Genomic DNA, 54396 nt, shown 5'->3' with positions numbered 1-54396 from the left:
ACTTTGCGGCCGGTTTTCTGGTGGTAGTATTGCAGCGCGTCCTTGAGGGCCGCCAGCGAGTTGGCCTCGTTGATGGGCATAATCTCGTTGCGCTTCGTGTCGTTGGGCGCGTGCAGGCTCAGGGCGAGGTTGGCCTTCACGTCATCATCAGCCAGCTTCTTTATCATCTTGGCGATGCCGGCCGTGCTGATGGTGATGCGGCGCGGGGCCATGTTCAGGCCGTCGGGGGCGGTGATGCGGCGCACGCTTTCTACCACGTTGGCGTAGTTGAGTAGCGGCTCGCCCATGCCCATGTACACGATGTTGGTGAGCGGCGTGCCGTACTGGGCCTCGCACTGCTCCCGAATGCGCACCACTTGGTCGTAAATCTCGGCCGCGTCGAGGTTGCGCTTGCGGTCCATGTAGCCGGTGGCGCAAAACTTACACGTGAGCGAGCAGCCCACCTGGCTGCTGATGCAGGCCGTCATGCGCGTGTCGTGCGGAATGAGCACGCCCTCCACAATGTTGCCATCGTGCAGCCGGAAAGCCGACTTAATAGTGCCGTCATTGCTGAGCTGCTGGTTTTGCACGGCCACGCCGTTTATCACGAAGTGGCGGGCTAGCAACTCGCGGGTGCTCAGCGAGATGTTGTTCATTTCCTCAAACGAGCCGGCCGTGTTCTTCCACAGCCACTCCGTCACCTGCTTGGCGCGGAACGGCTTTTCACCATGCTCCACCATAAACGCCTTGAGGTCGTCGGGCGAGGTTTTGCGGATGTCGCGTTTAGCGGGGGCGAGTTCGAGTTCCAGTAACATAGGGCAAAGATACAAACAGCCAACGCGTTGGGTTCCCACTACTACCTGCTTTGGTTAATTGTATAAATGTCTCGGCGGCTAGCGAGGTGTCAACCCAGGCTTACGTGGACTAGGAGCCGTGATGGCGAAGTTAACCGGTGCGGTGAAGCTCACGGCCACTGGTTCCCCTTTGTTGATACCAGGCTCAAACCGTGGTAGCTGGCGAACCGCCCACACCACTGCCGAATCGCAGTCGGGCCGGAGACCTTTAACAATTGCCACGTGTTGCTCCTGACCGTCAGCAGCTACCACAAATGTGACGAATATGCGGCCTTGTACCTGCTCGCGCAATGCATCGGGCGGATAAACGACGTGTTGCTGAATAGCTTTCACTATCCCTGCCATGCTATTGTCGCCAGGCAAATGAGGCATTTGCTCCACGTAAGCATACACTTTGGCTGGCATAGCAGCAGTTTGCGCCGCCACTGGTTGTATAACGAAAAATGCAGCGCAATATGACAGAGCTAGTCGAAGGGAATTTTGTAAAAATGGGCCCATGCGAGTAAGAGAATAAAGATTTGATAAAAGTATACTTCCTTAGCAAAAAGCAAACTGGCATGAATTGCTGCTCGCTGTGGCGTTGAATAAAATTTCGGCAAAACCGGCCTGATTCAACCAACGCTCATAATTCGCCGCCTACCTTCGCCACTGTAAACTTTAGGGGTGCTTTGCGCGAGCAAGGCTGAGACGATACCCTCCGAACCTGAACCAGGTAATGCTGGCGAAGGGAAAAGTACTGGACCGCTTTGCGGCTGCCTTACGGGGCTAGCCGTGGCTGGCGCCGCCTATTGTTTATGGACTTCCCATTGTCTCAACTAGTGCTAGTTGCATGGTTTGCTACGTAAACAATTCGGCCCACGAAGCCACTGAAAACCAGCCGCTCGCTGACCTCTTGGCCGCGCTGGACCAGGTCCAGACGCGCGGCCTCGCCGTGGCTGTGAACGACCAGGTGGTGCCCCGCACCGAGTGGGCCAGCCACGCCGTGCAGCCCCACGACCGCATTCTGCTTATTCGCGCCACTCAGGGGGGGTAGGCGTGGGCCGACCTCTCTTTTCCTACCCCATCCCATCGAGATGAAAAAGAAAGACCAAGCCCCTCAGCAGACGCTGGTGGAGCGCCAGCCCCTCACCGGCTCGCGCAAGATTTACGTGCCGGGCAAGCTACACCCCAATATCCGGGTGGCGATGCGTGAAATTGCGCTGGCCGACACCGAGCGCAAGTTCGATTTCGGCTTTCCGTCGGAGCAGAACCCGCCCGTGACGGTGTACGACACCAGCGGCCCCTACACCGACCCGAATGTCGAAATTGACCTGAAAAAAGGCCTGCCGCGCCTGCGCGAAAGCTGGATTCTGGAGCGCGGCGACGTGGAGCAGTTAGCCGGCACCACCTCCGACTACGGCCAGCAGCGCGCCGCCGACGCCAGTCTCGACCACCTGCGCTTCGAGCACATTGCGGCCCCGCTGCGCGCCAGGGCCGGCGCCAACGTGAGCCAGATGCACTACGCCAAAAAGGGCATCATCACGCCCGAGATGGAGTACATCGCCATCCGCGAAAACCAGCGCTTCGACGAGCTGCCCCAGGACGACCCGCTACGCACCCAGCACCGCGGCCACAGCTTCGGGGCCAACACGCCGGAGGACCATATCACGGCCGAGTTTGTGCGCCAGGAAGTGGCCGCCGGCCGGGCTGTTATTCCGTCGAACATCAATCACCCGGAGAGCGAGCCCATGATTATCGGGCGCAATTTCCTGGTGAAAATCAATACTAACATCGGTAACTCGGCCGTGACCTCAAGTATTGAGGAGGAGGTAGATAAGGCCGTGTGGAGCTGCCGCTGGGGCGGCGACACGCTCATGGACCTCAGCACCGGTAAGAACATCCACGAAACCCGCGAGTGGATTATCCGCAACTGCCCGGTGCCGGTGGGTACGGTGCCCATCTACCAGGCGCTGGAAAAGGTAAACGGCAAAGCCGAGGACCTCACCTGGGAGCTGTTTCGCGATACGCTCATCGAGCAGGCCGAGCAGGGCGTGGATTACTTCACCATCCACGCGGGCGTGCTGCTGCGCTACGTGCCGATGACCGCCAAGCGGGTGACGGGCATCGTGTCGCGCGGCGGCTCCATTATGGCCAAGTGGTGCCTAGCGCACCATAAGGAGAGCTTCCTCTATACCCACTTCGAGGAGATTTGCGAGATTATGAAGGCCTACGACGTGGCCTTCTCGCTGGGCGACGGCCTGCGCCCTGGCTCCATCGCCGATGCCAACGACGAGGCCCAGTTTGCCGAGCTGGAAACGTTGGGCGAGCTGACCAAAATTGCCTGGAAGCACGACGTGCAGGTGATGATAGAAGGCCCCGGCCATGTGCCCATGCACCTCATCAAGGAGAACATGGACAAGCAACTGAAGGAGTGCCACGAGGCGCCGTTCTACACGCTGGGGCCGCTCACGACGGACATTGCGCCCGGCTACGACCACATTACGTCGGCCATCGGGGCGGCCATGATAGGCTGGTTTGGCACCGCCATGCTCTGCTACGTGACGCCCAAGGAGCACCTGGGCCTGCCCAACAAGCAGGATGTGAAGGACGGCGTAATCGCCTACAAAATCGCGGCCCACGCCGCCGACCTTGCCAAGGGCCACCCCGGCGCGCAGTACCGCGACAACGCCCTGAGTAAGGCCCGCTTCGAGTTCCGGTGGGAAGACCAATTCAACCTCAGCCTCGACCCCGACACCGCCCGCGAGTATCACGACGAAACCCTACCCGCCGAAGGCGCCAAGGTGGCGCACTTCTGCTCAATGTGCGGCCCGCACTTCTGCTCCATGAAAATCACGCAGGAAGTGCGCGACTACGCGGCTACGCAGGAAATGACGGCGGCCCAAGTGCTAGCGGAGGGGTTGCGCGAGAAGTCGCGCGAGTTCGTGCAGAAGGGCAGCGAGATTTATCTGTAGCGCTAGGTAGCGTGGCCTCTGCGAGTCCGCGCGTGTTATCATCTCAACGTTACCACGCGCGGACTCGCAGCGTCCACGCTACATCTTTCTTATGCGCCCTTACGCCCTCACCATTGCCGGCTTCGACCCCAGCGCCGGGGCCGGCGTGCTGGCCGATGTCAAGACAATGGAGGCTAGCGGCGTGTATGGGCTAGCCGCTTGCACCGCCCTCACGGTGCAGAACGACGTGGCGTTTGAGCGCGTGAACTGGGTGCCGCTGGCCGACATTCAGGACCAAGTTCAACTATTGCTGGTGCGGTTTCCGGTCAAGTTTATCAAAATTGGTCTTTTCGAAAGTTTGCCACTGCTGCTGGAGTTAATTCGCTGGCTCAAAGCATATAACCCAGCTGTGCAACTCATCTGGGACCCGGTGCTACAGGCCACGGCCGGCTACGAGTTTCACGCCCGGCCCGACATCGAACTGCTGCAAGCCATTTGCTGCGAGCTGGCACTCCTCACCCCCAACCGGCCCGAGGCGCTGCGCCTGCTGCCCGCCGCTAGCCCCGAGGCCGCCGCCGAAACACTGGCCGTCTGGTGCCCGGTGCTGCTGAAAGGTGGCCACGCCGAGGGCGACTTTGCCACCGACGTGCTGCTCATGCCCGAGGTGCGCCACACGCTGGCTAGCCCCCGCCTGCCGCACGGCGAGAAGCACGGCAGCGGCTGCGTGCTGTCGGCCGCCATCTTGGCCCGGCTGGCGCTGGGCGACGACTTGCCCGAAGCCTGCTGGCAGGGTAAGACCTACACGGCCGCCTTTTTGGGCAGCAACGATACATGGCTAGGGTATCATTCTTTTTTAGAAGTATTATGAAAATCAGTCGGCTACAGTATATTACGACGAGCGCCCAGGCGGCCGAGCTGGCTTGCCGGGGCAGGGTGAATTGGGTGCAGCTGCGGGTTAAAAACCTGCCGGCCGCCGAGTGGAAGCAGCGCGCCCTCGACGTGCAGGTAGTCTGCCGCCACCACGGCGCCACCTTCATTCTCAACGACAACCCGGCGCTAGCCCTCGAAATCGGCGCCGATGGCGTGCACCTGGGCAAGCAGGATATGCCGCCGGCCGAGGCGCGGGCGCTGCTAGGGCCGGACTTTGTTATCGGCGGCACCGCTAACACGTTTGCCGATATTGAGGGGCTAGTGGCGGCCGGCGTTGAGTACATCGGGCTAGGGCCGTTTCGCTTCACCACGACCAAGGAAAAGCTAAGTCCGATTCTGGGGCTAAGTGGCTACGCCGAAATCATGGCGCAGTGCCGGGCAGCTGGTTTCACGACGCCGGTGGTCGGTATCGGAGGGGTAGGGCTGGCCGATGTGGCGGAGTTACTAGCCGCCGGTTTGCATGGCGTGGCCGTGTCGGGGGCCATTGGTGGCGCGGCTAACCCTACGGAGGCGGCCCAGCTTTTTGTGGAAGAAGTATCTAGCCCTCAGTCAATAGCAAGCTTATGAAAACTCAACCGCTGGTAATTGCTGGCCGCACGTTCACCTCGCGGCTATTCACGGGCACGGGCAAGTTCAGCTCGTCGGCCCTGATGGAAGAGGCCCTGTTAGCTTCCGGCTCGGAGCTGGTGACGGTGGCCCTTAAGCGCGTCGACGTGGCCGATACCAACGACGATATCCTGCGCCACCTCGGGCACCCGCAGTTCAGCCTACTGCCTAATACCTCGGGCGTGCGCACCGCCAAGGAGGCGGTTTTCGCTGCCCAGCTAGCCCGCGAGGCGTTGGAAACTAATTGGCTCAAGCTCGAAATTCACCCCGACCCCAAGTACCTGCTGCCCGACCCCATCGAAACCCTGAAAGCCGCCGAGGAGCTGGTGAAGATGGGCTTCGTGGTGCTGCCCTACATCCACGCCGACCCGGTGCTGTGCAAGCGCCTCGAAGAAGTGGGCGTAGCCGCCGTGATGCCGCTAGGCTCGCCCATCGGCTCCAATAAAGGGCTGCTGACTAAGGAGTTTTTGGAAATAATAATCGGCCAGAGCAAGGTGCCGGTGGTGGTGGATGCGGGCATCGGCGCGCCCTCGCACGCGGCGGCGGCGCTGGAAATAGGCGCCGATGCGGTGCTCGTGAACACGGCCATCGCCGTGGCCGGGCAGCCGGTGGCTATGGCGCACGCATTTAGAACGGCCGTGGAGGCCGGTCGGCTGGCCTATGAGGCGCGGCTGGCCGCGCCGGTGGCGCACGCCGAGGCGGTGGCCAGCTCGCCGCTCACTGCTTTCTTGGATTGATTGCCAATAATTTATCCCGATAACTCGCCTGTCATTGCCGCGCTGCGCTCGCAATGACAGGCGAGTTTAGTAGTCACTAGTCGTTATCAGATGAGCTTTCGCCCCGTTTTTGAGGCCCACCCGTGGGACGATGTCAAGGCCAGTATCTACGCCAAAACGGCGGCCGACGTGGAGCGCGCCCTAGCCGCGCCGCGCCGCACGCTCGACGATTTTAAGGCGCTCATCTCGCCCGCCGCCGCGCCTTACCTGGAGCAGATGGCGCAGGCTAGCCATCGCCTCACGCGCAATCGCTTTGGCAATACCATGCAGCTGTATGTGCCGCTGTACTTGAGTAATGAGTGCCAGAATATCTGCACCTATTGCGGCTTTAGCCTCGATAACAAGCTAAAACGGCGTACCCTGAGTAGCGTGGAGATGTTAACTGAAGCGGCCGTGCTCAAGGACTGGGGCTACGGCCACGTGCTGCTCGTGACGGGCGAAGCCAACCAGACGGTGGGCGTCGATTACTTGGAGAAAGCGTTAAAAACCCTGCGCCCGCACTTCGCTCATTTGTCGATGGAGGTGCAGCCGCTCGACCAAGCCGACTACGAGCGCCTCATTCCCGAAGGCCTTAATACGGTGCTGGTGTACCAGGAAACTTACCACCAAGAGGACTACAAAAAGCACCACCCCAAAGGCAAAAAGTCTAACTTCCAGTACCGCCTCGATACGCCCGACCGCCTCGGCCGGGCCGGCATCCACAAGATGGGGCTAGGGGTGCTCATCGGCCTGGAGGACTGGCGCACCGACTGCTTCTATACCGCGCTGCACCTCGACTACCTCGAAAAGACCTACTGGCAGACCAAGTACAGCCTCTCTTTCCCGCGCCTGCGGCCGGCCGAGGGCCTGCTTCAGCCCAAGGTGGAAATGAGCGACCGCGAGCTGGTGCAGCTCATTTGCGCCTACCGCCTGCTGAATGAAGAAGTCGAGCTATCGCTCTCAACCCGCGAAAACCCGGCCTTCCGCGACCAGGTTATCAAACTAGGCATCACCAGTATTAGCGCGGGTTCGAAGACCAATCCGGGCGGCTACGCGGTGGCGCCCGAGTCGCTGGAGCAGTTCGAGATTTCCGATGAGCGCAGTCCGGCCGAAATAGCCGCCATGCTGCGCCGCCAGGGCTACGAGCCAGTGTGGAAGGATTGGGACGCGGCGCTGGCCTAGCGGGGGTAGGAGCTAGCCCAGCACCTGCGCCGGCTGCCGGGCACCTGGCACCAAATCGGGGCGCAGCCAGTGCGTGGTGCCGTCCTCGCTGAGTAGGTTGCCGGCCATGCGCTCGCCCAGCTCGTGGGTAAGCATGGTGAGGCCGGGGCTCCAGCTCACTTCCAGGTCGGGCTCGGCCAGGGCCTCGAACTTGGCCCACCACAGGGCGGGCGGGTGGCAATCGGGGCGGAGCAGGTTGCCGGTTTCGGCCACGACTACGTGCTGGGCGGGGAAGAGCCGCCGGGCTGCCGCTAGCATACCGGGGATGTCGTTTTCGAAGTAAATATTGAGGCCCACGATGTCGAGCAGGCCGGCGTGACCCTGCTGCCAGGTAAAGCAATTATTCGCCACCGCCACCTCATCGGGCTGCCCCAGCAGGGTGGCGAAGGGCCGGGCCTGGTCGGCCCAAGGCACGGCAGGGTCCCAGCCCCAGGGCTCGCTCATGGCGGTGCGGCAGGTGGGGTCGCCAGCCTTGAGGCCCCGGGCGATGGCGATGGTAATGGCGCTGGTTTGGCGGTACACGTCCCACCACGAGCGGTTGCCGAAGGGCCACTGCCGGTTGTTGGGGGCCGCAATCCAATCGGTCCAGATGCCCAGCTCGGCGCCCACATTGTAGCTGCGAAACGCGCCCGGGTAGCGCCGCGCCACCTGGTAGCTCAGCTCGTACATGGCGGTGGCCGCGCTTTCGCCCCAAAAGCTGGCCTCATCTAGCCACTCGGGCAGGGCGTAGTGGTTCAGTACCAGCTCTATCTGGCCGTGACTGAGGGCTTGCAGGCGGTCGAGCCAGGCGTAGTCGGGCTGGCGGCGGGCTTCGTCCCAGAGGATGGTATCGCGGAAGAGGGTGAGGCCCATCTGGCGCGCTCGGCGGTAGTGAAACTCGGCGTGCTCGACGTGGCCCGTGGCGCGGGTATTGGAGAAGTGTAGGGGGCGGCCATCGTCGCCGCGGCCGCGCACCACGCTGCCATCAAAGCACATACCGTATTGCATTGGGGTGGGATAAGAGATTGGTAGAGAGGGCTTATTGGTTTAATTGCCACTAGCCGTGCTAGCGCTAAGGGACTTGGTACTCCCTACTACGGCAACGATGGGGCGAACGGCTTTTTGGGTCGCGGCTAGGGGGGAGGGTAGGGAAGCGAGCCGGTCGCTTTTGCCCGTCGCTAGCCCAGCCCCACGCGCAACTCCCGAAACGCGGCTACTGGGTCGGGGCTTTGCCAAATTGCGCCGAGCACTGCCGCTCCCGCAAAGCCCGCCGTTCGCGCTAGCTTACTAGTTTGGCTATCAATGCCTCCTAGCGCCACAACCTGCGGTTGGCGGGTAGGGCTAGCCGCCCGTTTTTGTAAAAAAGCCCGCACGGTGGTTAGGTCAAAATTGCTGGCATACCCCGCTTTGCTGAGGCTGTCGAAAATGGGGCTTAGAAATACGTAGTTGTAGCGGCGGCGTGCGCGGGCTATTTCGGCCAGCGAGTGGAAGGACGTGGAGAGCGTTTGGCCAGGTAACAGCGCCGGGCGGCGCATAATAGTTGCTCGCTGGCTGGCCGTGAGGTGCAAGCCGCCCAGCCCGTAGCGCCGCACCAACTCGGGGTGGCCGTGCAGCACTAAGCGCGAGTGAAACTGCACCGGCAGAGCCTCAATGAGGTTTTCCAGCGCTTCGGCCGGCCAACTGGGCTTGCGCAGGTGCAGGCGCTCCAGGCCGGTTGCCAGCAACTCGGTGAGTAGGCGCGGCTCCTCGGGCGGGGCCGTGGGCGCGGTGAGGACGACGAGGCGAAACACGGCGGGGCTAGCGGAGTTTGGCCGCTAGCTGGGGGGGTAGGGCACGCAGCTTGCGGGTGTTGTAGTCGAAACAGAGCATGCCGGTTTTGGCGCGGGCTATCTCCTTACCGGATTGATTTTTGACGTGGTACACGATGTCGAAGCCGTATTTATTCTGGTCATTAGCGGCCAGATTAATGTGCAGCACGTCGCCGTGAAAGGCCTCGCCCTTGTACTCTATCGCCACATCGACCATGATGAATCCTAGCTGGCTAGCCTGGTCGAACTCGGCCGCGCCGAGGCTGGCTAGAAACTGCACCCGCGCCTCGTGCAGGATGCTCAGCAAGGCATCGTTGCCCAAGTGGGCACCGTAATTGAGGTCGGTGATGCGGACGGGAATCTCCACCGCGAAGCCGAAGCTTTCGGGCAAACTTACTTTTACGCGGGGCATTTTTTCAGTGAACAGGTAACCATGAGCAGTGAGCAAGCTGACTATGCGTCAAAAATAGAGGTGCGCACCACCGCCGACGGTTCGCCCACGCTCTACGTGCCCGCCTTGGATGAGCACTACCACTCGCGCCACGGCGCGGCGCAGGAGTCGCGGCACGTGTTTATCGAGGCGGGATTACAGCCGCTTTTGTGGGAAAACAGTGGTCAGCTGGACTACCCACTACAGGTACTGGAAGTGGGCCTTGGCACCGGTCTCAATGCCCTGCTAACCTTAAAAGCTGCTCGGAGACACTGCGTGGCAGTAGCTTACGATGGCTACGAAACCATGCCTCTGCCTGCTGCTGCCGTTGCTGCCCTTGCCCCACAGTGGGAAGACATTCCTGCATTGCGCGACGCCTTTGCACAGTTGCATACTGCGCCCTGGAATGAGCCGTTAGCCCTCACAATCATTTTTAGCCTTACCAAACGGCTAGCCGAAGTGCAAAACGCCGCCTTGCCTGCTAATCACTACAACCTTATCTATTTCGACGCCTTCGCCCCCGAAAAGCAGCCCGAGCTGTGGACCGAGGCCATATTTGCTAAGCTCTACGCCGCCGCCGCGCCCGGCGCGGTGCTGGTGAGCTACTGCGCCCAGGGTCAGTTTCGGCGCAACCTGCGGGCCGCCGGCTGGCTCACTGAAAAGCTGCCTGGCCCGCCCGGCAAGCGCGAAATGACCCGCGCCCGCAAACCGGCGGCGGGCAGTAGCGCGGACTTTTAGTCCGCCAGTATCAGTTTTTTCCACTCGCGGACTAAAAGTCCGCGCTACTCCCACCTTGCTATGGCTACCGACGCTGCTATCGAAATTTATTGCCCCAACTGCCACTGGGAGCCCGACGGCGGCGCGCACTGGCAGTGCCGCTGCGGCCACGTCTGGAACACGTTTGAAACGGCCGGCACCTGCCCGCAGTGCCGCTACCGCTGGGCCGTGACCACCTGCCCGCCCCGGCCGGGCGGCTGCAGCGTCACCTCGCCCCACATCGACTGGTACCACGGCCTCGACGCACTCATTGAAGAACTGGTGGAGGAGGCCCTGCCCGCGCCGGCCGCCGTAGGTTGCACCCCGCATGAGTCGTAAATTTCTCGAAACCGAAAGCCCCGCCTGGGTCACCGAGGGCCTCATCACGGAGGCGCAGCGCGAGCGCCTGCTCGCCCGCTACCCCTCCGATGCCGTGCAGGCCGTGGGGCTGCTGCCGCTACTGGGCAGCATTTTGGTGGGCCTGAGCGCGCTGAGCGTGGTGGCGGCCAACTGGCAGCGCCTACCCACCCCGTTGCGGCTAGGGCTGCTGCTGGGCAGCCTAGTGGCGGCCTATGCGGGCGGCGAGTACTTTTTGCGGCGCGGCAACCGGCGCGTGGGGCACGGGCTCATCGGCCTCGGGCTGGTGCTGTTTGGGGCGGGCATTATCCTCACTAGCCAGCTCTACCAACTGGTGGGCTACGATGTTAGCGGGCTACTGGCCTGGGTAGTGGTGGGCGTGCTGCTGAGCTATCTGTATGAAAGTCAGAGCTTAATTCTGCTGCCGATAGTTATCGGCGCGGCGGTGCAGACATATTGCACCCAGGCGCTGGGTATTTTCAGCTACACCATTGTGGCACTGGTGGCGCTGGGCAGCGGCTACCGTTGGTGGCGCCGCCCCGACACCCTGCTAGCTTCCGTGCTAGCGCTGGGCTTGCTGTGGCAGGCGGCGCTGTGGGTGGCGCTTTCGCACAGCAAAATCACCTGGTTTTTCATCCCGGCCATGCTCGTGTACGCGGCCGGCGACTGGCACCGCGACCGCGCCGCCGGCCGCGCCCTGCAAGGCCCGCCGCTGGTAGCAGCCTACTTGTTTGCGCTGGGGCTAGCCCTGTTTGGCGAAACCGACCAATATGCCGGGCAGCTGCGCCCGCCGGTGCTGGCCTATCTGGGGGCGCTGGGGGCAGTTTTTGCGCTGTCGGTGGCCGGCAAACGGCAGCAGGGCCGGCTGGCTAGCCTGCCCGACTGGCTGTTGCTGTTGCCGGGCTTTTACCTGCCGGGTGGGCTGCCGCTGGCCATTGCCACGCTGGTGGTGCTGTACGTGCACGCCGGCTCGGTGCTGGCCCGCGCCCACCGCTCGGGCGAGGCCGAGCAGCTCACGCTGGGCACGGTGCTGTTCATCATCGCCACCATGGTCGCCTATTTCAAGCTCACCTGGGCTTTCCTTGATAAGTCGCTGTTTTTCTTGATTGGCGGCGTGTTGCTGCTGAGTTTGAGCTGGTATTTGCGCCGCCGCAATGCGAGCCGCCTGGCTGCGGGTGTGGCTTCGGCGGCGAGCGGCAGCGCGCCTACTACGCCGCCCACCTTACCTAATCAGCCCCAAGAACCCCTAGCCTGATGCCCACCCGCCACACTCCTTCTCACCGCTTGCTGCTGCGGCTGCTGGTAGCGGCGCAGGTGCTCTACGTGCTGGGCGTGGCCGGCGCGGGCTACGCCACTACGGCCTACGGCCAGCACATTTGGCTAGCCACGGCGCCCGTCGAGCTGCATAGCCTGCAATACGAAAGCTTTGTGCGCCTGCGCTATACGGCCGCCGAGGCGCCGCTCACCACCTGGCGTGGGGCTAGCCCGCCCCAGCGGCGCCAGGCCGTGTACGTGCTCCTAAACACCGGCCCCGATAGCCTCGCCACCGTGGCCGGCGTCTACGATCAAACGCTGAATCCCAACCCCGGTCAAGCCGTGCTGCGCGGCTGGGTCACCGAGGTTTACAACCACTCGCTGGGTTTGCGCTACAACCTGGAGCGCTACTACGTGCCTGGCGATAGCCCCCTACGCCTCGGCAAAACCAGCCCCGCCGTGCGCGTGCGCGTCAGCATTGCGCCCTGGGGCCAGGCCCGTATCGAGCGCGTTGAACTGCTCCAGAATCCTACTGCCGCTCGCTAGGGGATAGCAGCTGGCGGTCGGCCGCCGTGAGGTCCGTGAGGGCGTATTTCTTTTGGCCAGTGATGTTCATCTCGTCCAGGATATCGACCATGTCGCTGTACTTGGCCCGCGGCCCGGCCTTGATGAGCACCACCGGCGTGGGCCGCCGCTGGCCCCAGGCCAGCAGCGCCTGGCGGATGCCTTTGGGACCAAAGTTGGTGGTGTGCAGCGTGGGCACTGGCACGCTAGGGTCGTCGGGCTGGGTTAGCCCGAAGTAGTAGTATGCCTGGTGCCCACTGCCCAGGATAATCGTCATGGCTTTGGACGCTGGCAAGGGCGTATTCTGGTCATCCACCTGCGGCTTGACAGGCATTTGCAGCTGCATCACGCGGGGCTTGGCGAAGGTGGTCGTGAGCATAAAAAACGTGAGCAGCAGAAACGCCAGGTCCACCATCGGTGTCATGTCGAGGCGGAAGCTGTGCTTGCGGGCGCGGTTTTTTGCCGGCTTTGGGGGCGGAGGGTTCGATGGCAGCCATGCGAATGGGGGTAGGAGTGGGGCCGCCGCCCCGCGCCGCCACCCAGCGGCGCTACCGAAAGCAGCAGCTACCCTCCCGATGCTGGGCTAGCAAAAATTCCACACCCCGCCCGGCGTCAGGCAGGCGTGCAGCGGCACATCGGTAGGCAGCACATCGGCCAGGGCCGGCACCGGCGCGTCATCCAGCAGATTCAGTCCAGTGAACAGCGCATCGGGCCGGCACGCGGCCAAAAACCGGTCGTAGAATCCGCCGCCGTAGCCCACGCGCTGGCCCTGCTGGTCGCAGGCTAGCAGCGGCACCAGCACCGCATCGAGCTGTGCGGGCGCTACCTCAGCGGCCGGGTTAGCCACCGGCTCCGGAATGCCCCAGTGGCTGGTTACTAACGGCGTAGTTGGGGTCAACTCATAGTGTTTCAGCGCGATGCCGTTTGGCTGCACTACGGGCGCGGCCAGTCGCACCGGCAGTTCTTCGGCCCAAATGCGGTGAATGAGCGGCCAGGTATCGGGCTCGTTCTTCTGGGCTAGGGGTAGGAAAACGTGTAGCCAGCGCCAATGCGCCACTGGAAAATTGGCAAATAGCAGGTTGGCCAGTTGCTGGCTGCGCTGGGCTACCTCGGCGCTGGTCAGCGCTCGGCGGCGGGCTAGCGCGGCGCGGCGCAGGGCGGCTTTAGTGGTTTCCATTAATCCTGAGCCGACACGTAGAAGCTGAGCTTGGGCTGCATGCCCGCTAGCACCGCGCCGGCCGAAATGCGCTCCCAACTCGCCTGACTAGTGACGCGGTAGTAGATGTCGTTGTCGGCGTAGCCAATGCCGGCCGAAAAGGCCAGCCCTTTTTGCAGCGCGGCAGCATCGGCCCCGGCCCCGCCCACCCACTCCAGCGACAGGAAGAAGTTCTCGCTCAGCAGCAGGTTATCGGGCGTCAGGTCTACCGAAATGGGGCCGTGGGCGGCGGCGGTGCGCAGTATTACCTCGCGGTGCAGCAGCTTCTCGTTGGTGGGATGGTCTTTGGCATCGAGGCGGTAGAGGTTCACGCGCAACGTCACGTTGCCCACGTGGTTGTAGGCCACGTTGAAGTTAGCCTTTAACACGTTGGTAGGCTTGCGCTTGAGGTAGATAACGGTGCCCGTTTCGGCGCCCAGGTCCTTGGGTTCGAGGCTAAGCGTGGAGTTTTCCGAGTTGCCACTGAAGCCCAGCTGGCGGTCGCGCCAGGTGCGGCTTTTGCCCTGCACCCGCACCTCGGCTAGCGCCACGGCCGCCGGGCTTAGCGCCAAGTTGGGCTGCTCTTGCAACTGCCGCAGCGTGAGCAGCCGCGGCTGGTAGCCGAGGTAGGAAACGCGCACCGTATCGGCCGCCAGCTTTTCCTGGAAGGCCAGCCCGTACTGCCCCTGCTCGTTGCTGACGGTGCCCAGCGCCTTGCCCACCACCCCGATATTCACAAACGGCAGCGGCTGCCCGGTGCGGGCGTCCGTCACGCGCCCGCTGATGGCTTGGGCCAGCGCGGCGGCCGTAGCGAATAAAAATAGGGAAAAGGCGAAGAGGGCGGAGCGGAGCATGGCCACAAAGAAAGAGCCCAGCGCCGGGGTAGTGCTAGGCTCGTAATTAAGTGCTACAGATTCTGTCTCTGAATTGAACAGTATGAAAAGATGGGAATTAGCTATACCAAACGTTGAATCTGTATTTGAGCCGCCATTCATTCTGAACCTTTTCCAATACAAGGAGTGCGCCGTTACCATTTAGTCCGCCTCGTTGCACGGCTCTATAGACTACAGCACGGTCACCCGTAGTAGAATACGTCACCTTTGAAAATGAAAAAGCTCCTGCTGCCCCCGGAAATCTTTGATAAAATAATTTCCATCCACGACCTGCATTGTGCCTAAACAGTTTTTCAAAAGACTGCTTAGAAAGTAGATTCACGGAAATCGGCCAAGCAGTAGCATCCGTAAACTTCTCTGCTATTGATGGCGAAGTAAAATACCGGTGAATAGTAGCCGTACTTACAGAATCAAATCGAAACTCGTGGGCCATCATATTCAGCGTACTTAAATCATTTTCTTTCAAAGCAATATTTACTGCATTTGACTCTTGAGAAGTAGCAAGCTCCTGAATAATGACTATACGACTTGCCTTTATTGCGCCATCCTGCTCTAAAATAGCTGAATAAACCCGGTAATCTTCCGAAGAAATTGTTTGGGCACAGCTAGGTAGCCAAAAAAGTAATAAGGTGATGATGGTAGTCCAGTAGTTCATAGAACTAATGTATGACTTGCAAGATATTGAAGGATAGTTACTCCCTTATACCTCATGCACTACCGCAAACTCCAGCGCCAGCGGCTCAAAACAAGCCAGTAGCTGCCTGATAAAACCAGGATTATTAATCATAATGCTGAGCACATTGTCGGTGCGTTCCTGCAAGCCACCTTCCGGAAAGAGCTTATCCTTGAGGGATGTGAGCTGGGCGTAGGCGGTCTCATGCTTGGCCTCGGCGGCTTTGCTGAGGCGCTTTTCGAGGCCGGCCAGGCTGCCGGCGGCCTTCTGGGCTTCGGCCGCTACCGACTTCACCAGCGTGGGGTCGAGGCGTTGGGCCAGGGCCTGCACCTGCTCGAAGGCGGCGGCCAGGGCTTGCTGCTGCGCGGCTAGGCTGATTTCCTCTTGGCCCAGCTGCGCGCCGACTTGTTTTTTCAGCTCCGCTAGGGGCTTGAAAATGTCGAACGTGCTCAGGCCTAGCTTGGCTAGCTTGCCGGCGTTGGCACGGCTCAGGTACATGGCCGAGTTACGGGGCAGCATGATGGGATAGGGCACACCGAGCGCCGCAAACACGTCTTTCAGCTGAAACCAGTACGCCACCTCGGCCCCGCCGCCGATGTAGGCGAGGTTGGGCAGCAGAATTTCTTGGTACACCGGGCGCAGCACCACGTTGGGGCTAAAGCGCTCGGGCTCAGCAGTGGCCAGGGCCAGCAGCTCGGCCTGCGAGTGGCAGCGGGCGGTGCCGCGCACCGTTACCTGGGTGCAGTCGGCGCCGGGGGCAGCGTCGGGCTCCAGGCGCTCGCGCTTGCCTTCGTCGGTGAGGAAAAACAGGTTGAGCGGGCGCGAATACACCTGCGGCTTGTAGCCGGCGGCCGTGAGGCGGGCGTTGGTGGCCTGCACCGCCTGGTTGGAAAACTGCTCTTTTATCTCCTTCTCCAGCAGTGGCTTCAAGGCCTGCTTAAGCGTCGGCCGGTCGGCATCGAGGCACACCAGGCCGTATTCGCCAAACAAGCCGGTGGCCAGTCGGCGCGTGGCCTCGCTCAGGGTTTGACTGTTAGTGTAAGCGTCGCGGAAGGCGGCGGGCACTTCAGGCGGCAGCTGGCTCAATAATTCCTCTTGCAGGCCCGCTAAGGGTAGGCGGCCGACGGGGCCGCCGAGGCCCCCTTCGCCAGGGCCCGCCCAGCTGTGCGTTTTGCCGAAGAGCTGGAAATGATTGATTTCGGCAAAATCGTGGTCCTCGGTGGCTAGCCAGTACACCGGCACAAAGTCGTAGTCGGGATGCGCGGCCTTCAGCTCCTGGCTCAGCTTGATGGCCGTAATTATCTTATACACAAAGTACAGCGGCCCGGTAAACAGGTTGAGCTGGTGCCCCGTGGTGATGGTAAACGTGGTATCGCGGGCCAGCAGCTCCAGGTTGGCGGCCACGGCGGGCGGCACCTCGCCACCCAGCTCGGCGTATTGGGCGCGCAGGTCGGCCACGAGGCGCTGGCGGGCTTCGGGCGAGTAACTCGCCCGTTTCTCCTCGATTTGGGCCGTGAAGCTAGCCAGTTCTGGAAAGCGGTGGTAGAAAGGGGCTAGCGCCGGCTTCTGGGCCAGGTAATCAGTCAGCAGGCCCGAAAAGGCGCCGGTAGCGGCGTAGGGCAGGGTAATACAGTCGGCAGCGGCCATGAGCGCAGGGAAAAGTGAGCGCGGAATTCAGGCCAAAACCCGGCTAAGCGGGAAAGGTTAGAACGGCCCCTCAATCGTCATGCTGAGCCTGCGAAGCAGCTTGTTCGCGCCGATAGAATTACCATTCCCCTCGCGGCGCACGCAAGCTGCTTCGCAGGCTCAGCATGACGTTCTTTTTTAGTTGGTATTCAGTAGCTAGCGCACCACTTCGCCGTACAGGTCGAAGTCGCTAGCGCCCGTGATGTGCACGTTGGCAAAGCTACCCTGCGGGATGTGCAGGTCGTTGGTAGCCAGCACCAGCACTTCATTATCCACCTCGGGCGAGTCGAACTCGGTGCGGCCCACGTAGTAGCCGCCTTCGAGCCGGTCGAAGAGTACTTTGTACGTTTGGCCCACGCGCGACTCGTTGTAATCCAGCGATATCTGCTGCTGAATTTCCATGATGCGGTCGGCGCGCGCCTGCTTTACTTCGGCGGGCACGTCGTCGGCTAGGGTGTGCGAGTGCGTGTTCTCCTCGTGCGAGTAGGTGAAAATGCCCAGGCGCTCAAACTTCGATTCTTGCACGAATTCACACAACTCGGCAAAGTCTTCCTCCGTCTCGCCGGGGTGGCCGGCAATGAGCGTGGTGCGTAGCGCAATGCCCGGCACGCGGTCGCGAATCTCGCGCACCAGCTCCTTGGTGCGGCGGCTCGTAATGCCCCGGCGCATGGTTTTCAGCATGTTATCCGAAATGTGTTGCAAGGGCATGTCGAGGTAGCGGCAGATATTTGGGCGCTCGCGCATCACGTCCAGCGCCGCCAGCGGAAACTGCGAGGGATAGGCGTATTGCAAGCGCAGCCACTCCACACCAGCCACGTCGCTCAGGCGCTCCAGCAGCTCGGGTAGCTTGCGCTCGCCGTAGGCTTGCAGGCCGTAGTAAGTCAGGTCCTGAGCAATGAGAATCAGCTCTTTGGTGCCCATGCCGACCAGGCGCTTGGCCTCGGTCACGAGGTCGTCCATGGGCCGGTCCACGTGCTTGCCGCGCATCAGCGGGATGGCGCAGAACGAGCACGGCCGGTTGCAGCCCTCCGCGATTTTGAAGTAGGCGTAGTGCTTGGGCGTGGTGAGCAGGCGCTCGCCCACCAGCTCCTTCTTGTAGTCGGCCTCCAGCACTTTCAGCATCTGGGGCAATTCTAGGGTGCCAAAGTAGGCGTCGACCTGCGGAATCTCGACCTCCAGCTCGTCTTTATAACGCTGCGAAAGGCAGCCCGTCACGTAGAGCTTTTCCAGCTTGCCAGCCTCCTTCTCATCGGCGTAGCGCAGAATGGTGTCGATACTTTCTTGCTTGGCATTGTCGATAAAGCCACAGGTATTGATAATCACAATGTTGGCATCCGACTTCTTTGCCTCGTGCGTCACCAGAAAGTCGTTGGCCTTGAGCTGACCCATGAGCACCTCGCTATCGACAAGGTTTTTGGAGCAGCCCAGAGTTATGACGTTGACTTTGTTTTGTTTAAGGGTTCTAACTTTCATATTTTCTCGCGCTTGTCATGCTGAACGCAGTGAAGCATCCCGCTCGAATTGTTTAGGTAGCAACTCTGCAACCCTGGCGGCGCGGGCGAGATGCTTCACTGCGTTCAGCATGACGTTCTATTATTTGTTTTTCAGCGTAATAAGCTCACTGCGAAGCGGAAGCTGGGCAACACTGCTTAGCCCGTTAGGGTTTCCGCTGAAAACCGGGGCTAGCCAGTAAAGACTGTTTTAAAGCGCCTCGAACTGGCGCAAAAACCGCACGTCGTTTTCCGTAAACAGGCGCAAATCCTTAATCTGGTACTTGAGCATGGTGATGCGCTCGATGCCCATGCCCCAGGCGTAGCCGGTGTAGCGCTCCGAGTCGATACCGCAGTTTTCGAGCACGTTGGGGTCTACCATGCCGCTGCCGCCGATTTCGACCCAGCCGCTGCCCTTGCAGATGTTGCAGCCCGCGCCCTTGCAGATGAGGCAGGTGATATCAATCTCGGCGCTAGGCTCGGTGAAGGGAAAATAGCTGGGCCGGAATCGAATGTTGATGTCCTCGCCAAACATCTCGCGCACAAAGTAATAAATGGTCTGCTTGAGGTCGGCAAAGCTCACGTGCTCGTCAATGTACAGGCCCTCAATCTGGTGGAAGAGCATGTGCGCGCGCGCCGAAATGGCCTCGTTGCGGTACACGCGGCCGGGCATCACGCGGCGGATAGGCAGCGGCTCGTTTTCCATCACGCGCACCTGCACGGTGCTGGTGTGGGTGCGCAGCAGGCTGGGCTGGTCGTCACCTTCCACGGCGGGCACAAAAAACGTGTCCTGCATATCCCGGGCCGGGTGGTTTTCGGGAAAGTTGAGGGCCGTGAAGTTGTGCCAGTCGTCCTCAATCTCCGGCCCTTCGGCCACGGCAAAGCCAATGCGCGAAAAAATGCGCAGCATCTGCTCGCGCACCAAACTCAGCGGGTGGCGGGTGCCCAGCGCATTGGGCACGGGGGGGAGGGTGTAGTCGAAGGTAGCGTCGGCGGGCTGGTTGGCGCTGGCCTCTTCGAGAGCTGCCTGGGCCTCGTCGAAGCGGGCCTGCGCTTGCTGCTTGAGGCCGTTGAGCTGCTGGCCCACGGCGCGCTTTTGCTCGCTGGGCACGGTTTTAAGCTGGTCGAAGAGGTCGGCCAGGCGGCCTTTGCGGCCCAGGTAGAGAAGGCGAAACTGGTCGAGGGCGGCGGCGGTGCTGACGTCGGCGGCGGCTACCTCGGCGGCCAAGCCCGAAATTGATTCCTGCATGATAACTACAAAGGTACGGCGGGCAGCAAGGCTGCGTAAAATCAGCGATGATAGTGCGGAACAAGAAAAATTATTTCCTTAAAAATCAATTAATTGCGAAAAATTTAAGGAAAAGGCAGTTGGGTTAGGGCCAGGCTTTTGCAAAAGCTGGCACCGCCTTTGCAAAAGTCCTTTCAGCTTTCAACTCCTCCATCCTTTTTCCTTACTCATCATGCTCCGTCGTCTTCTCCTGCCGCTGTTGGGTGCCGCCCTTTTCGCTTCCGAAGCGGCGTCGGCCCAAACCCTGCCCGCCGTGTCGGCTGCCCAGCCCGTAGCCAGTGCCTACAGCCACCCGGCAGCCCGCCCCAAAGCCCTCACTGCCCGCGAAAAGCGCGCGGCGGAGGCGGCTGCCAAGGCCGAGGCCGCTAAAGCAGCCAAAGCTGTAGCCGCGGTGCCGCCCGCCCAGCCCGATAGCACGGCCAGCACCAGCTGGAATGGCTGGAGCAATGAGCCGGCCCACCAGGCCACTAATGCTTCTTACCGCCCCGCTACCAACCTGTCTGTGGCGCCCGGCATGCCGCTCAACCAAGTGGGCCACGGCGTCACCACCGACTACAATGGCCACCCGCTGCACCATGAAGTGGTGAGCACTACGCTCTCGCCTACCCGCTAACTCTGCGCTTTTCTCCCCTATTTTCTGCCTGATTGCTGCGGCCACGAAAGCTAGCCTTTCGTGGCCGCTTTGCGTAAAAGCCTAGCCTACTGGCCGCGCTCTATGCGGCGGGCGCTTCACCGCTATTCTTTTCTTCCGCTCATGCTCTCTTTGCGCACCTTATCGCCTGCTTTGCTCGGGCTAGCCCTGCTGGCTCAGCCGGCTGCCGCCCAAACTACCCCTACCACCCACTTGCCTACGCACCGCGTGAAGCGGATGCCCGCCGCCAAGCCGGCCCCGCGCACGGTACCCAATACCTCGCCCGCGGCCCGTGCCGCCGACCCCCTGCGCGGCACCAACGACAATGGCAAGGGCGACAACGGCTACGCCGCCCCCGGCGAGCCAGTGAATGTGACCGACAACGGCAAGAATACCCCCTCTTACGATGGCCCCGCTCCCAAGCCCGCCAGCCGCACCAAAACGACCCTAGCCACCCCTAAATAGTGGGTTTTGCTGAAAGCAGAAGGCCATGCTGCACAGCGTGCAGCATGGCCTTCTTTTTGAATTATATGTAAGTAGACTACTCCGCTGCCTGGTAGTAGAGCGTGCTGCAATTTTCGGGGCGTAGCACCAGCTCGGCGGCGGCGCGGACGTGGGCGGGCGTCACGGCCTGGAGCTGGGCGGGCTCCTCGTTGACGAGGTTGGCGTTGCCGAGCAGCTTGCCAATAGCTAGGGCCAGGGCGCGGTTTAGGAGTTCTATTTCGCCGAATACCAGGCCCGTTTCAGCCTGGTTTTTTACTTTTTGCAGCTCATCGGCGGGTACTTCGGCTTGCCGCAGCTCGGCCACTACGGCTTCTACGGCGCGGTCGGCCTCGGCCAGGTCTACGCCGGTATTGAGCTTGCCGCTTACCACGAGCAGGCCGGGGTCGAGGGCACCGGTTACGGACGCCGAAATATTATTAAACAGCTGAAGGTCTTTTACTAAGCGCTGATGCAGGCGCGAGCTTTTGCCCCGGCCCAGCAGGTCGCCAAGCAAATCGACGGCGTGGTAGCGCGGGTCGAGGCGGGCGGGCATGTGGTAGGCTTTGTAAAGGGCGCTCAGCGGCACCGGCGCGGTGGTGGCGGCGTGGCGGGCCACAGTCTGGGCGGGCTCCTGGGGTAGCTGGCGCGGACGGCGCTCGCCGCCCGGAATCGGCCCGAACCACTTCTCGGCCAAGCGTTTTACCTCCGCAGCCGCTACGGCGCCGGCTACTACCAGAATAGCATTCTGCGGCGTGTAGTGCTGGCGGAAGAAAGCGCGCACATCGGCCATCTCCGCTTCTTCGATGTGGCTGATTTCCTTGCCGATGGTATTCCACTGGTAAGGGTGGGTCTGGTAGGCTAGCGGCTTGAGCTTCAGCCACACATCGCCGTAGGGCTGGTTGAGGTAGTTTTGCTTAAACTCTTCCACCACCACTTTGCGCTGCACATCGAGGCCATTGTCGGAGAAGGCCAAATCCAGCATGCGGTCGCTTTCGAGCCAGAAGCCGGTTTCGATATTGGCGGCCGGCAGCGAGAGGTAGTAGTTGGTGATGTCCTGCGAGGTGAAGGCGTTGTTTTCGCCGCCCACTTTTTGCAGCGGCTCATCGTAGCTCGGAATATTCGCCGAACCGCTAAACATCAGGTGCTCAAATAAGTGGGCGAAGCCCGTGCGGTCGGGGCTCTCATCGCGCGAGCCCACGTCGTACAAAATATTGAGCACGGCCAGTGGCGTGGTAAAGTCTTCGTGCACCAAGCAGCGCAGGCCGTTGGCTAGGGTAAATTCTTGAAAATATATCATGAGCAGAGTAAGTAAAGCTGCTTGGTAACAAGGAAGACAAACTTAGAGCCTGTTCAGCAATAGCTATCGAAGCTGTTTAGGAAGTGAGCCGAAGCAAACTGCCCGCAGCAGGGTCCACTTTATACAACAGCTCCTTAACAAGCGGCCCCCTAAAAAGGTGTACTAGCTGGCCAGTGAGCGGCCGGCCAGGGCTAGCCACCGGGCCAACGGCCGGCGCCGCCAGTAGACTACGCTTCACAAAAATATCATGTATTCTACATCGTAAATTCATGTAACCCGCTGAATTAGTGTGCCGTAGAAGGCAAACATTTCCCACCATAACCCCCTCTACGACCATGTCGAAGAAAGCAGCAGATAGCCACAAGCACGCGGCTCAGCACCACACCGAAGCCGCCAAGCACCACACCGAGGCTGCCAAGCACCACGAGGCTGGCAACCACGAGAAGGCTGCCCACCACGCCCACACGGCGGCCGCGCATACCGAGCACGCCACCGAGCACGCCGGCCACGCCCGCAAGAGCCACGCCGAAGAGCACGGCAAGAAGTAGTAGCCACCCTGGCTAGCCCCAACCCGAGCCGGTCCGCTTTTCTACCCAGAAAGGCGGGCCGGTTTTTTGCTGGGCGGGCGCAAGGCTGGCCGCTACCTTTGCCGCCCCCAACCCGCCCCAGCTTTTCTTATGACCTTCGACCGCAAAGACTACCCCAACGACCTGCTGCTGCGTCTCTACCGCGAGCTGCTAAAGCCGCGCCTGATTGAGGAAAAAATGCTGATTTTGCTGCGCCAGGGCAAGGTGAGCAAGTGGTTTTCGGGCATCGGGCAGGAGGCCATTTCGGTGGGCAGCACGCTGGCGCTGAACCCGGACGAGTACATTTTGCCGCTGCACCGCAACCTGGGCGTGTTTACGGGGCGGGGGGTGCCGCTGGGGCGGCTGTTTGCGCAGTGGCAGGGCAAGGCCACCGGCTACACCAAGGGCCGCGACCGCTCGTTCCACTTCGGTACTAATGAGCACCACATCGTGGGCATGATTTCGCACCTCGGCCCGCAGCTGGCCGTGGCCGACGGCATTGCCCTGGCCGATGTGCTCGATAAAAAGCCGCGCGTCACGCTCACCTACTCGGGCGATGGCGGGGCTAGCGAGGGTGATTTTCACGAGGCGCTCAACGTGGCGGCGGTGTGGCAGCTGCCGGTCATCTTCCTCATCGAAAACAACGGCTACGGCCTCAGCACGCCCTCCAACGAGCAGTTTCGCTTCAAGTCTTTCGTTGATAAAGGCCCCGCCTACGGCATGGAAGCCGTGCAGATTGACGGCAACAACGTGCTGGAGGTATACGACAAAATCAGGACCCTAGCCGAAGACCTGCGCCAACACCCGCGCCCGGTGCTGGTCGAGGCGCTCACCTTCCGCATGCGCGGCCACGAGGAGGCTAGCGGCACCAAGTACGTGCCCGCCGAGCTCATGCAGGAATGGGCCACCAAAGACCCGGTCGAAAACTACGAAAAGTGGCTGCTAAGCGAAGGCATCCTGAGCGAAACCGCTAGGGTGCAAATCCGCGAAACCATCAAGCAGGAGATAGAAAAGGGCTGGCAGGAAACCGAAGCCGCGCCGGCACCCGTGGCCGACGCCAGCCGGGAGCTGGCCGATATGTACCAGCCCTTTGCGCCGCCGGTGGCTAGCCCCCCGGCCGCCGGCCCGGCGCCCGAAAAGCGCTTCATCGACGCCATTCAGGAAGGGCTGCGCCAGAGCATGGCGCGCTTTCCCGAACTGGTGCTCATGGGCCAGGACATTGCCGAGTACGGCGGCGTATTCAAGATTACCGAGGGCTTCGTGGCCGAGTTTGGCAAGGCGCGCGTGCGCAACACGCCCCTGTGCGAGTCAGCCATTGTGGGCGCGGGATTGGGCCTGAGCATCCGGGGCAAGAAGGCAATGGTGGAGATGCAGTTTGCCGACTTCGTTACCTGCGGCTTCAATCAGATTGTGAATAACCTGGCTAAGAGCCACTACCGCTGGGGCCAGAATGCCGACGTGGTGGTGCGCATGCCTACTGGCGCGGGCACCGCCGCCGGCCCTTTTCATAGCCAGAGCAACGAGGCGTGGTTTACGCACGTGCCCGGCCTGAAAGTGGTGTATCCCAGCAACCCGCACGATGCCAAAGGGCTGCTCTGCGCCGCTTTCGAAGACCCTAACCCAGTGCTGTATTTCGAGCACAAGCTGCTGTACCGCTCGCTGAGCGGGCCGGTGCCCGAGGCGTACTATACCACGCCCATCGGCCAGGCCGCGCTGGCCCAGGAGGGCGAGGAGGTGAGCATCATCACCTACGGGCTAGGGGTGCACTGGGCGCTGGCGGCCTGCAAAGAATTGAGCATCAAGGCCGATATTTTGGACCTGCGCACGCTCCTGCCCTGGGATACCGAGGCCGTAGCGCGCTCGGTGCGCAAAAACGGTCGCGTCCTCATTCTGCACGAAGACACCCTAACCGGCGGCCTGGGCGGCGAAATTGCGGCCTGGATTGCCGAAAACTGCTTCGCCAGCCTCGACGCGCCGGTGCGCCGCGTGGCTTCGCTCGACACGGCCGTGCCTTTCGCGCCGCCGCTTGAGGCAGGATTTTTGCCGCAGCAGCGGCTGCGCGAGCAATTGCTGGCGCTGCGCAATTATTAGCCGCGCCGGGTGGCTTGTATCTTGCGGCTAGTCTAGTTACGTATTCTTGTTGTGAAGTTTTTAGCAACGCTATTTTTTCGGGGAGCGCTGCCGCTGTTCCTGCTGGGGCTGCTGAGCGGCTGTGCGGTGTATGATTCTATCTTTCACCCGCACCGGCTGCCCACGCCCAAAATGGACGCCACCACCAAGGCCAAGGTGAAAGCCGCCGAAAAGGCGCGCCACAAAGGCCTGTCGCTAAAGGCGGCCGACGACGCCAATACCAACGCCACCGGCACCGGGGCTAGCGGCGGCGACCCGGCCGCCCCGTCGGTGCCCGCAGCCGGTGCCGACGAGAAGAAGAAAACCATGTCGTACAGTGATTTGCCCGAAGGCACGCGCATTAAATACGACAAGCAGGGACTGGTAAAAAAGAGCTTCCTCGACCGCCGGGCCAATAACGGCCGCAAGCTGCACCACTACGATACCCGCCCCCTCACCCCGCGCGAGGCGAGCCGCGAAAACCGAAAGATTCGCAAAAAAGGCCACACCGATAACCACGGCGGCGGCGCTGCGCCCAGCGACAAAACGCCCGTCGACCGCGCCCCCGATACCAGCCCCGACCCAACGACCGCCCCGCTCGCCCCGGCCGAGTCGGTGCCGCCGCCCAAGCCGGCCAAAGCCACTCCCAAGCCCGACCCCACGCAGCCCGCGCCCGTACCGGCTCCCAAGCCGGAAAAGACTAGGAATAAAGCCAGCAAGGCCCCCGTACCCAAGCCCGACCCTACCCAGCCGGCGCCGCGCTAGCCGCGCTTTTCTCCTTTAGCCTTGTTCGCAATTAAAGAAAAGCTAGAAAATCGTCGGTCCTGCGGAGCTTGCCGAAGCCTCGCTACCGCATCGTTGAAGCACGAACCCTGGCGGCGCAGTAGCGAGTCAGCAGGGCGTTAGTTACGAGGAGTTTAATTCAGGAACAAGTCTTTTAGCTATGGTTCGCTACCTGGTTGCCGGTTTGCTGCTGGCTACGGCCGCCCCGGCCCAGATTGTGCCCACTAGCCCGGCCCGGCAGCGCGCTGAGGCCCGCCGCGCGCTACGCGAAGCCGCGCGCACCGATGCGCCCTACAAAGACAGCCACCTGGAGGTATCGCGCCGGCAGCTGCGGCGGGGCGCTGCCGAGCGGCCCGCCCGCGTGGCCGGTGAGCCGCGCTTCGGCCGCGACGGTACGCCGCGCGTCACGGAGTCAAAGTTTCCGGGCTTGCGCCGCCGGCCCAAATCTGAACCCAAGCCCTGAGTATGCAGTTAAAAGGCCTGGTGCGCCGGCCTTTCAGGTCAGTTTACTAATTAACAGCTTGACTTTCATTAATTTTACTTGATATGGCTACCCCCTGGATTCCGCTTACCCAGCCCGAGCAGCTCCGCGACATTGTGCAGGAGTCGCACGAGCATCCGGTTCTTATTTTTAAGCACAGCACCACCTGCTCCATCAGCGCGGCGGCCAAAGCCAAGGTCGAGCGCCAGTGGCCCGATGCCTCGCTGCCCGCTGATACGCCCATCTACTACCTCGATTTGCTGCGCTACCGGCCCATTTCGGGCCAGATTGCCGACGAGTTTGGCGTGCAGCACCAGTCGCCGCAGCTATTGCTCATCCAGGATGGACAGGTGCGCTACCACGCCTCGCACATGGGCATCCGCCTCAGCGAAGCCGGCGAAGCCCTGGCCGCTAAGTAGGCTAGCCAGTTGCTTACGCAAAAAAGCCGCCGCGCTGGATAGCGCGGCGGCTTTTTGTGGTTTTAGCCACTAGAAAGATTAGTCGGCGCGGGCGCTATTTCTTGGCGTCCATGCTGGCTTGCAGCTTCTCAAACATGCTCAGGTGCATTTGCAGTACCGGCACGGTCTTCTTGGCAAAGGCTTTCACTTCGGGGTCGGTGCCGCCCGTCAAGGCGTCGGTGTATTCCTTGATGTCGTCTTTGTGGTCCTTCACCATCTGCTTCACGTACTCCTTGTCGAGGTCGGCGCCCTTCTTGGCCAGCACGTCGTTGTAGATTTTCTGCTGGTCGTCGCCGAGTACGGGGGGCAGCGTGATGTTTTTCTTGGCAGCCAAGGCTTTTAGTTCGGCGCCGGCTTTGGTGTGGTCGCTCACCATTTTTTCGGCGGCCTGGCGGGCGCCGGCCGTGGTGGCCCGCTTCGCTACTTCCTTGCCCATCTGCACCTCTAGCATATCGCCGCTGGCGGCTTTGGTCAGGAATTCCGAGTCGTCTTTTTTAGCATCTTTCACCGAGTCGGCGCGGGCCGTGGTGCCTTTGGTGCTGTCGATTTTGGCCTCGTTGGTTTTCTGCGCCTCTTTTACCGAGTCGGTCGAAGAGTTGCAGCTAGCCAGGCCCAGCGCAAACAGCGCAGCCGCCAGCGTGCCGTGAATAGTTTTCATAAAGAGCAAAGGGTTGGTTGGAAAGACCTTATACGTAGTGGCGGGCTAGGGTTGCGGCTCACATTTTCATGTTGCCGGCATCCTGGCTAGCCATCGACAGGTGGCTTTCCACCACGGGCAGCGTCTTGGTAATGAAGCCTTGCAGAGCCGTGTTTTTGGTCATCGTCTGGTGGGCCGCCATCGTGTTGGCCGTCTTCTGGTGGTCGGCCACCATCTGGCTAGTGTACTTATCGGCAAAGGCTTTACCCGACAGCTTCTCCAGCATTGGGACCATTGCCTTGTGGTCGGCGTCCATATCGGTGGGCAGCGTTACGCCGGCTTTGGCCGCGATGGGCTTGAGGGCGGCGGTGCTCTTGGTGTGGTCGGCTATCATCTTCTCAGCGAAGGTCTTGGTCATGCCGGTTACGCCTTTGGCCAGGGCCATTTTACTGAGTTGCATCTCATTCTGGTCGGAGTGCGCGGCCGACAGCATAAACTCCTTGTCATTGGCGTGGGGCGCGGTGGGGCCGTTGGGGTCGGCCTTGCCAGCGCCGGCGGAAGCCGCCGAGGCCATCTTGCTGCTATCACTCATGGCCGGCGCTGAAGCCGTAGCCGCCGAGTCGGTGGGCGAAGCGCCCGTTTTGGTCGTGCTGGTGCTGGTATCCGTGTTGGAGCCGCACGAGGTAAGCACGAGCAGGCTGGCGGCGAGCAGGGGTAGGGAGGAGCGGAGCATGAGCTGGGAAAAAAAGGTAGGTGAAGAAGAGTATTGAGTACGAGGAATTTAGCTAATAGTTGGACTGCTCTGCAAGCAGCTGATAGCCAGCTGAGCTAGTGGCGTTGCTGTTCAGTACAATTTTTTTAGCGGCTTATTAAACTCCGGCTGGGGCTAGCCCTCTCAGCTACTACAACACCTTCTTACTCAGTTTGTATCAACCCTTATGCGCTCCCATCCCTCCTGCCGCATCCTGGCCTACGCCGCGCTGGCCAGCGGCCTGCTGCTCACCGCTAGCTGCCGCCGGGCCGACGTGGTGGCCGACGACGTGACCTCGGCCCAGGACCAAGGCCAGGGCGACGAGGAAAATGCCACCACTGCCGACCTCGTCGAGGCTGCCGCCCCGCAAGATGCGACCAACTCGGCCAGCGCCACCGTGGCCGAAGCTGCTGAGCTGAAGGCGGTAGCCTCGGGCTGCCTCACCCGCACCTACGACGCGGCCACCCGCACGCTCACCCTCGATTTTGGGCCTACCAACTGCCTGTGCGCCGATGGGCGCTACCGCCGGGGCCAGCTTACGGCCGTGTTTAGCGGCCCCTACCGCCAGGCCGGCGCGGTTATCACCATCAACCGCACCAACTACTTCGTGAACGATAATCAACACTTGGGCACGCGCGTCATCACCAACCTGGGCGGCGGCTCGTTTGACCTGAGCGTGCAGAACGCCAGCATCATCTTCGCCAATAGCGGCACCACCTCGTGGTCGTCGCAGCGGCGCTACACCCGCACGGCCGGCTTCGGCACCCCGTCTATTCTGGACGATGTGTATAGCATCACGGGCTCGCTCACGGGCACCAACCGCCGTGGCGTCACCTACACGGCTACTATCCAACAGCCGCTCATCAAGAAATTCGCCGTGGGCTGCGCCCGGCATTTCGTGGCCGGCACCATCGAGATTACCAACGACAAAGCCAACTCGATGCTCATCAACTACGACCCTAGCGGCACCGCCGCCTGCGACAACCTCGCCACCGTCACGATAAACGGCCACACCTACATCGTCTACCTGAAGTAATATCCGAACCACGGATGCAGCGGCTTACGCGGATTTTGCGGTTAAACCGTTCACAAAATCCGCGTAAGGCGCTACATCTGTGGTTCAGACAACAGCGCTTCGGCCAGCAGCAGGTCTTCGGGGGTGGTAATTTTCAAGTTGCGATAATCGCCCTCCACCAGCTGCACCGGGTGCAGGTCATCGACCACGCTGGCATCGTCGGTGAAGGTAGGCAACTCGGGCAGGCGGTAGGCGCGGCGCAACAGCGCCAGGTCGAAGGTCTGGGGCGTCTGCATCAGGCGCAGGCGGCGGCGGTCGAGGGGCGACGAGCCAGCCGCTCCCAGCAGCCGCACCGAGTCTTTGGGCGGCACGGCCACGGCCGCCGCCCCGTGCGCCGCCGCCGCCACATAGGCCGCCTCAATCACGGCCGTCGTGATAAGTGGGCGCACGCCATCGTGCACGGCTACCAGGGCCCCGGCAGGCGCCTCGGCCGGCAGCGCGGCTAGCCCCGCCTTTACCGAAGCCCAGCGCGTGGCGCCGCCTACCACCAGCGTGTGCGGCAAGGTAATGTGGTATTCTGCACAGAGTTGGCGCCAAAAAGTGAGCTGGTCGAAGGGCAGCACTACTACCGTGTGCGCCACCCCTAGCGCCGGCTCGGCAAAGCGCCGCAGCGTGTGCAGCAGCACCGGCTCGCCGCGCAGCAGCAAAAATTGCTTGGGCCGGTCGGCACCCATGCGCAGCCCGCTGCCGCCCGCTACTAGAATGGCGTAGCGCGGCGCGGCGGGGCTGGCAGCGGAAGGTGAAAAACTAAAAACGTCGGTCATTGCGAGCGTAATGAAGTGGTGCGCGGCAATCTTTCCTTCCCGCCAGGGTTAGTAATCCAAGAATAAGGACGACAAGGAAAGATTGCCGCGCGCCACTTCATTACGCTCGCAATGACCGACGTTTTAGGCGCTGCCTGAAGCAGCTTACAGAATCAGCATCGCGTCGCCGAAGGCGAAGAAGCGGTACTTTTCCTTGATGGCTTCCTGGTAGGCCTCCATCAGCAGCTTGTAGCCGGCGAAGGCCGAAGCCATCATCACGAGCGTGCTTTCGGGCAAGTGGAAGTTGGTAAGCAGTGAGTTAGCAATTTTGAAATCGTAGGGCGGGTAAATGAATTTGTCATTCCAACCCGAGGTAACCTTGATGCGGCTGCTGGCCGATACTGAGGCATCGAGGGCGCGCATGGTAGTGGTGCCGATGGCGCACACTTGGTGCTTGGTGTCAATCGACTTATTCACAATTTGCACGGCCTCCGGGCCCACGAAGAACTGCTCCGAGTCCATCTTGTGCTTGGTGAGGTCTTCCACATCCACGTTGCGGTAAGTGCCCAGGCCCACGTGCAAGGTAACAAAGGCTTTCTCAATACCCTTGATTTCCATGCGCTTGAGCACCTCGCGTGAGAAGTGCAGGCCGGCGCTGGGGGCCGCCACGGCGCCGATGTGCTCGGCAAAAATGGTTTGGTAGCGCTCCTTGTCGGCGGGCTCGGTTTCGCGCTTCAGCACGTCCTTGGGCACGGGCGTTTCGCCCAGCTCATAGAGTGCTTTGCGAAATTCCTCGTCGGTGCCGTCAAACAAAAACTTGATGGTGCGGCCGCGCGACGTAGTGTTGTCGATAACCTCGGCCACAATGTCGGACTCGCCGAAATACAGCTTGTTGCCGACGCGGATTTTGCGGGCCGGGTCTACCAGCACGTCCCAGAGGCGGCCTTCCTTGTTAAGCTCGCGGAGCAGGAATACTTCAATTTGGGCGCCGGTGCGCTCTTTTTGCCCGTACATACGGGCCGGAAATACTTTAGTATCGTTGAACACGAATACATCGCCCTCCACGAAGTAGTCCAGAATATCTTTGAACATCTTGTGTTCAATCTGGCCGGTGGCGCGGTTTACCACCATCAGGCGCGATTCGTCGCGGTGGCGGGCAGGGTGACTGGCAATCAGCTCTTCGGGGAGTTCAAACTTGAACTCATGCAGTTTCATCGCCATGATGGGCAGTACTAGGGGGAAGTTACCGAAAATTCGGGGGGCAAAGGTACGGCTTTGTTTTTAGAATGTTGGTACTTTTGCTGGCTAGCCCAGGCAGTTACGGAAAAATAACGGAGTGGCTACCAGTCACTGGCCGGCTGCCGTTATTTGACTTCCCAAAACCCGCGCACCATGTTCCTGACCCTCCGCCTCGTGCTCGAAAGCTTTGCCTTTGCCTGGCAAGCCCTGCGGGCCAATCTGCTGCGCACTATTTTGTCGCTGCTCGGCGTCACGGTGGGAATTTTCTCCATTATTGCCGTCTTTATGGTCGTCGATTCGCTAGAGTCGAACGTGCGTGCCAGCATGAACTTCTTGGGCGATAAGGTGGTGTACGTGGGCAAATGGCCCTGGGTCTTCGACCCCAACCAACCCTGGTGGAAGTATTTTAACCGCCCCGTGCCCACGGTGCGCGAGTTTCGGCAGCTCCAGCGCATGCTGCCGGCTAGCAGCCAAAAGGGCATCGCCATCTTCGTGCCCAAGAGCGGCAATACCTTTAAGGCGGGAGCCAACTCGGTGAGCGACTGCGCCTTTCAGGGCGTAAGCTACGAGTACCGTAACGTATCGGACGTGCCCATCGAGCAGGGGCGCTACTTCACCCCGCAGGAGGTGGAGGCCGGCCGGCCGGTGGCCATCATCGGGGCCACCATCGCCGAAAACCTGTTTCCGCAGGGCGAGCCGGTAGGGCGGCAGTTCAAGACCCACGGCCGCTACTTCACGGTCATCGGAGTGATGAAAAAAGAGGGCAAAAAGCTGCTCGACACCCCTAGCAACGATGCCAACTGCCTGATTCCCTACGACGCCTTCGCTAGCCTGTTTGCCATGAGCAGCACCGGCATGAGTGGCCCCTCGCCCAGCATCGGGGTAAAGGGCCGCGACGACGACCCCGGCCTGCTCAACCTCGAAGCTGAGATGCGTGGCGACATGCGCATTATCCGAGGCCTCAAGCCCCGCGAGGAAGACAACTTTGCCCTGAATCGCCCCGAAATGATAGCCGAAACAATTGGCAAGCTGTTCAGTGTCATTGGGATAGCCGGTGCTATTATCGGTTCGTTTGCGATGCTGGTGGGCGGCTTTGGCATTGCCAATATCATGTTTGTGTCGGTGCGCGAGCGCACCAATATTATTGGTATTCAGAAGTCGCTAGGGGCGAAAAACTATTTTATCTTGTTCCAATTTCTATTTGAGGCCGTGTTTCTGTGCTTGCTGGGCGGGGCGGCGGGCATCTTTTTGGTATGGCTGCTCACGTTTATGTCGCTCGGCGACCTGGCGCTTACGTTGAGCGCGGGCAACATCTCGCTCGGCCTATTGGTATCGGTGGGTATTGGCATCCTGGCCGGCATTATCCCGGCGGTGTTGGCTGCCAACCTCGACCCGGTTATTGCTATCCGGGCGAAGTAAATATGAGAAAAACAGGCTGTAAAGTGTAAAAATGCGTGGTTGAACGGTTCGTTCATTGCAAAACTTTGCATTTTCGTCACGTTTTCCACATCATCGCCCTATCTTCGCGCCCCTACTTTTGGCCGCCCCACTTTCCAAGCTGGGGCGGTTTCGTTTTTACCCCACCCTGGCTAGGATATGTCTAAACTCAAGAAAACCAGCAAAACCAAGTCTTCCGAAGAAACCCTGAACGCGGGCTCGGGCAAGACCATTGTGCAGCCCAACGTCAACGACAATAAACTTACTAGCATCACCGAGCTGCGCCAGCAAACCGGCGGCGTGGCCAAAGGTGCCCACGACCCCGACGAGCAGCGCATCCGCAAAGCCTTCGTGGATAAAGACTGGAACGAGATTAAGATTGCAGATAGCTGGCAGATTTTCAAGGTGATGGCTGAGTTTGTGGAAGGCTTCGAGAAGCTCTCCAAAATCGGCCCCTGCGTAAGTATCTTCGGCTCGGCCCGCACCAAGCCCGATAATCAATACTATAAGCTAGCCGAGGAAATCGCCTCCAAGCTGGTGCGCCACGGCTACGGCGTCATCACGGGCGGCGGCCCCGGCATTATGGAAGCCGGCAACAAAGGCGCCCGCGCCGAGGGCGGTAAGTCGGTGGGCCTCAACATTGAGCTGCCTTTTGAACAGACCCATAACCTCTACATCGACCAGGATAAGTGCATCGACTTCGATTACTTTTTCGTGCGCAAGGTGATGTTTGTGAAGTACGCGCAGGCCTTCGTGGGCATGCCCGGCGGTTTCGGCACCATCGACGAGTTGTTTGAGGCCCTGACGCTGATTCAAACCAAAAAAATCGGCCGCTTTCCCATTGTGCTGGTAGGCTCGGCCTACTGGGGCGGCCTCTTTGAGTGGATTAAAAGCGTGATGCTGGGCGCCGAGCGCAATATTTCGCCCGAAGACCTAGACCTCGTGCACATCGTGGACGACGCCAGCGAAGCGGTGAAAATCATCGACGACTTCTACCACAAGTACTTGCTGTCGCCGAATTTCTAGGGCTAGTCACTACTGCCAAAAGCCGCCCGGAAACGCCCGGCTTTTTCCGTTGCCAAAACCTACTGTTTTTGTTAATAGTTAGTAAGTTTTGTAAACTATATACGTAGAATCGCTATTCTCTTTTGCTTTATCTGGACTTTCGGAATATACCAGGGATAAGTTTTTACAGCAGGAGCCAGTTTTGACGAATTGGCTGCATCGGGTAGGCCAAGACTACCCCTATTGGACGGAAGTCAAGCGCTAGGCTAAAAAGGGCAGGTTGTCTGAGCAAGATGCCTGGATGTTGATTAAGATAGTAAGGCAAAGTAGTTTGCGCAGGCTGAAATTGTCAGATGTAACTGTAACTAGCTTCACCTTTTCTTTTCAGATAACAGAATCAACGTTAGAGAAGCTGCACCGCTTCGATTTATACTTGGGCGGAATGTTGCGAAGCGATAGTCTGATTCCAGCCGAAGACAAAAATCGCTACTTGGTTGGCTCAATAATGGGAGAGGCTATCGCATCCAGCCAACCCGAAGGGGCTTCTACTAAGAGGGAAATAGCCAAGGAAATGCTACGCAAGTAACGCCCGCCGCGTACCAAGTCGGAGCAGGTGATACTGAATATTACCGGACTATTCAGTTTGTGCAAACACGTAAGCAAGCGCCAATGACTCCGGAACTGCTTTGCCAGATTCAGGAGCAGATGACGCAAGGTACCTTGCGCGATGAAGCACATGCCGGACATATCAGGCTTACTGATAGTGTAGAAGTGCGGAATGAAGTAGCGGGCGAGGTGGTGTACGTGCCGCCACCCGCCGCGCAGCTTCCCGAACTGCTGAAGGCTTTCTGCACGTTTGCCAATGAAGAATTAGTTAGTAACAGCACCAAGGCGGGGCTATTCATTCATCCCGTTGTGCGGGCCTGTATTTTACACTTTCTGATTGGCTACATTCATCCGTTCATTGATGATAATGGGCGAACGGCGCGGGCAGTATTCTACTGGTACTTGCTGCGGCAGTGTTATTGGCTGGTGGAGTATATGTCGATTTCTCGCATAATCCATGAGTTAGCTATTCAGTATGCCAAAGCTTATCTGCACACGGAAAATGATGCCAATAATTTGACGTATTTTATTAATTGCCAAGTAAAAAGATTAAGCCAGGCTTTTGATAGTCTTCAGCAATACATCGGGCGCAAGGTGGCCGAAAAGAAGTAACCCTAAATTTTAAACGGCTTGGTGTATTAAATTGAGCGGCAGCTGGTTATCGTGCAGGAGCTAGCTAAAAAATCGGAAATTCCCTGGACCTTCCGAGAAGTAGAAAACCGGTTCAGCGTTGCTTACCAAACGGCTCGCACCGACTTAATAGGGCTAGAAGATTTAAAGCTGTTGGAAAAACACCGGGTAGGTAGGCAGAAGCTCCTGTATTTCCGCGCCGAAGATTTCGACCAGCAACTGAATCAACTCCGCAGCCGACCAGTTTAGCAAGTGCCCCCGACCTTTGTCTTCCTATGTCCGAACCCACGCCCGCGCCCGCCAAAAAGCTTTTCCTGCTCGACGCTTTTGCCCTCATCTACCGCTCGCATTTTGCCTTCGCCAAGAACCCCCGCGTCAACTCGAAGGGGGTAAACACGGGGGCCATCCTGGGCTTTACCAATACGTTGGTGGAGGTGCTGCTGAAGGAGAAGCCCACCCACATCGGCGTGTGCTTCGATGGGCCGAAGAAAACCTTTCGGCACGAGCAGTTTGCGGCCTACAAGGCGCAGCGCCAAGCCATGCCCGAGGATATTGGTATTGCTCTTCCCTACATTAAGCAGATTATCAAGGCCTTTCACATCCCCATTCTGATGATGGAGGGCTACGAGGCCGACGACGTGATTGGGACGCTAGCGCAGCGGGCCGAGGCCCACGGCTTTGAGGTGTTTATGATGACGCCCGACAAGGACTACTGCCAGCTTGTGACCGAGCAGATTAAAATCTACCGCCCCGCCTTTATGGGCAACGCGGCTGAGGTGCTCGACGTGGCCCACGTGCTCCAGCGCTTTGAGATTGAGCGCGTGGAGCAGGTGATTGATATTCTGGGCCTGCAAGGCGATGCGAGCGACAATATTCCGGGCATTCCGGGCATCGGCGAGAAGACAGCCAAGACGCTGATTCAGAAGTACGGCTCGGTCGAAAACCTGATTGCCAACGTGGATGAGCTCAAAGGCAAGCAGCAGGAAAACGTGCGCAACTTTGCCGAGCAGGGCCTGCTGAGCAAGGAGCTGGCCACGATTCACGTAAATGTGCCCATCGATTTTGAGCCCGAGAGCCTGACGCTGGATGCGCCCGACGAGGCGCAGCTACGGCAGCTGTTCGACGAGCTGGAGTTTCGGCAGCTGGCGGCGCGGGTGCTGGGCGGGGCTGGCGGTGGTAGTGCGGCCCCTAGCGCCGGGCGCGCCCCGGCCGCGCCGGTGGGGCGCGGCGCCCGCCGGCCCAAAGTAGCGGCCCCGGCGGGGCAGGGCTCGTTGTTTGGCGAGGGCAGCGCGGCGGTAGTCATCGCGGCCGAGAACGGCGAGTTTGGCCCCGACGACGCGGGGCAGGAGTACCACGGCAGCACCCGGCGGCTCGAAGACGTGCCGCACAACTACCACTTGGTTGACACGCCTGCGCTGCGTAAGTCGCTGCTAAACTTTCTGTTGCAGCAAAAAGAAGTGAGCTTTGATACCGAAACTACCGGCCTGAACACCATGACGGCGCGGCTGGTGGGCCTGAGCTTCTGCTGGCACGCGGGCGAGGCGTACTACGTGCCCGTGCCCAGCGACGATGCTGCGGCTAGCCAGGCATTGGTAGATGAATTTCGGCCGTTTTTTGAGAGCGAGCAGATTCTGAAAATCGGGCAGAATATTAAGTACGACTTGCTGATTCTCAAAAACTACGATGTGCGGGTGGCCGGGCCGTTCTTCGATACCATGCTGGCGCACTACCTCATCGAGCCCGATATGCGCCACAACATGGACGTGCTGGCCGAAACCTACCTGCACTATACGCCGGTGCCCATCACCGACCTCATCGGGCCGAAGGGGAAAAACCAGAAAACGATGGCCGACCTCAACCCGGCCGCCGTGAGCGACTACGCCTGCGAAGACGCCGACGTGACCTTGCAGCTGCGCCACACCTTCGAGCCCATGCTGAAAGAGCTGGGTTTGCTAGGCCTGCTCAACGACGTGGAAAACCCGCTGGTGCCGGTGCTGGCCGACATCGAGCACGAGGGCGTGCGCATCGACTCGAACGCGATGGGCGAGTACTCGGCCGAGCTGCAAGGGTATATCTCGGAGCTGGAAACGCAGATTTTCCAGGAAGCTGGCGAGGCCTTCAACATTGGCTCGCCCAAGCAGCTCGGCGAGGTGCTGTTTGACCGGCTGCAGATTGGCAAGGGCACCATTAAGAAAACCAAGACCGGGCAGTACGCCACCGGCGAGGAGATTTTGAGCCAGTTGGCGGCCGATAACCCCATTGCCGGCCTCATTCTGGAGCACCGCCAGCTCACCAAGCTGCGCTCGACCTACGTGGAGGCGCTGCCACAGCTGGTGTGCACCGATGGGCGCGTGCATACCACGTTCAATCAGGCAGTTACGGCCACCGGGCGCCTGTCTTCGACCAACCCGAACCTTCAGAATATTCCCATTCGCACCGAGAAGGGCCGTGAAATTCGCAAGGCCTTCGTGCCGCGCGATGCCGGCCACATTCTGCTGGCGGCCGACTACTCGCAGGTGGAGCTGCGCATCATGGCCGATTTCTCGGGCGATAAAACTATGATTGAAGCCTTCCGGCTCGGGCAGGATGTGCACACCAGCACGGCCAGTAAAGTGTTTAAAGTGCCGCTGAGCGAGGTGGATGGCGAGATGCGGCGCAAGGCCAAGACCGTGAATTTCGGCATTATCTACGGCATCTCGGCCTTCGGGCTGGCCCAGCGCATCGGCATCAGCCGCAAGGAAGCCACCGATATTATCGACACGTATTTCCAGGAGTTTCCGAGCGTGAAGCAGTTCATGGACGACAGCATCAACCGCGCCCGCGAGTTGGAATACGCAGAAACCCTGCTTAAGCGCCGCCGCTACCTGCGCGACATCAATTCGCGCAACGCCACGCTGCGCGGCTACACCGAGCGCAACGCCATCAACGCACCCATCCAGGGCACGGCCGCCGACATTATCAAGATGGCGATGATAAACATCCACGACTGGCTTAGGGAGGAGAAGCTGGGGACCAAGATGATATTGCAAGTACACGACGAACTCGTGTTCGATGCCGTGCGCGAGGAAGTGGACTACGTGACGCCCAAAATTCGCGAGCTGATGACCACCGCCCTGCTGCTGCCCCACGGCGTGCCGCTGGAAGTGGAAGTGGGCACCGGCGACAACTGGCTGAAGGCGCATTAGGCTAGCCAGCAACAGCGTAGGCTAGCCCTGCTGCCACCCGGCTAGCCCACGCAATTGGCTATCGTATTTCTCCTCCTTTTGTGGTCTGCGCATCTCAATAGTCTATGAAATACAAACTTCTATTCGTGGTTTTTTGCTGGATTATGCCCGCCTGGCTGTGGGCGCAGGCCATTCATTTTGAGAAAGACTCGCTAAGCCAGATGTTTGCCAAGGCCCGGCAGCAAAACAAGCCAGTCTTTCTGCTGCTTGCGCCGCCCCCGCCATCGGCTAGCCTGCCACTGGCCCTGAAAGCGGAGCGCAGCAAGTCGGGCCTCTTCGCGCCGGCCGTGGCGGAGAAGCTAAATCAGACCTTTCTGAGCAAGGAGCTGGCTTTCGGCACGGCCGAAGCCGGGGCTGCCGCGCGCCGCTACGGCGTGACCGGCTACCCGAGCTACCTCTATTTTAACCCCGATGGCAACCTGCTGTATCGCCGCCTGGGCAATTCCAGCAGTGTTGATACTTACCTGCGTGATATTGCCGCCGCCGAGCAGGCACGCCAAGACCCCCAAAACCTAAGCAGCCTGGCGGCCGAAGTGCAGCAAGGTAGCGCGAGCATCGACCAGCTCAAGCGCTACCTCACCAAGCGCCGCGACCTGCGCCTGCCCGCCGAGCCGGCCGTGCTGGATGCCTATGCCCGGCAGCTGCCCGCCGGCGCCTTCTACCAGCCCGCCGAGGTCCTGTTTATTCTCGACAATGGGCCGGTGGTGGGCAGCCCGGCATTTCAGCTTTCGCACGTGAATCAGAAGCTGATTGACAGCTTGTATAAAAACTTGCCCCTTCAGCGACGCTTAGCCTTCAATAGCCTCATCATTAAAAATACGATGGCGCAAGCCGAGGCTACGAAAGACCGCGCCCTGGCCGAGAAGGGCGCCAACTTTGCCCGCAGCACTTGGAATGGCGATTATATCAGGGGCCAGCGCACCTACGAGCGTACTATGCTCAACTTTTACCAGAGCGTGAAAGATACGGCTAGCTACCTGCGACAGGCGGTGCTCTACTACGAGCGAAACTACTTGAACCTGCCCGCCGATACGGTGAAAAAAGCGCTGGAAGCCCTGCGGGTTTTTCGGCAGCGGCAATCGGCGTTGCTGCAGCACCTTGACTCGGCAGCGCGGCAGCGAGCCGCGGGCCACACGCCCGTGGCGGGCGCTACTACCACGGTGCGGCCCGTGGCCGTGGGTAGCCCGCCGGCTTCTTTTCTGCAAGAATTGAACAACGGTGCCTGGGCGATATACCAAACCGGCACCCGCAACAATAACTACCTCTGGCACGCCATAAATTGGAGCAAGCGCACCGTGGACCTCGACCCCGCACCCTACAACTACGATACGCTGGCGCACCTGCTTTATCGACTGGGCTTCTATACCGAGGCCGAGAGCCGGGAGCAGCAGGCCGCTAGCTTGGCCCGGCAGCAAAAAGGGTCTACAAGCGTCTACGAGCACGAATTAGATAAAATGCGTAAGCGCACGCTATAGAGCCGTTTGCCCATTTCTGCCCTGCTGCCGATACGCCTCTTAGTACTCCTATTGCTCACGCTCCCAGGCACACCCGTGCTAGCCCAACACGCGGCCGACCTCTTGGCGCTGCTCCAATACCACCACGTGCCCGGCATGCAACTGGTGTATACTAAAGGCACTACCGTGCAGACCTACAGCCTGGGCGTGCGCGAAGCCGGCACCAGGCAGCCCGTCACGGCCGCTACCATCTTCGAAGCGGCGTCGCTGGGCAAGGAAATGCTGGCCTACGTGGCCCTGCGCCTGCACGACCGCGGCCTGCTCGACCTCGAGAAGCCGCTGTTGAGCTACCACGACTACCCCCGGCTACGCGGCCAGCCCCGCGCCGCCCGCATCACGGCGCGCATGGCGCTGGCGCACACCACGGGCCTGCCCAACTGGGCCGAAAACCCGACGACGCCCGGCTGGAGAACGTCGGCCCTAGCGCTGAAATACGCCCCTGATAGCTGCTGGAACTACTCGGGTGAGGGCTACACGCTGCTGCAAAAAACGCTGGAGCACCTCACCGGCAAGTCGTGGGAACGGCTGGCGGAGGAGGAAATATTCACGCCGCTGGGGCTGAAAAATAGTAGCTTTGTCTGGCGCCCGGCCTTTGCCGCTAAGGCCAGTGCCGGCCACGACGGGGCTAGCCAGCCTTCGCCGATTGACCACTTCGCGGAGCCTATGTGGGGTTCAGTTTGTATTCAACAGCCGAGGATTACAACCGCTTTTTGCAGGCATTGCGCACCGGGCGGGGACTGAAGCCGGCCACGGCCCGGCTGCTGCGCCTGCCCGCCACGCCCGCCGACCGCTGCGGCCAGCCGGCCACGGCCGCCGACGCGCACATCGACTGGGCCTGCGGGGTGGGGCTAGCCACTACCAGCCAGGGCCTGGCGCAGTGGCAATGGGGTGACAATGGCAACTTCAAGGGCTTCTTCATGACTTTGCCCGGCCGGCAGGAGAGCCTGCTGCTGTTTACCAACAGCTCCAACGGCCCGCAACTAGTGGATGAGGTGCTGCGCCTGTTCTTTGGCCCCGGCCAGTACTGGGCTACCCAGTGGCTAGCCGACTAACGGGGATTGACTTACCGGGAAGCGTTCTTTTCACGCTGGCTGCCAAGCGGCCTGGTCTGCAGGCGGCGCGTTGCCTTGGGCGGCGGAAGCGGCGTAGGTTGAAGCGATGGCGTACCTTTTCGCCCCCAATTCTTCCCGCCCATGCTCCGCTCTGTCCTCCTGCTAGTAGCCGGTTGGCTACTGGCTACCAGCGCCTTCGCCCAAAAATTGCTTACCCTGCGCTCGCCCGATGGGCAGCTGACCTACCGCTTCCGCCTCACGCCCCAGGCGCCGGTGTACGCGGTAGATTTTCAGGGCAAGCCGGTGGTGGTGGCGTCGCCGCTGGGGCTGGTATTTCAGCAGGGTGGGGCGTGGGGCGCGGGCCTGCAACTAGTGAGCGCCCAGGCTTCGGCAACGGATAATTTTTATACCCTGCAAGTGGGCAAGGCTAGCCGGGTGCGCAATCACTACCGCCAGCTAGTCATTGCGTTGCGGGAAAAAGCGGGGCTGGGGCGGCAGGTGAATCTAGTGGTGCGGGCCTTCGACGATGGCCTGGCCTTTCGCTACGAGTTTCCGGCGCAAAAGAACTGGCCTGCCTACGTGCTGACCGACGAGAACTCGACCTTCCGGCTGGCCGGCGACCCGACGCTGCTCACGTTGTTTCGGCCCAATTATACCACCTCGCACGAAGGGTTTTATAGCCGCCTGCCGCTGAGCCAGGTGCGGGCCGATACGCTCCTGGACATGCCCACGCTGGCACAATACCCCGGTGGGCCGTACCTGGCCATTACGGAGGCAGCCCTGCGCGACTACGCGGGCATGTACCTGGCCAGACACGCGGGCGTGCTGACCAGCCGCCTCTCGCCGCTGCCGGGCCAAACTGCCGTGAAAGTGCGCGCCGCGCTACCCCACCGCAGTCCCTGGCGGGTGCTGCTGCTGGGCCAGCGGGTGGGCACGCTGCTCGAATCCAACATTATCACCAGTCTCAACGAGCCGCCGAGCCAGGATTTTAGCTGGCTGAAGCCGGGCAAGAGCGATTTTCACTGGTGGAACGGCGACATTCTGCCCGATACCATTTTTCCGCCCGGCCGCAGCTTCGAGTTCAATCAGTACTACATTGATTTTTGCGCCCGGCACGGTATTGAGTATCACTCGGTTATTGGCTACGGCAACGCGGCCTGGTACCAGAACGACGGGGAGGGCTACGCGCCCGGCCCGCACACCGACGTGACCAAACCCGTGCCGGGGCTCGACATGCAGCGCCTCGGCGACTACGCCAAAAGCCAGGGCGTGGGGCTGCGGGTGTGGGTGCACTGGCAGCCATTTTACGCGCAGCTCGATAAGGCACTGGCGCAGTTTGAGGCCTGGGGCGTGCAGGGCATGATGGTCGATTTTATGGACCGCGACGACCAGCAGATGGTAAACATGCAGGAAGAAATGCTGCGCAAAGCGGCGCAGCACCACATCCACATTCAGTTTCACGGCGCGTTTAAGCCTACCGGCCTCAGCCGCACCTACCCCAATGAGCTAACCCGCGAGGGCACGCTCAACTATGAAAACAACAAGTGGGGCCCGGCCATGCCGCCCGACCACGACATCAACATGCCCTTCACGCGCCTGCTGGCCGGGCCCACCGACTACCACCTGGGTGGCTTCCGGGCGGTGCCGCCGACGCAGTTTCGGCCCCAGTACACGCGCCCGCTCATGGTGGGCACCCGCGCCCACATGCTGGCCATGTACGTGGTGCTGGAAAGCTACCTCACGATGGTGTGCGACTACCCGACCGCCTACGAAGGCCAGCCGGGCTTTGACTTCATCCGGGCCTTGCCCACGGTGTGGGATGAAACCCGCGTGCCGCTGGCCGAAGTGGCGCAGTACGTCTGCATTGCCCGCCGCAAGGGCACCGACTGGTTTGTGGGCGCGCTAAACAATAGCCAGCCCCGCACCCTTTCGCTAAAGCTCGATTTCCTGCCCCCCGGTGAGTACCAGGCCAGTTTTTGGGCCGACGCGCCCGATGTAGCTACGCAACCCAACCACCTGCTGCAAAAAACGCTGACAGTGACCCGCCAAACTGCGCTGCCGCTCGACCTGGCCAGTGGCGGCGGGCAGGTAGTAGCGCTAAAAAAAATACGATGAGCGAATTTCTGCCTCCCAAAACTGCCTTTCACGCCGCCTGCCTGGCCTACCTGCAGCTGCGCCTCGACGCGGCCCGCGCGGGCATGGCCGCTGCGCAGGAGTCGTCCAATTCTGAAACCAAGAGCAGCGCGGGCGACAAGTACGAAACCGGCCGCGAGATGGCCCAGCAGGAGCGCGACCGCCACGCCCAGCAGCTGCACGAGGCCCAAAAGCTGCTGGCCGACTTGCAAAAAATCAACCCTGAACTGGCTAGCGATGCCGTGCGGCTTGGGGCGCTGGCCAGCACTAGTTTGGGGCTGTTTTACGTCAGCATCAGCGCGGGGCGGCTAGCCACGGCCGAGGGGCAGGCGTTTGTGGCCGTGTCGCCAGCCGCGCCAATACTGGCGGCGCTGGCCGGCAAGCGGGCGGGCGACGAGGTGCTGTTTAATGGAAAAAAGGTGCGGGTCGAGGCCGTAAGCTAGCGCCGGGCGCACCCTGGCCGCCAGCGGGCCGTATGTGAAAAAACCATTTCTCTTACCCCACTTCCTTATGGCAACCGACGTTAAGACGACCACCTTGCAGAATGTGGCGCGCTACAGCATGGGCACGTTTATGGTGGGGGCCGGCATTGGCCACCTCACCTTTGCCCGCCAGCCCTTTCAGGCCCAAGCGCCCGACTGGGTGCCCCAGGATAAAGACACCGTGGTGCTCGAATCGGGCGCGGCCGAAATCGGCCTTGGGCTGCTCATGCTGCTTAATAAGCGCTATAAAGTGCCGATGGGCGTCGGGCTGGCCGCATTTTACGCCGCCGTTTTTCCGGGCAATATCCATCAGTATCTCAGCGCCTTGCCGGCGCTGGGCCTCGATACCGAGCGTAAGCGCTACCTGCGGCTGTTTTTGCAGCCCGTGCTCATCGGGGCGGCGCTGTGGAGCTGCGGGGTCTTCAACTCGAAGCGCAAGTAGAAAGTAGCGCGAAGCTGGGGTTAGCCCTTCTTCTCATTGCGGGCCACCACGAACATGCGGTCGCCAAAGCGGCCCGTAAGTTGGTTGAGCCAGTAGGTGGGGTACTGCGTGCCGAGCTTGGCGGCCTGCTCCACCAGGTTGCCCCCTAGCCGGATGTTGGCCGGCGCCTTCACCGGGTTCAGTAAGTTGACTACCGAGAATCCATTCTTAGTCAGCATCTTGCGAATGGTGGTCGGCGTGAACTCGTAGAGGTGATAGGGCGGAATATCCATGCGGCGCTGGCGGCCCAGGGCCTTGTAGGCCGCGAAGCCTAGCCGCATGCTCGGCAGGTTGGTCACGCTGGGCAGGGCGAGCACCAGCAGCCCGCCGGGGCTCAGGATGCGGCCAAATTTGCGGATGGCCGCCGCCGGCGACAGCAGGTGCTCCAGCACATCGCCGAGGTAGGCCAGGTCAAACTGGTTTTCGTCGAAGTCCTCGGTGGTTTCAATGTTGCCGGTCACCACCGGCAGGCCCAGCTCGCGGCGGGCGTAGTCGGCGGCGTGGGCGCTTATTTCGAGGCCGTGGGTTTCCCAGCCCAGGCTTTGCAGGCTTTTGAGGGTGTAGCCGGGGCCGCAGCCCACTTCCAGGTACCGAAATTGGCGGCCGGGATAGTGCTGCTGCATGTAGCGGGTAAATTTGTCTTCCTTCACCTTGCTCAAATCCAGAGTTTTACCTTCTTCGATAAACGCCTTGTCCTTCTCGGTGCGGTCGTAGTTGGGCCGGTCGGTGAAATATTCCTTGCCATACAGCTTTTCGAGCTGCGCGGGCGTGGGCTGCGGGTCCAGAAACGCGAGGTCGCAGTTCAGGCAGCGCGTACCTTGCAGGCGCTGGCCGTCAAAGAGATAGTAGAAGGGTAGGGGCTCGAAGCGGGTAGCTCCGCACAAATCGCAGTGGCGCATAAGCTGGGCCGGCGCGCCAACTTTAGCGCTGCCGTCGAAACCGCGCCGCCCATCCGATTGTCGTAGAGGCTGGCGCGTAAGGCAAAGTTCGCCTTGCCAGGCCGAACAAAAATTGTTTGTCCTGGCAAGCCGGCGAAGCAAGTGCCCCTAAACGATAGCCAAACGAGTTGTTGCGGTGCGCTTGCCTCGCCGGCTCGCCAGGACAAAGCGTAGCTTTACCTTCCAGATTTGCTGTTTTATGTCTGATACTAAGTTAGATGCCGTTGTTGTTGGGGCTGGGCCGGTGGGGCTGGCCTGCGCCATCGAGATTCAGCGCCAGGGCCTCACGGTGGCCGTGGTGGATAAAGGAGCCCTGGTAAACTCGCTGGTGGGCTACCCCACCCAGATGGAGTTTTTCTCGACGCCCGAGCTGCTCGAAATCGGCGGGCATCCCTTCCCGATGGCTAGCTACAAGCCCCACCGCGAAGACGCCCTCGACTACTACCAGCGCGTGGCTGCCGCCGAAAAGCTCGACCTGCGCCTCTATGAGCGCGTGACGGGCCTGCGCGGCGAGGCCGGCGAATTTGTGGTTGAAACCGATAAGGGCGAGCTAGCCGCCCGCGCCGTGGTGGTGGCCACCGGCTTTTTCGACGTGCCCAATCACATGGGTATTCCCGGTGAGGAACTGCCCCACGTAAATCATTACTATAAAGAGCCTTATGCGCACGCTGGCCGCGATGTAGTGGTAGTGGGCGCTAAAAACTCATCGGCCAAGGCGGCGCTAGCTCTCACCCGGGCCGGCGCCCGCGTGGCGCTGGTGGTGCGCGGCCCCGAGGTGTCGGAAAGCGTGAAGTACTGGATTCGGCCCGACCTGCTCAACCGCATCAAGGAGGGCCGCATTCAGGCGTATTTCAACACGACTATCGACGCTATTACGCCCGGCACGGTGGAGGTGACGACGCCTGAGGGGCCGCGCAGCCTGCCGGCCGACTACGTGTACGCCCTCACCGGCTACCGGCCCGATTACTCGCTGCTCATCGACGCGCTGGCCCTGCCCCTCGCTGAGAATGACCCGGCCCAGCCGCCTATTTTCGACGTGGCAACCCACGAAACCGCCCGGCCCGGCGTGTACGTGGCCGGCACGGTATGCGGGGGGCTAGCCACCAGCCGTTGGTTTATCGAGAACGGGCGGCACCACGCGCAGCTCATTGCGCAGGCGCTGGCTACTACGCAGGTAGCAGCTTCTAGCTAGCCCCGGCCAAGCTAGCGGCACTGCGCGGCTGCCACCTCGGCATATGAATAGCCGGCCGCCGCGCCACGCCGGAAAAACTCGCAGCTGCTGGCTGAGTCGCCGGCCTGCTGGGCTAGCCGGCCCAGCAGAAACAGCGTGCGACCGTCTTCGGGCTGTGCTTCCAGCGCCTGGAAATACACGATGCGGGCCTCGGGGTAGCGGGCCAGGTGGGCTAGGGCCGCGCCCTCGGCTTGCAGGTAGGGCAGGGGCACGGGCCGGCCAGCCCGGGTGAGCTGGCGGTGGCCGCGGCGCAGGTCGGCCAGGGCGGGGCGGGTCTGGCGCAGGTCGAGCAGGCGGTTTTCGCCCCGGGCCAGGTAGGCTTCGGCCAGGGTAGTGTCGAGGGCCAGGGCGCGGCAGTAGCTCAGCTCGGCCTGGGCGGGCTGGTGCAGGCCGGCTTGGCAGCGGCCCAGGCGGTAGAGCAAGCGCGCCGTTTCGGCGGGCGGCAGGGGCGGGCTTTCGCTGCTGAGCAGGGCAGCCTCGTAGTCGGCGCGGGCGGCGGGCAGGTTGTGGCCGATATCCTGGTAGAGCTGGCCACGCAGGCGCAGGGCGGCCGGGTGGTCTTCGCGCAGGGCTAGCGACTGGTCGAGCTGGCGCTCGGCCTCGGGCCACTGGCCCTTGGTAAAGGCAGCGCGGCCATCTTCGTAATACAGATTGGCCTGCACGCGGTCCATCACGATTTTAGCCGACACGCCAAACAGGAAAATCAAAAACGTGAGCCCCGCCACCAGCCAAAAATCCTGGCGGTTGAAGCGCGCCCGCTGGCGCGGCACCCGCTGCTGGTAGTGGCGCTCGCGGGCCCCCGCCGGGGGGCGCGTGCGCAGGGGCGGGGCGGCGGCGGGGTCGCCGGGCATTTTGTAGACCGAGGGGCCACTGCCCGCCGCCTGGGTAGCGGCGCGGCGCAGCTCTTCGGCGCGGCGGGTGGCTAGCTGCAACTGGTAGTCGTACTGCGCCCGGCGGTCGGCATCCGAAAGCACGCCGTAGGCCACGGCTACGGCCTTAAAGCGCTCTTCGTAGTGGCGGTCGCCGCCGTGCTTATCGGGGTGCAGCTCGGTGGCGAGGCGGCGATAGGCCCGCTTGATATCGGCGACGGGCGCGGTGGGCGGCACCCCCAGCACTTGGTAATGATTCTGACTCACGCCACGAAAATTTATCGAAAGCCGGGGGCAAAGGCAGCCCTGACCGAAAGTTTTGCGTAAAGAACGCCCTGGCCTGCCAAGCTGTTGCGGCCGGCTCAGCTTCTTAACCGCATTTCTCCGCTAAACAATTCCGCGACTATGGCCACCCTGACCGACGACAAAACGCCGCGCAACGACAGCCTCATCAGCAACCTGACCGGCTATCTCGATACCCGAATCGACCTCGTGCGCCTCGAAGCCCAGGAAAAAGTAAAAGGCGTCTTTGTCAGCACCGTGCACGGCGTGGCACTGGGCGTGCTAGGGTTCCTTTTCATTGTATTCGGCTCCATTTACCTGGGCCTCGTGCTCAACGACGCCCTCAATAGCCCTTCGGCCGGCTTTGGGCTGGTAGCTACATTGTATCTGCTGCTGGCAGTGCTGTTTTTCGTCGGCGTCGATAAGAAAATTTTTCAGGGCGTGGCGGATAAGCTACTGAACAACACCATCTATAAATCGGATAAGCGCGCCTAACCAGCAGCTACTTTATCTGGCTTCCTCGCTAACCCATCTCAACCATGACCGAGCCCACCAACCCGTTGTTTGAAGACGAAAAAGACTTTCTGGAGCGCAAAAAGCTGGAATATGAGCGGGCCTTGCGCGGCGATGTAGAAGTAATTAAAGAAAATACCGTGCAGGCCGGTAAGGTGGCCCTGGTGGGTGCCGGCGTAGTAGGCGGCATCTGGCTGCTCAGCAAGGTGTTTGGGAGCGGCAAGGCCAAGAAGAAAAAGCATAAGCACAAAAAGCATCACGCGCATTTTGAGGACTATGCCGGCTTCGATGGCTTCGATGAGAACGACCAGGAGCTGAACGACTTGGCCACCGATTACCAGGCGCCTGACTATGGCAATGAGTACGCGGGCCACGAAGCCACCAGCGACGGCTTTTACTTCGAAGGCGAAGGCGATACGGGTTTTGATTACGCCGACTACCCTAGCGATGCCGACGATACTGGCTTGAGCCAACACCCCGGCTTTCCGGCTCACTCGGCCGCCCACCACGGCGACGAGGCCGATGCGCTGCACGTAGGCGAAGACCACGGCGATGACGAAGGCCCGGCCCATTCCTACGCTTCCAGCCACTCATACCAGGCCCGCCCCTACGACGACAGCCGCCGCCTGCCGCACTCCGACAGTTTTGCCGAAGACGAAGAGAGGGAACCCGAAGCTGAGCCCGCCGTGGCAAAATCCAAGCGCAGCCTTATCGGGCCGGCCCTGATTTCTTTTGCCCAAAGCGAAACCGGCCGCGTAATTGTAGCGCAGGCTGCCGCCGTAGCTTTAGCCTTGGTCACCAAGGCGGTGCAGGAGTTTATCCCCAAGCATGAGGCAGAAGCCGGCAAAAATGCCGACCTTGCGGCTTCATCGGCTAGCGTGGGCGTTCCGCCCGCTACCTGGCCCGCTACTTCTGCCGCTCAGGATGCCACTGCCGCCGCCCGCCACGACGACACCCTTTCCTACCGCGAGCCGCTTGCTTGATACGCTGGCCGGGCTACGGCTGCGTGGGCGTAAGGCCCTGGCGGTGCTGCTCGACCCCGACGATTTTGAGCCGGTGCGCCTGCGCCAGCTGCTGCACCTCACGCAGCAACATCCCGTTGATTTTTTTCTCGTAGGGGGCAGCCTGGTGCTTACCGAGCACCAGGCTGCCCTTATTGCGTTGCTCAAGGCCGAGGCCCCGCAGGTGCCGGTGCTGTTATTTCCGAGCCACGCGCTACACGTAGACCCTAGCGCCGATGGTATCTTGCTGCTGTCGCTCATTTCGGGCCGCAACCCCGATTTTCTTATTGGTCAGCACGTAGTGGCCGCGCCGCGCCTGCGCCAGAGTGGCTTGCAGCTGTTGCCTACCGGCTACATGCTCGTCGATAGCGGGCGGCCGACTACGGCTTCTTACATCAGCGGCACCGCGCCGCTGCCGCACGACAAGCCCGGTATTGCGGCCGCCACGGCGATGGCCGGCGAGCAACTCGGCCTGCGCCTGATGTACCTCGACGGCGGCAGCGGCGCGCAGTATCCGGTGTCGGCGGCCATGATACGAGCGGTGCGCGCCGCCGTCGATACGCCGCTCATCGTGGGCGGCGGTCTCAATACCGGCGAAAAGGTATACGCTGCCCTGGCCGCCGGGGCCGACCTGGTAGTGGTCGGCAACCACCTGGAGCGCGCCCCAGGCTTCTTGGCCGATGCGGTGGCGGCCGTGCGCGAAGCTAGTATCAGTCAATCAGTTAAGTAAACGTAAGGCTGGCCGGCCGCAGCACGACGCCTTCGGCTTGCAGGGTTTATCTTAATCAAAAAGGCCACCCGTTTAGGTAGCCTTTTTTCGTTTGCAAAGTTTGTCGAGCCGACGCCAATTGGTGTTTAGATGTTCATGGCCGTTTCGCGGCGGCGCATCTTGCCGGCCGGAATGCCGAACATCATCTTGAAACGGCGGCAGAAATAGGCGGTGTCCTTGTAGCCCACTTCCTTACCGATGTCGCGGATGCTTTTTTTGGTAGTGCGCAGCAATGAAACCGCGCGCTCCATGCGCTGGTACTCAATGTAATCCTGCGGATTGATATTAGTCAGCATTTTGAAATACTGGCCTACGTAGTCCTCGCTCACGTTGGCTACCGTGGCGAGTACTTTGTTGGAGAGGTCGCCGCTCAGGTTTTCCTTGATGAAGTTGAACAGGTCAATAAGGCGCGGGTCTTTGAAGTAGGTGCTGTTGGTAGCTAATTGCTCCACAAACAGGTTGTTGCGCAAGATGTAGCGCACCACTTCTACCACCAGGTTCTCGGTGTAGATGTTGATGAGGCGCTCGCGGCCCGGCAAGTCCTGCATCGACTCCTCAATGATTTTGATGACCAGGTTGGCTAGCTTCGTGTTGCCCTTGATAACGAAGGCCGGCACGTCGAGCGAGGCAAAAAAGTTGACCGAATCAAACACCTTAGCCTCAAACGACACAAAGCTGTGGCTTTCCTCGGCATCGCCGATATAGTCGAGCTTGTCATTGGAGGTGAAAAACCGGTCTTTGTTGGTGATAAGGTCATCATTCGAGATGACGCGGCTGGCCGCGCTCTGCCCATAGCCCACGCGGGTAGCCCGCCCACCCGGCAAAAACAGCAGCTCGCCCTCCTCCACTACCTGGTCATCTTCACCGAAGAAAATTTTGCCTTGGTGCAGTAGAATAAGATTGTTGCCCACGTCATACGCATTGCGCACGGTGAAAGGCTGCCGAAGCACCAGGTTCTTGGCTTTAATGTACCGGACACCTAATGATTCAATTACTTTGTTGTAGTCTTCCATTTGTTTTCAGCTTGTAAGGGAAAATTCACACCAGGGCATTCAAAAGTACCGAAAGTTACAGCAAATTACTACAAACTTTTCTAAAAAAAATTCAGTAAAAGAAAAACCCAGGCCGATTTGGCCTGGGTTCCGTGCAAATATCAGTATCTTCTGGCAAAAAAGTGCTATTTCAGAATCTCCCGGGAAATAACAATTTTTTGAATTTCGGAAGTACCCTCGTAAATCTGGGTAATCTTGGCATCACGCATGAAGCGCTCCACGTGATACTCTTTCACGAAGCCGTAGCCGCCGTGAATCTGCACTGCTTCGACGGCCGCATCCATCGCCACTTTCGAGGCAAACAGCTTGGCCATGGCGCCGCTCTTGGCATAGTCGGCGTGGTTGTCTTTGTCGGCAGCAGCTTGCAGGCACAGCAGGCGGGCGGCGTCCACGTTGGTGGCCATGTCGGCTAGCTTGAATTGAATAGCTTGGTGCTTAGCGATTTCTACCCCGAAAGCCTTACGCTGCTTGGCGTACTTAATGCTGAGCTCAAGCGAGCCCGAGGCGATACCCAGCGCCTGCGAAGCAATGCCAATGCGCCCGCCGGCCAACACCTGCATGGCAAATTTGAAGCCGAAGCCATCTTCGCCAATGCGGTTTTCCTTGGGCACCTTCACGTCGGTAAACATGAGCGAGCAGGTGTCGGAGCCCCGAATACCGAGCTTGTTCTCTTTAGGACCCTGCACAAAGCCGGGCATGTCCTTATCTACAATCAGTACGTTGATGCCGCGCGACTTCAGCTCGGGGTTCGTTTGGGCAATAACTAGGTACACCGAGGCGGTAGTGCCGTTGGTAATCCAGTTTTTGGTGCCGTTCAGCAGGTAGTAGTCGCCCATATCCTCGGCGGTGGTGCGCTGGCTGGTGGCGTCGGAGCCAGCCTCGGGCTCGGAGAGCGCAAAAGCGCCGATGATTTCGCCCGAGCACAGGCGCGGCAGGTATTTCTGCTTTTGCTCTTCGGTGCCGTATTTCTCCAGTCCCCAGCAAACCAGAGAGTTATTGACGCTCATAATCACCGAGCACGAGGCATCGACTTTGGAAATTTCTTCCATCGCTAGCACATAGCTGATGGTGTCGAGGCCCGAGCCGCCGTATTCGGGGCTCACCATCATACCCATAAAGCCGAGCTCACCCATGCGCTTGACCTGGGCGGCGGGAAATTTCTGCTGTTCATCGCGCTCAATCACGCCTTCCCAGAGCTCACTCTGGGCAAAGTCGCGGGCGGCGGCCTGCACGGCCAAGTGCTCTTCGGTGAGCTGGAAGGGGGAGGCCATGGCCGTGGTAGTCGTCATGTCGGGGTAGGTAGGGGGTGGGAGGGAGAGCAGGTAAGTGCGGCAAAATTACGCCCTAGCCCTGCATCCAGTCGGCAAAGGCGCCCGGCCGCTCGCTGCTTGGCCCGGCGCCTTTGACTTAACTGCTATGTGCGCCGGTTAGTTGCGCCGGCTGCCGTTTAAGAAGGACGCATAGTAAAGCAGCGTGGCCAGCGAGCTCACGGCGGCCACTACGTAGGTCATGGCGGCCCACCACAGGGCGTCTTTGGCCACGGCGTGCTCGTCGGCCGTCACCACGCCACTGCGGTCCATCCAGGCCAGGGCGCGGCGCGAGGCGTCGAACTCGACGGGCAGCGTGATAAACGAAAACACGGTGGCCAGCGCGAACAGCGCTACCCCAATTTCGAGCGGCACGGGCGTGGTGCGCAGCATAAATACGCCGGCCAGCAGCAATAGCGGCATAAAGCGCGAGATGGACGACAACGCCGGCACCAGCGCCGAGCGCAGCTGCAAAAAGCTGTACGACTGCGCGTGCTGCACGGCGTGGCCGCACTCGTGGGCCGCCACGGCGGCGGCGGTGGCCGAGCGCCCGGCGTACACGTCGGCGCTCAGATTCACGGTCTTATCGGTTGGGTTGTAGTGGTCCGAGAGCTGGCCGTCGGTGCTGATAATCTGCACGTCGTAGATGCCGTGGTCGCGCAGCATCTGGCTAGCCACTTCGCGCCCGCTCAGGCCCGAGCGCAGGCCAATGGCGGCATACTGCCGAAACTTGCTGCGCAGCCGCTGTTGAATAGCGAAGCTGACAAGCGTGAGCGCAATGAGAAGAAGATACATGAGTAAAAAAAGTGAGGGCTAAAGCTGGCGGGCTTTCTCGACAAGGCGCGAGGTGCTGTAGCCCGCCACGAGCGGCACGGTGAGCACCTGCCCGCCCCTGTTTAACACCAGTTCGTGGCCCACAATTCCGTCGATGCTGTAGTCGTCGCCCTTCACCAGCACATCGGGTTGCACCATCTCAATGAGCTGTAGCGGCGTGGCCTCGCCAAACAGCACCACGGCATCGACGAAGGCTAGCGCGGCCATAATGCGGGCCCGCGCGGTTTCATCCTGCAGGGGCCGGCCGGGCTTGAGGGCGCTCACCGAGGCATCGGTATTAAGACCCACGACCAGGCGGTCGCCCAGCGCACGGGCTTTTTCGAGGTAATCGACGTGGCCCAGGTGCAGCAGGTCGAAGCAGCCGTTGGTGAACACAATGCGCTCGCCGGCCGCGCGCCAGGCGGCTAGCCTGGCTGGCAGCTGCTCAAGGGTCAGAATTTTAGCGGCAGTCATAATTTCTGTTATCAGTTATCAAGCATCAGTTATTAGGAGGCAAGCACCAAGTTGCTAGCTGGTGATTAATAACTGGAAATTTACTCTGTCATCAGCGGCTCGTCGGCCAGGGCTTCGGCTTCGTCTACCACGTTGCCTTTGTCGGCAGCGGCCACGGCCACGAAGCTGATGCCGCCCAGCAGCACCACCAGCAGCGTTTGGGCGCCGTGCACCACCAGCGCGTAGGCAATGCCCGTTTCTTTGCTCATGCCATAGGCTAGCAGAATGCCCTGCACCAGCAAGTGAAACGGCCCGATGCCGCCCGCCACCGGGGCGGCCATGCCAAACGCCCCGAAGGTGAGTACCGCCAGGGCAGCCTTCATGCCCAGCCCGGAGGTTTCGGGAAAGCAGAAAAAGGCCCAATAGTCCATCAGGTAGTAAACCAGCCAGGTAAAGCAGGTATGGAACAGAAAGGCGGCTTTGTTTTCGAGCTTAACAATGCTCAGAATGCCAGCTACCAAGCCTTCAATAAAGAGGATGACCTTGCCAAATAGCGCGTGTTGGCGCAGGCGCTCCAGGTTGCGAAACAGCGTGTAGCCCACCCCCGCCAGCAGCACCAGTGCGATAATGCCCGCAATGAGCAGCGGCAAAGGGTTGCGGGCAATAGTATCGGCCTTGCCCCCGAGCAGCTTATCGTTGAAAAAGCTCCAGAAGGTATTGAAATCCAGCAGCAGCGTAGCTCCGAGCAGCCCAAGAAGCACCAGCACATCGATGACGCGCTCCGTCACCACCGTTCCCAGCGCCACCTGCACCGGCACGCCGCTCGTGCGCCGCAGCACCGAGCAGCGAATAACCTCGCCCGCGCGCGGCAGCACCAGGTTGGCCAGGTAGCCCACCATCATGGCGTGGTATACCTGCCAGAACGGGGCCGGCGTGCGCGAGGCCGCGAGCTGCATCTGCCAGCGGTAGGCCCGGCTAAGGTAACCCAGCGTAGAAACCACGAGCGAGAGGCCTAGCCAGAAATAATTGGCCGTGCGGATGTAGTGCCCGATGCGCGATAAGTCCTGCCCCCGCACGGCATACCACATCAGGGCGCCCGAAATGCTCAGCAGCAGTGCGTATTTTAAAAAAGTGAGCAGGTGCTTCATGGTTGAATTGAGGAGGAAGAATTATCCTGGGGGCAATGCCTCAGTCTTACTTCCTCATGCCGCATGTTTTAATTAACCCGGTTGTGCTGGTCGGGGAAAATAACGGTGGGCTGGTGGGCGCGGGCCTCCTTAAAATCGACGAGGCCGTAGGAAATGATGATGACGATGTCGCCCACGGCCGCCTTGCGGGCGGCGGGGCCGTTGAGGCAAATCATCCCCGAGCCGCGCGCCCCTTTGATAGTGTAGGTTTCGAGGCGCTCGCCGTTGTTGACGTTCACCACGGTCACCTTCTCATTTTCGACCATGTTGGCCGCGTCGAGCAGGTCTTCGTCGATGGTAATGCTGCCCACGTAGTGCAGCTCGGCCTGGGTAACCTTGGCCCGGTGAATCTTGGACTTGAGAACTTCGATATGCATAAAAGAATAGCCTAAAAGCGCACAAAGATAGCCGCCCCGCTAGCCCGCGTGGGACTAAGCGCCGAGCGGGTTGTACTTTCCGGCCCCAATCTGCTCACTGCCCGTATTTGTTATGCAAAACCAACTTGCCCGCCGCTGG

58 protein-coding genes and 1 riboswitch (2 of these 59 only partly in view) are annotated in these 54396 nt (G+C 60.8%); of the genes, 33 read left to right on the top strand and 25 right to left on the bottom strand.

The features are described from left to right. Both rlmN and GKZ68_RS22755 read right to left on the bottom strand, forming a co-directional pair. On the bottom strand, positions 1 to 794 hold the 5' portion of the coding sequence (gene rlmN, locus GKZ68_RS16760; protein WP_173116798.1) for a 23S rRNA (adenine(2503)-C(2))-methyltransferase RlmN. It extends 280 nt beyond the left edge of the window; only the first 794 of its 1074 coding nucleotides appear in the window; its start codon is at positions 792 to 794; its stop codon lies off the left edge, out of view. A gap of 78 nt (positions 795 to 872) precedes the next feature. Further along, the gene (locus GKZ68_RS22755) at positions 873 to 1178 is read right to left on the bottom strand and encodes an energy transducer TonB (RefSeq protein WP_367949232.1); all 306 of its coding nucleotides are present in this window, start codon (positions 1176 to 1178) and stop codon (positions 873 to 875) included. A 304-nt stretch (positions 1179 to 1482) separates the two neighbouring features. Continuing rightward, positions 1483 to 1580, top strand: a riboswitch (TPP riboswitch). A gap of 82 nt (positions 1581 to 1662) precedes the next feature. Here GKZ68_RS22755 and thiS point away from each other — a divergent pair. From thiS to thiH, 6 genes are all read left to right on the top strand, one after another. Then, positions 1663 to 1866, top strand: a complete 204-nt coding sequence (gene thiS, locus GKZ68_RS16750; protein ID WP_173116796.1) for a sulfur carrier protein ThiS — start codon at positions 1663 to 1665, stop codon at positions 1864 to 1866. Between the two features lie 40 nt (positions 1867 to 1906). Continuing rightward, the gene (gene thiC, locus GKZ68_RS16745; RefSeq protein ID WP_173116794.1) at positions 1907 to 3784 is read left to right on the top strand and encodes a phosphomethylpyrimidine synthase ThiC; all 1878 of its coding nucleotides are present in this window, start codon (positions 1907 to 1909) and stop codon (positions 3782 to 3784) included. A gap of 91 nt (positions 3785 to 3875) precedes the next feature. After that, entirely contained in the window at positions 3876 to 4631 is a 756-nt protein-coding gene (locus tag GKZ68_RS16740; RefSeq protein ID WP_173116792.1) for a hydroxymethylpyrimidine/phosphomethylpyrimidine kinase, read from the top strand. Next, positions 4628 to 5260 (top strand): thiamine phosphate synthase, encoded by a 633-nt coding sequence (locus GKZ68_RS16735; protein ID WP_173116790.1) that lies wholly within the window; start codon positions 4628 to 4630, stop codon positions 5258 to 5260. The genes GKZ68_RS16740 and GKZ68_RS16735 overlap by 4 nt, the downstream gene beginning before the upstream one ends. Continuing rightward, positions 5257 to 6036 carry a thiazole synthase gene (locus tag GKZ68_RS16730; protein ID WP_173116788.1) on the top strand — a complete coding sequence of 260 codons (780 nt, stop codon included), beginning with the start codon at positions 5257 to 5259 and terminating at the stop codon, positions 6034 to 6036. Before GKZ68_RS16735 ends, GKZ68_RS16730 begins: the two co-directional genes overlap by 4 nt. A 90-nt stretch (positions 6037 to 6126) precedes the next feature. Beyond that, positions 6127 to 7236, top strand: coding sequence for a 2-iminoacetate synthase ThiH (gene thiH, locus GKZ68_RS16725; RefSeq protein ID WP_173116786.1), 1110 nt, complete (start codon positions 6127 to 6129; stop codon positions 7234 to 7236). A gap of 12 nt (positions 7237 to 7248) precedes the next feature. Here the strand turns inward: thiH and GKZ68_RS16720 are convergent, their stop codons facing one another. The 3 genes from GKZ68_RS16720 to GKZ68_RS16710 form a co-directional block, all read right to left on the bottom strand. Further along, positions 7249 to 8262 (bottom strand): hypothetical protein, encoded by a 1014-nt coding sequence (locus tag GKZ68_RS16720; protein ID WP_173116784.1) that lies wholly within the window; start codon positions 8260 to 8262, stop codon positions 7249 to 7251. A gap of 170 nt (positions 8263 to 8432) precedes the next feature. Further along, the gene (locus GKZ68_RS16715) at positions 8433 to 9044 is read right to left on the bottom strand and encodes a thiamine phosphate synthase (RefSeq protein WP_173116782.1); all 612 of its coding nucleotides are present in this window, start codon (positions 9042 to 9044) and stop codon (positions 8433 to 8435) included. Positions 9045 to 9051: 7 nt separating this feature from the next. Then, entirely contained in the window at positions 9052 to 9474 is a 423-nt protein-coding gene (locus tag GKZ68_RS16710; protein ID WP_173116780.1) for a thioesterase family protein, read from the bottom strand. A 21-nt stretch (positions 9475 to 9495) separates the two neighbouring features. Between GKZ68_RS16710 and mnmD the strand changes: the two genes are divergently transcribed. Genes mnmD through GKZ68_RS16690 form a run of 4 tightly spaced genes read left to right on the top strand, consistent with a single transcriptional unit; the run spans position 9496 to position 12405 of the window. Further along, entirely contained in the window at positions 9496 to 10230 is a 735-nt protein-coding gene (gene mnmD / locus GKZ68_RS16705) for a tRNA (5-methylaminomethyl-2-thiouridine)(34)-methyltransferase MnmD (protein ID WP_173116778.1), read from the top strand. Between the two features lie 60 nt (positions 10231 to 10290). Beyond that, positions 10291 to 10587: a hypothetical protein gene (locus tag GKZ68_RS16700; protein WP_173116776.1), complete on the top strand. Its 297-nt coding sequence runs from the start codon at positions 10291 to 10293 to the stop codon at positions 10585 to 10587. Further along, entirely contained in the window at positions 10577 to 11860 is a 1284-nt protein-coding gene (locus tag GKZ68_RS16695) for a DUF2157 domain-containing protein (protein WP_173116774.1), read from the top strand. Before GKZ68_RS16700 ends, GKZ68_RS16695 begins: the two co-directional genes overlap by 11 nt. Then, positions 11860 to 12405 carry a GDYXXLXY domain-containing protein gene (locus GKZ68_RS16690; RefSeq protein WP_173116772.1) on the top strand — a complete coding sequence of 182 codons (546 nt, stop codon included), beginning with the start codon at positions 11860 to 11862 and terminating at the stop codon, positions 12403 to 12405. Before GKZ68_RS16695 ends, GKZ68_RS16690 begins: the two co-directional genes overlap by 1 nt. Here GKZ68_RS16690 and GKZ68_RS16685 read toward each other — a convergent pair. The 7 genes from GKZ68_RS16685 to pheS all read right to left on the bottom strand — a co-directional run bounded on the left by GKZ68_RS16685 (position 12389) and on the right by pheS (position 19609). Continuing rightward, complete coding sequence (locus GKZ68_RS16685) at positions 12389 to 12916, bottom strand: biopolymer transporter ExbD (protein WP_302052017.1); 528 nt, start codon at positions 12914 to 12916, stop codon at positions 12389 to 12391. The two genes, GKZ68_RS16690 and GKZ68_RS16685, sit on opposite strands and share 17 nt — an antisense overlap. Before the next feature lie 90 nt (positions 12917 to 13006). Continuing rightward, positions 13007 to 13600, bottom strand: a complete 594-nt coding sequence (locus GKZ68_RS16680) for a 5-formyltetrahydrofolate cyclo-ligase (RefSeq protein ID WP_173116768.1) — start codon at positions 13598 to 13600, stop codon at positions 13007 to 13009. Further along, positions 13600 to 14472 carry a carboxypeptidase-like regulatory domain-containing protein gene (locus GKZ68_RS16675; protein WP_173116766.1) on the bottom strand — a complete coding sequence of 291 codons (873 nt, stop codon included), beginning with the start codon at positions 14470 to 14472 and terminating at the stop codon, positions 13600 to 13602. The genes GKZ68_RS16680 and GKZ68_RS16675 overlap by 1 nt, the downstream gene beginning before the upstream one ends. Positions 14473 to 14569: 97 nt before the next feature. Next, complete coding sequence (locus tag GKZ68_RS16670) at positions 14570 to 15166, bottom strand: hypothetical protein (RefSeq protein ID WP_173116764.1); 597 nt, start codon at positions 15164 to 15166, stop codon at positions 14570 to 14572. Positions 15167 to 15211: 45 nt separating this feature from the next. Continuing rightward, on the bottom strand, positions 15212 to 16831 hold the full coding sequence (gene bshC, locus GKZ68_RS16665; protein ID WP_173116762.1) for a bacillithiol biosynthesis cysteine-adding enzyme BshC: 1620 nt from the start codon (positions 16829 to 16831) through the stop codon (positions 15212 to 15214). 195 nt (positions 16832 to 17026) lie between these two features. Beyond that, complete coding sequence (gene rimO / locus GKZ68_RS16660) at positions 17027 to 18343, bottom strand: 30S ribosomal protein S12 methylthiotransferase RimO (protein ID WP_173116760.1); 1317 nt, start codon at positions 18341 to 18343, stop codon at positions 17027 to 17029. Positions 18344 to 18571: 228 nt separating this feature from the next. After that, positions 18572 to 19609 (bottom strand): phenylalanine--tRNA ligase subunit alpha, encoded by a 1038-nt coding sequence (gene pheS / locus GKZ68_RS16655; protein ID WP_173116758.1) that lies wholly within the window; start codon positions 19607 to 19609, stop codon positions 18572 to 18574. Between the two features lie 211 nt (positions 19610 to 19820). On the opposite strand from pheS, the gene GKZ68_RS16650 reads away from it, so the two are divergent. Together GKZ68_RS16650 and GKZ68_RS16645 are read left to right on the top strand one after the other, a co-directional pair. Continuing rightward, positions 19821 to 20261, top strand: a complete 441-nt coding sequence (locus GKZ68_RS16650) for a hypothetical protein (RefSeq protein ID WP_173116756.1) — start codon at positions 19821 to 19823, stop codon at positions 20259 to 20261. 141 nt (positions 20262 to 20402) lie between these two features. After that, positions 20403 to 20744 (top strand): hypothetical protein, encoded by a 342-nt coding sequence (locus tag GKZ68_RS16645; RefSeq protein WP_173116754.1) that lies wholly within the window; start codon positions 20403 to 20405, stop codon positions 20742 to 20744. A 76-nt stretch (positions 20745 to 20820) separates the two neighbouring features. Here the strand turns inward: GKZ68_RS16645 and GKZ68_RS16640 are convergent, their stop codons facing one another. Further along, positions 20821 to 22059, bottom strand: a complete 1239-nt coding sequence (locus GKZ68_RS16640) for a pitrilysin family protein (protein WP_173116752.1) — start codon at positions 22057 to 22059, stop codon at positions 20821 to 20823. A 335-nt stretch (positions 22060 to 22394) separates the two neighbouring features. Between GKZ68_RS16640 and GKZ68_RS16635 the strand changes: the two genes are divergently transcribed. From GKZ68_RS16635 to ytxJ, 5 genes are all read left to right on the top strand, one after another. After that, on the top strand, positions 22395 to 22607 hold the full coding sequence (locus GKZ68_RS16635) for a hypothetical protein (RefSeq protein WP_173116750.1): 213 nt from the start codon (positions 22395 to 22397) through the stop codon (positions 22605 to 22607). 129 nt (positions 22608 to 22736) lie between these two features. Further along, positions 22737 to 24716 (top strand): thiamine pyrophosphate-dependent enzyme, encoded by a 1980-nt coding sequence (locus GKZ68_RS16630; RefSeq protein WP_173116748.1) that lies wholly within the window; start codon positions 22737 to 22739, stop codon positions 24714 to 24716. 51 nt (positions 24717 to 24767) lie between these two features. Then, entirely contained in the window at positions 24768 to 25499 is a 732-nt protein-coding gene (locus GKZ68_RS16625) for a hypothetical protein (protein ID WP_173116746.1), read from the top strand. Positions 25500 to 25677: 178 nt separating this feature from the next. Beyond that, a complete protein-coding gene (locus GKZ68_RS16620) occupies positions 25678 to 25980 on the top strand; it encodes a hypothetical protein (RefSeq protein WP_173116744.1) in 303 nt (100 codons plus the stop codon). 83 nt (positions 25981 to 26063) lie between these two features. Continuing rightward, positions 26064 to 26417, top strand: coding sequence for a bacillithiol system redox-active protein YtxJ (ytxJ, locus tag GKZ68_RS16615; RefSeq protein WP_173116742.1), 354 nt, complete (start codon positions 26064 to 26066; stop codon positions 26415 to 26417). Positions 26418 to 26511: 94 nt separating this feature from the next. Here the strand turns inward: ytxJ and GKZ68_RS16610 are convergent, their stop codons facing one another. Further along, entirely contained in the window at positions 26512 to 27114 is a 603-nt protein-coding gene (locus tag GKZ68_RS16610) for a DUF4142 domain-containing protein (RefSeq protein ID WP_173116740.1), read from the bottom strand. 58 nt (positions 27115 to 27172) lie between these two features. Then, the gene (locus GKZ68_RS16605) at positions 27173 to 27826 is read right to left on the bottom strand and encodes a DUF4142 domain-containing protein (RefSeq protein WP_173116738.1); all 654 of its coding nucleotides are present in this window, start codon (positions 27824 to 27826) and stop codon (positions 27173 to 27175) included. Between the two features lie 205 nt (positions 27827 to 28031). Here GKZ68_RS16605 and GKZ68_RS16600 point away from each other — a divergent pair, with 205 nt between their 5' ends. Continuing rightward, the gene (locus tag GKZ68_RS16600) at positions 28032 to 28880 is read left to right on the top strand and encodes a hypothetical protein (RefSeq protein ID WP_173116736.1); all 849 of its coding nucleotides are present in this window, start codon (positions 28032 to 28034) and stop codon (positions 28878 to 28880) included. A 71-nt stretch (positions 28881 to 28951) separates the two neighbouring features. On the opposite strand, the gene GKZ68_RS16595 is transcribed toward GKZ68_RS16600, so the two are convergent. Next, positions 28952 to 29683: a 2-C-methyl-D-erythritol 4-phosphate cytidylyltransferase gene (locus GKZ68_RS16595; protein WP_173116734.1), complete on the bottom strand. Its 732-nt coding sequence runs from the start codon at positions 29681 to 29683 to the stop codon at positions 28952 to 28954. Between the two features lie 144 nt (positions 29684 to 29827). Continuing rightward, positions 29828 to 30877, bottom strand: a complete 1050-nt coding sequence (gene queA / locus GKZ68_RS16590) for a tRNA preQ1(34) S-adenosylmethionine ribosyltransferase-isomerase QueA (protein ID WP_173118499.1) — start codon at positions 30875 to 30877, stop codon at positions 29828 to 29830. A 177-nt stretch (positions 30878 to 31054) separates the two neighbouring features. Between queA and GKZ68_RS16585 the strand changes: the two genes are divergently transcribed. From GKZ68_RS16585 to GKZ68_RS16540, 10 genes are all read left to right on the top strand, one after another. Then, the gene (locus tag GKZ68_RS16585; protein WP_173116732.1) at positions 31055 to 32320 is read left to right on the top strand and encodes an ABC transporter permease; all 1266 of its coding nucleotides are present in this window, start codon (positions 31055 to 31057) and stop codon (positions 32318 to 32320) included. Between the two features lie 177 nt (positions 32321 to 32497). Then, positions 32498 to 33364, top strand: a complete 867-nt coding sequence (locus tag GKZ68_RS16580) for a TIGR00730 family Rossman fold protein (RefSeq protein WP_173116730.1) — start codon at positions 32498 to 32500, stop codon at positions 33362 to 33364. Positions 33365 to 33988: 624 nt separating this feature from the next. Continuing rightward, positions 33989 to 34561: a Fic family protein gene (locus tag GKZ68_RS16575; protein WP_173116728.1), complete on the top strand. Its 573-nt coding sequence runs from the start codon at positions 33989 to 33991 to the stop codon at positions 34559 to 34561. 293 nt (positions 34562 to 34854) lie between these two features. Further along, complete coding sequence (gene polA / locus GKZ68_RS16570) at positions 34855 to 37764, top strand: DNA polymerase I (protein WP_173116726.1); 2910 nt, start codon at positions 34855 to 34857, stop codon at positions 37762 to 37764. Between the two features lie 104 nt (positions 37765 to 37868). Further along, positions 37869 to 39278 carry a hypothetical protein gene (locus GKZ68_RS16565; RefSeq protein WP_173116724.1) on the top strand — a complete coding sequence of 470 codons (1410 nt, stop codon included), beginning with the start codon at positions 37869 to 37871 and terminating at the stop codon, positions 39276 to 39278. A gap of 51 nt (positions 39279 to 39329) precedes the next feature. Next, positions 39330 to 40058: a serine hydrolase gene (locus GKZ68_RS16560; protein ID WP_173116722.1), complete on the top strand. Its 729-nt coding sequence runs from the start codon at positions 39330 to 39332 to the stop codon at positions 40056 to 40058. Continuing rightward, positions 40037 to 40369, top strand: a complete 333-nt coding sequence (locus tag GKZ68_RS16555) for a hypothetical protein (RefSeq protein ID WP_173116720.1) — start codon at positions 40037 to 40039, stop codon at positions 40367 to 40369. The genes GKZ68_RS16560 and GKZ68_RS16555 overlap by 22 nt, the downstream gene beginning before the upstream one ends. Before the next feature lie 141 nt (positions 40370 to 40510). Further along, on the top strand, positions 40511 to 42484 hold the full coding sequence (locus GKZ68_RS16550) for a glycoside hydrolase family 97 protein (protein ID WP_173116718.1): 1974 nt from the start codon (positions 40511 to 40513) through the stop codon (positions 42482 to 42484). After that, positions 42481 to 42945 (top strand): 3-oxoacyl-ACP synthase, encoded by a 465-nt coding sequence (locus tag GKZ68_RS16545; protein ID WP_173116716.1) that lies wholly within the window; start codon positions 42481 to 42483, stop codon positions 42943 to 42945. The genes GKZ68_RS16550 and GKZ68_RS16545 overlap by 4 nt, the downstream gene beginning before the upstream one ends. A 67-nt stretch (positions 42946 to 43012) precedes the next feature. Continuing rightward, positions 43013 to 43426: a hypothetical protein gene (locus tag GKZ68_RS16540; protein ID WP_173116714.1), complete on the top strand. Its 414-nt coding sequence runs from the start codon at positions 43013 to 43015 to the stop codon at positions 43424 to 43426. 20 nt (positions 43427 to 43446) lie between these two features. On the opposite strand, the gene GKZ68_RS16535 is transcribed toward GKZ68_RS16540, so the two are convergent. Continuing rightward, a complete protein-coding gene (locus GKZ68_RS16535) occupies positions 43447 to 44364 on the bottom strand; it encodes a bifunctional 2-polyprenyl-6-hydroxyphenol methylase/3-demethylubiquinol 3-O-methyltransferase UbiG (RefSeq protein WP_173116712.1) in 918 nt (305 codons plus the stop codon). A gap of 238 nt (positions 44365 to 44602) precedes the next feature. Between GKZ68_RS16535 and GKZ68_RS16530 the strand changes: the two genes are divergently transcribed. After that, complete coding sequence (locus GKZ68_RS16530) at positions 44603 to 45595, top strand: YpdA family putative bacillithiol disulfide reductase (protein WP_173116710.1); 993 nt, start codon at positions 44603 to 44605, stop codon at positions 45593 to 45595. An 11-nt stretch (positions 45596 to 45606) separates the two neighbouring features. On the opposite strand, the gene GKZ68_RS21750 is transcribed toward GKZ68_RS16530, so the two are convergent. After that, positions 45607 to 46770 (bottom strand): J domain-containing protein, encoded by a 1164-nt coding sequence (locus GKZ68_RS21750; protein WP_217275268.1) that lies wholly within the window; start codon positions 46768 to 46770, stop codon positions 45607 to 45609. Between the two features lie 138 nt (positions 46771 to 46908). Here GKZ68_RS21750 and GKZ68_RS16520 point away from each other — a divergent pair, with 138 nt between their 5' ends. The 3 genes from GKZ68_RS16520 to GKZ68_RS16510 are packed head-to-tail and all read left to right on the top strand — an operon-like array spanning position 46909 to position 49029. Continuing rightward, entirely contained in the window at positions 46909 to 47280 is a 372-nt protein-coding gene (locus GKZ68_RS16520) for a phage holin family protein (protein ID WP_173116708.1), read from the top strand. Positions 47281 to 47324: 44 nt separating this feature from the next. Continuing rightward, complete coding sequence (locus tag GKZ68_RS16515; RefSeq protein WP_173116706.1) at positions 47325 to 48281, top strand: hypothetical protein; 957 nt, start codon at positions 47325 to 47327, stop codon at positions 48279 to 48281. Next, positions 48274 to 49029 (top strand): geranylgeranylglyceryl/heptaprenylglyceryl phosphate synthase, encoded by a 756-nt coding sequence (locus tag GKZ68_RS16510; protein WP_254244043.1) that lies wholly within the window; start codon positions 48274 to 48276, stop codon positions 49027 to 49029. The genes GKZ68_RS16515 and GKZ68_RS16510 overlap by 8 nt, the downstream gene beginning before the upstream one ends. 125 nt (positions 49030 to 49154) lie before the next feature. Here GKZ68_RS16510 and GKZ68_RS16505 read toward each other — a convergent pair whose 3' ends face one another. The 6 genes from GKZ68_RS16505 to panD all read right to left on the bottom strand — a co-directional run bounded on the left by GKZ68_RS16505 (position 49155) and on the right by panD (position 54257). Next, positions 49155 to 50081, bottom strand: a complete 927-nt coding sequence (locus GKZ68_RS16505; RefSeq protein WP_173116702.1) for an AraC family transcriptional regulator — start codon at positions 50079 to 50081, stop codon at positions 49155 to 49157. A 164-nt stretch (positions 50082 to 50245) separates the two neighbouring features. Beyond that, positions 50246 to 51409, bottom strand: a complete 1164-nt coding sequence (locus tag GKZ68_RS16500; RefSeq protein WP_254244042.1) for an acyl-CoA dehydrogenase family protein — start codon at positions 51407 to 51409, stop codon at positions 50246 to 50248. A 138-nt stretch (positions 51410 to 51547) separates the two neighbouring features. Continuing rightward, positions 51548 to 52222, bottom strand: coding sequence for a zinc metallopeptidase (locus tag GKZ68_RS16495; RefSeq protein WP_173116700.1), 675 nt, complete (start codon positions 52220 to 52222; stop codon positions 51548 to 51550). An 18-nt stretch (positions 52223 to 52240) separates the two neighbouring features. After that, the gene (rfaE2, locus tag GKZ68_RS16490) at positions 52241 to 52714 is read right to left on the bottom strand and encodes a D-glycero-beta-D-manno-heptose 1-phosphate adenylyltransferase (RefSeq protein WP_173116698.1); all 474 of its coding nucleotides are present in this window, start codon (positions 52712 to 52714) and stop codon (positions 52241 to 52243) included. Positions 52715 to 52794: 80 nt separating this feature from the next. After that, a complete protein-coding gene (locus GKZ68_RS16485) occupies positions 52795 to 53841 on the bottom strand; it encodes a lysylphosphatidylglycerol synthase transmembrane domain-containing protein (RefSeq protein ID WP_173116695.1) in 1047 nt (348 codons plus the stop codon). A gap of 68 nt (positions 53842 to 53909) precedes the next feature. Further along, positions 53910 to 54257 carry an aspartate 1-decarboxylase gene (gene panD, locus GKZ68_RS16480; protein WP_173116693.1) on the bottom strand — a complete coding sequence of 116 codons (348 nt, stop codon included), beginning with the start codon at positions 54255 to 54257 and terminating at the stop codon, positions 53910 to 53912. A 112-nt stretch (positions 54258 to 54369) separates the two neighbouring features. Between panD and GKZ68_RS16475 the strand changes: the two genes are divergently transcribed. Beyond that, positions 54370 to 54396 carry the 5' portion of a hypothetical protein gene (locus GKZ68_RS16475; protein WP_173116691.1) on the top strand. It continues 549 nt past the right edge of the window, so 27 of the gene's 576 nt are visible here — the first part of the coding sequence; it begins with the start codon at positions 54370 to 54372; the stop codon falls past the right edge of the window.

It is taken from the genome of Hymenobacter sp. BRD128, from assembly GCF_013256625.1.
Taxonomy (GTDB): domain Bacteria; phylum Bacteroidota; class Bacteroidia; order Cytophagales; family Hymenobacteraceae; genus Hymenobacter.
The sequence above is the reverse complement of the archived record's forward strand: the minus strand, read 5'-3'. Positions and strand labels throughout refer to the sequence as shown.

Coding starts and splice junctions, on each gene's coding strand:
- thiS (WP_173116796.1), top strand. CDS start 1,663: ATGGTTTGCTACGTAAACAATTCGGCCCACGAAGCCACTGAAAACCAG.
- thiH (WP_173116786.1), top strand. CDS start 6,127: ATGAGCTTTCGCCCCGTTTTTGAGGCCCACCCGTGGGACGATGTCAAG.
- GKZ68_RS16620 (WP_173116744.1), top strand. CDS start 25,678: ATGGTTCGCTACCTGGTTGCCGGTTTGCTGCTGGCTACGGCCGCCCCG.
- mnmD (WP_173116778.1), top strand. CDS start 9,496: ATGAGCAGTGAGCAAGCTGACTATGCGTCAAAAATAGAGGTGCGCACC.
- queA (WP_173118499.1), bottom strand. CDS start 30,877: ATGAAACTGCATGAGTTCAAGTTTGAACTCCCCGAAGAGCTGATTGCC.
- GKZ68_RS16670 (WP_173116764.1), bottom strand. CDS start 15,166: ATGAACTACTGGACTACCATCATCACCTTATTACTTTTTTGGCTACCT.
- polA (WP_173116726.1), top strand. CDS start 34,855: ATGTCCGAACCCACGCCCGCGCCCGCCAAAAAGCTTTTCCTGCTCGAC.
- GKZ68_RS16690 (WP_173116772.1), top strand. CDS start 11,860: ATGCCCACCCGCCACACTCCTTCTCACCGCTTGCTGCTGCGGCTGCTG.
- GKZ68_RS16595 (WP_173116734.1), bottom strand. CDS start 29,683: ATGACCGACGTTTTTAGTTTTTCACCTTCCGCTGCCAGCCCCGCCGCG.
- GKZ68_RS16720 (WP_173116784.1), bottom strand. CDS start 8,262: ATGCAATACGGTATGTGCTTTGATGGCAGCGTGGTGCGCGGCCGCGGC.
- GKZ68_RS16700 (WP_173116776.1), top strand. CDS start 10,291: ATGGCTACCGACGCTGCTATCGAAATTTATTGCCCCAACTGCCACTGG.
- GKZ68_RS16505 (WP_173116702.1), bottom strand. CDS start 50,081: ATGGAAGACTACAACAAAGTAATTGAATCATTAGGTGTCCGGTACATT.
- GKZ68_RS16540 (WP_173116714.1), top strand. CDS start 43,013: ATGGCAACCGACGTTAAGACGACCACCTTGCAGAATGTGGCGCGCTAC.
- GKZ68_RS16585 (WP_173116732.1), top strand. CDS start 31,055: ATGTTCCTGACCCTCCGCCTCGTGCTCGAAAGCTTTGCCTTTGCCTGG.
- GKZ68_RS16735 (WP_173116790.1), top strand. CDS start 4,628: ATGAAAATCAGTCGGCTACAGTATATTACGACGAGCGCCCAGGCGGCC.
- GKZ68_RS16545 (WP_173116716.1), top strand. CDS start 42,481: ATGAGCGAATTTCTGCCTCCCAAAACTGCCTTTCACGCCGCCTGCCTG.
- GKZ68_RS16580 (WP_173116730.1), top strand. CDS start 32,498: ATGTCTAAACTCAAGAAAACCAGCAAAACCAAGTCTTCCGAAGAAACC.
- GKZ68_RS16530 (WP_173116710.1), top strand. CDS start 44,603: ATGTCTGATACTAAGTTAGATGCCGTTGTTGTTGGGGCTGGGCCGGTG.
- GKZ68_RS16730 (WP_173116788.1), top strand. CDS start 5,257: ATGAAAACTCAACCGCTGGTAATTGCTGGCCGCACGTTCACCTCGCGG.
- GKZ68_RS16710 (WP_173116780.1), bottom strand. CDS start 9,474: ATGCCCCGCGTAAAAGTAAGTTTGCCCGAAAGCTTCGGCTTCGCGGTG.
- GKZ68_RS16500 (WP_254244042.1), bottom strand. CDS start 51,409: ATGACGACTACCACGGCCATGGCCTCCCCCTTCCAGCTCACCGAAGAG.
- rfaE2 (WP_173116698.1), bottom strand. CDS start 52,714: ATGACTGCCGCTAAAATTCTGACCCTTGAGCAGCTGCCAGCCAGGCTA.
- GKZ68_RS16610 (WP_173116740.1), bottom strand. CDS start 27,114: ATGAAAACTATTCACGGCACGCTGGCGGCTGCGCTGTTTGCGCTGGGC.
- bshC (WP_173116762.1), bottom strand. CDS start 16,831: ATGGCCGCTGCCGACTGTATTACCCTGCCCTACGCCGCTACCGGCGCC.
- GKZ68_RS16600 (WP_173116736.1), top strand. CDS start 28,032: ATGCGCTCCCATCCCTCCTGCCGCATCCTGGCCTACGCCGCGCTGGCC.
- GKZ68_RS22755 (WP_367949232.1), bottom strand. CDS start 1,178: ATGGCAGGGATAGTGAAAGCTATTCAGCAACACGTCGTTTATCCGCCC.
- GKZ68_RS16565 (WP_173116724.1), top strand. CDS start 37,869: ATGAAATACAAACTTCTATTCGTGGTTTTTTGCTGGATTATGCCCGCC.
- ytxJ (WP_173116742.1), top strand. CDS start 26,064: ATGGCTACCCCCTGGATTCCGCTTACCCAGCCCGAGCAGCTCCGCGAC.
- GKZ68_RS16640 (WP_173116752.1), bottom strand. CDS start 22,059: ATGATATATTTTCAAGAATTTACCCTAGCCAACGGCCTGCGCTGCTTG.
- GKZ68_RS16520 (WP_173116708.1), top strand. CDS start 46,909: ATGGCCACCCTGACCGACGACAAAACGCCGCGCAACGACAGCCTCATC.
- GKZ68_RS16675 (WP_173116766.1), bottom strand. CDS start 14,472: ATGCTCCGCTCCGCCCTCTTCGCCTTTTCCCTATTTTTATTCGCTACG.
- thiC (WP_173116794.1), top strand. CDS start 1,907: ATGAAAAAGAAAGACCAAGCCCCTCAGCAGACGCTGGTGGAGCGCCAG.
- GKZ68_RS16695 (WP_173116774.1), top strand. CDS start 10,577: ATGAGTCGTAAATTTCTCGAAACCGAAAGCCCCGCCTGGGTCACCGAG.
- GKZ68_RS16535 (WP_173116712.1), bottom strand. CDS start 44,364: ATGCGCCACTGCGATTTGTGCGGAGCTACCCGCTTCGAGCCCCTACCC.
- panD (WP_173116693.1), bottom strand. CDS start 54,257: ATGCATATCGAAGTTCTCAAGTCCAAGATTCACCGGGCCAAGGTTACC.
- GKZ68_RS16645 (WP_173116754.1), top strand. CDS start 20,403: ATGCTCTCTTTGCGCACCTTATCGCCTGCTTTGCTCGGGCTAGCCCTG.
- GKZ68_RS16635 (WP_173116750.1), top strand. CDS start 22,395: ATGTCGAAGAAAGCAGCAGATAGCCACAAGCACGCGGCTCAGCACCAC.
- GKZ68_RS16485 (WP_173116695.1), bottom strand. CDS start 53,841: ATGAAGCACCTGCTCACTTTTTTAAAATACGCACTGCTGCTGAGCATT.
- GKZ68_RS16650 (WP_173116756.1), top strand. CDS start 19,821: ATGCTCCGTCGTCTTCTCCTGCCGCTGTTGGGTGCCGCCCTTTTCGCT.
- GKZ68_RS16495 (WP_173116700.1), bottom strand. CDS start 52,222: ATGTATCTTCTTCTCATTGCGCTCACGCTTGTCAGCTTCGCTATTCAA.
- pheS (WP_173116758.1), bottom strand. CDS start 19,609: ATGCAGGAATCAATTTCGGGCTTGGCCGCCGAGGTAGCCGCCGCCGAC.
- GKZ68_RS16740 (WP_173116792.1), top strand. CDS start 3,876: ATGCGCCCTTACGCCCTCACCATTGCCGGCTTCGACCCCAGCGCCGGG.
- rimO (WP_173116760.1), bottom strand. CDS start 18,343: ATGAAAGTTAGAACCCTTAAACAAAACAAAGTCAACGTCATAACTCTG.
- GKZ68_RS16630 (WP_173116748.1), top strand. CDS start 22,737: ATGACCTTCGACCGCAAAGACTACCCCAACGACCTGCTGCTGCGTCTC.
- GKZ68_RS16550 (WP_173116718.1), top strand. CDS start 40,511: ATGCTCCGCTCTGTCCTCCTGCTAGTAGCCGGTTGGCTACTGGCTACC.
- GKZ68_RS16515 (WP_173116706.1), top strand. CDS start 47,325: ATGACCGAGCCCACCAACCCGTTGTTTGAAGACGAAAAAGACTTTCTG.
- GKZ68_RS16605 (WP_173116738.1), bottom strand. CDS start 27,826: ATGCTCCGCTCCTCCCTACCCCTGCTCGCCGCCAGCCTGCTCGTGCTT.
- GKZ68_RS16680 (WP_173116768.1), bottom strand. CDS start 13,600: ATGGAAACCACTAAAGCCGCCCTGCGCCGCGCCGCGCTAGCCCGCCGC.